Consider the following 56029-nt stretch of genomic DNA (forward strand, 5'->3'; position numbering starts at 1 on the left):
TCGTCTGTGTAGCGACGACGGGTAATGCGTTGCATGGGAACCTCCAGGGTGCGATCAAAGTATCGCTTCCTGGCCTCCGCTCTGGCGGGGCAGGTTCACAGCCACCGGGAGCCAAGCCCACGTTGATGCGGTTGTAGTAATAAGCCCCAGGTACGGGATGCTTGAACTCCGGTTTGTTTGGCCCCTGCGTCAGCATCATTTTGCGCACCGAGTCGGGGATAACCACGATGGCTTGGTAGGTCTGTGGCTCCACCAGCGACTGCCAGCGCACATAGATTTGCGCAGGGAGCGCCGCACCGAGGACGTCGAACCCGGGTCCACGTCCTGAGCTGGATGCCCAGCCTGCCGGGCTGGTGTCACTATTATTCTGTAGAGAGCCTACTCCAAGGCCATGGAAGTGCTTTCCTGCTACATCCACGACTTGGGCATCCTCCACCCACACGTACATGTGAGCTATTGAGCTGAAACTGAGGTGCCATGCTCGATACGGCAAATGGGTTTCGCTGGCGCAGGCGGTCAATGCCAACATCAACCCGAACAGCCAGAGCAGGCTTTGTTTCATGCATTGTCCTCGTTGGATAGCACGACGCGCTTGCCGTCTGCCGTTGGGCGGTTGATGTAGAGCATGCCGTTCGAGATGTGCCAGTCGTCCGAGTGATGCAGGTAGCGCTGCCGCAGCAACTGCTCCTCATCGGGGCTAAGGTAGAACGACCCGCCGCCCTGTACATAGGACAGCGTGCGGGCAAGCACCGTCCAGAGTTCGTCAGGCAGGTGCATGCTGGGCATATCGTCGGGCGACTGAGCCCAAGGGATGCCCGCCCGCATCGCCAACGTGTACATGGCCCGTAACGGAACCCCCGCATAGGCGTTGGACAGGGTGCGCCGCATCTCCACGGTGGCGGCCACGGTCCGGGTCGGCATGCCGCCCCACAGGGAAGTGCGGTAGGCGTCCGGCGTGGTGGCGACGGACCAGGCGTGCACGCGCAGGGCGGCGGCATTGGCCGGGTCTTGCGCCTGCAACCGGGCGAGCTGCTTCTGCGCTTCACGGTAGGGTCGGGTGGTTTCCAGCGGACCGGTGCCCGTGTCCTGCCCGAGGATCGGACGGATCAGCCACACCACTTCCTCGGCGCCGTCGAGGTAGCCGCCGCCGATGTCGGAATGCGCGCCAGGCAACGGCAGGTCATGGTACGGCGGCGCCGCCGAGGTCAACGGGAAGTTGACGCGGCACTCGTCGCGGGCGGTGAGGTGCACCACGCCGCGCGTCGCGCAGCCTTCGGGCAGGCACAGGTAGAAGCCGTTCGCCGCGTTGCTCGCCACGGAGGTATCGGGCAAGGCGCCCAGATGCGACACGGTGTCGAACAGGCCCACGAAGCCGGCGCGCAGGTCGGTTTTCCACGCGAAGCCCGGCTTGAGCTTGAGATTGGCGCCGGGGATAACATCGCCCAGCGGGCCCAGGCCGCGCTGGTTCACCTCATGCAGGAAGTGCCGCGCCTCGGCCGCGCCACGCGAGAAGCCGAAGATGTCCAGCTCGATGGCTTGGGCGTAGGCGTGAGAGTGATCGTCCGTGAACTGCTGCAAAGCACCCTGCAAGGCGACATAGAACGCATCCTGCACCCGCTGCACCATGCCGCTGTCGCCGCTGCCCGTGGCCAAGGCGACGCTGTTGTCGCCTTGGCCACTGGTGGTGCCGTCGCCTTGGATGTAGAGCCTAAGGAAGTAGTCGCCCCCATGCTCGGCCTGGTCGCCTTGGGTGCTGTCCGGGAGAGAGGCCGGTGTCGGCGGCGTGGCGGCCGCGCTGGCGGAGGCCGGATCAAGCGCGGCGGGCGCCGGGCTGGGCACGGGCGCGAAGGTCACCGGCGCCGAGGGATGCACGACATGCGAGAGGGGCGTGCTGGAAATGGCCGTGCAGCCGCAGGCCAGCTTGTGGCCTTCATGCACGATGCCCCGGCCCATGACGCGCTTGTGAGGGTCGCCTTCCACGAAGGAAAAGGTGCCGCCATGCTTTTGACAGGTCGCTTTGTCGCCCACCACGGCGCCGGCTTTTCCCTCGACCATGTAGAAGCCGTCGTACTGGCACGAGATGACGGTGCCGCCACCCGTGGTCTTGTCACCCAGCCGGATCGCGCCGCTCATTGGTCGTCCCTGTCGCTGAAGCCTTGCGGGTCGAGCACCATCACGCCGACACGGCCGTCGTTGCATTCGATGGCCACGAGCCGGTATTGCCTCGTGTCCACGATGAACTCGCCTTCGCGCCCGGTCAGGCTGCCCGCGCAGGCCAGCGACTTGTCGCACCACTTCATGGCTTCGCCGCAGCCGGTGATGAGGGTGGTATCGCCGTACTCTGGGTGGTGCACCGTGTCGCCCACGGTGGCGAGCGGCACGCCATCGATCACGATCTCGCTGGTGGCAGTGGCGATGACACCGCCGAGGTTGGTGCGGGCGCCGAGGGCGGCGAGGGGGACGATGCGAACAGGGAAGGTGGGGCGTCGTGGCCCGTGAGTGCCGTCCATTGTGACCTCCTTGGTCGATTGGCTTGGGCATCCTACAACTAACACTCGGCATGGAAACAGACCGGCCCGACAGCACGGTGGCTGCGGTGTTTTCGTGTTGGCAAGACCCACCGCGCCCAGGTCGGGGGTTCAGGCTGGCGCCGGTGTCCAGCAGGCCTGGTTTTTGGTGTCCATCGGGTTGGCGTTTAGCAATAGCGGCGCTCAATCCAGATCCAGCGCCATGTACAGCGTGCCCGGCAGCGGGTTGTCGTAGTACGGCGGCACCTCGCGGAAACCCAGCTCCGCGTACAGCCGCCGTGCGGCATGCATGCTGGCCAGCGTGTCCAGCACCACGCGCGCATGGCCGGCCTCGCGGGCGCGGGCGAGGATCGCCTCCGCCAGCCGGCGTCCCAGTGCCTGCCCGCGCGCGGCGGGGCGCAGGTACAGGCGTTTCATCTCGGCCGTGCCCGGCCACGCGGTGGGTCGCAGCGCCACACAGCCCAACACCGTGCCCGCGGCGTCGCGGGCGAGCAGGATGTCGCCCGGCGGCGGCGCGTACTTGCCGGGCAGCTGCGCCAGCTCCGCCGCGAAGCCCTGGAAGGAAAGATCGATGCCGAGGCTGTCCGCGTATTCCGCGAACAGACCGCGCACCACCTCGCCGTCCGCGGGGAAGCGGGCCGGCGCGATGCTGATGTCCGATGCTCCCGACATGCCTGCTCGCCTCCGTCAGCCGGTTTCGCACCAGTCTGCCGGAGGCGATCCCTGCGCGCTTGGATGATCCTGACCTCGCCGCACGCCCGTCCCGGGCTATTTCACCAGGATCTCGTCCGCGAACAGCCAGGTGTTGGCGGCGCCGTCGGGGAAGCCGGCCGGCACGGTGGCGTAGCGGCTTGCGGTGACGCGGACGTAGCGCGCGCTCAACGGCCTGGTCGCCTTGTACGCCAGGTGGTATCCCGTCGGCTGCGGATTCATCAGGTTGGCCTGCGGCTGCTCGGTCTGCAGCGTGGTCCAGTGCTGGCCGTCGCCCGAGACCTGGAAGCTCACCGTCCGTGGCGGCAGGATGCGCGAGCCGGTGTCCTGCAGGAAATCGACGGCAATCGAATGGATAGCCGTGGCTTTCTGCAGGTCAATGCGAGCGTCGATGTCGTGGTCGTTCCAGCCGGTCCACTGCCCGTCGCGGAAATCGCCGCTGCCCAGCACGCCGTCGGTCAGCGCGCCGGCGGGGGCGTACCTCTGCGAAGGCGGCTGGGCCAGGCTGAGCGGCTTGCCGGTGGCGAGGTTGTCCACCAGGGTGAAGTTCACCGGGTTATCGTAGCGCAGCCCCTTGCGGAACGGCACTACCTTCAGCGTGCCGGCGTGGTGCACCGCCACGCTGTCGGTGAACGATGGCGAGCCGGCGGTGGGCGTGCTGCCGTCGACGGTATAGCGGTTCACCAGGTCGTCGAAGCCGCGCTGCGCATGCAACTGCCAGCCGCCACCGTCTGCCGTGTCGATCGCGTACTTCACCACCGCACGATCCGCCGGGCCGTAGGCCACGTGCCAGGCATCCAGCCGCGGGTACTGCGCCTGCAGGCGCTGCTGGAAATCTGCCCAGTCGGCGTCGGTGTGCGCGTCGCCGCGCCACAGGTTCTCGGCGAAGGCCAACACGCGCGGGTACAGCCTGGACTCGGCGTTGTACGGGTTCGCGCGCTCGCTCCACAACGGCGCCTCGGCGCCCAGCAGCTGCGCACGGTGCGCCACGAACACCGCGGCGTCCGCCTTCGCGTCGCCCGGCTGGCTGTCGTTGGCGATGTCGGTGCGAAACACGTCCTGCACCGTCAGCGAATCCAGCGCGCGGTCGATGTAGAACGGCCCGGCAACCACCACGCGGTTGCCGTTGGCCAGCGCCTTGGCCTGCTCGTCCGCGCCGCGCCAGGCCTCGATCACGGCATGCGTGTCGGCACCGCCCTCGAGGATCTCGTCCCAGCCGACCAGGGTCTTGCCCTTGCCCTCGAGGTACGTCTGGATGCGCTTGATGAAGTAACTCTGCAGGCCGTCTTCATCCTTCAGCCCCAGCTGGTGCATCAGCGCCTGGCAGGAGGCGCAATCGTGCCAGGCGACCTTGGGCGTCTCGTCGCCGCCGATGTGCACGTACGGCGACGGGAACAGCGGCAGCACCTCGTCCAGCACGTTCTCGAGGAAGGTGAAGGTGGCCGGCTTGCCCACGCAGTCGATGTCGCTGAACACGCCCCAGGTGGTCGCCACCGGCACGGGCTTGCCGCTGCAGGAAAGCTCCGGGTAGGCCGCGATCGCCGCCACGCTGTGCCCCGGCATCTCGATCTCGGGGATCACCGTGATGTTGCGCTTGCGCGCGTAGTCCACCACCTCGCGGATCTGCGCCTGGGTGTAGTAGCCGCCGTAGCGCGTGCCGTCCGCCTCGGTGCGCCATGCGCCGATGCTGGTGAGCTTCGGGTAGCGCCTGATCTGGATGCGCCAGCCCTGGTCGTCGGTGAGGTGCCAGTGGAAGGTGTTGATCTTGTAGTAGCTGAGCAGGTCGAGCTGCTTCTCGACGAAGCTCACCGGATAGAAATGCCGGCTGACGTCCAGCATCACGCCGCGCCAGGCATAGGCCGGCGCGTCCTCGATGCGCACGGCGGGAATCTCCACTTGCGCCGATCTCTCCACCGGCAGCAGCTGGCGCAGGGTCTGCACGCCCCAGAACAGGCCGCGGTCGGACGGCGCCGCGATCAGCACCCGCGCGGGCGCGACGTCGAGCCGGTAGGCCTCGTCGCCGCCGGCGATGGAGGGATCGATGCGCAGCACGATGCGCGCCTTGCCTCCGCGGGCCGGAGGCAGCGCGATGCCGGTCTGCGCACGGACCGCGTCGCGGAGGAAGCGGGCGATCTCCTGCGCGCGCGCGTCGCCCGGTGCAGCGACGGCGTCGCGGGATTCGAGCACGAAATGGCCCGTGCCGACGACGAGGTGCCGCGGTTGCGGCACCAGTGCGAGCTGCGCGCCGGCCGCGCATGCGCCGCTGGCCAGCCCCAGGCCAAGCAGCAGGACGATGAATCGCGTCGACATGGTGGTTCCTTCATCTGCGGAAAAACGGCCCCGGCCGAAGCCGGGGCCGGTCGAACCCGAAAGGGATCAGTCGAACGTGTAGTCCAGCGTGAGGAACATCTCGCGGCCGTTGTACTCGCTGGCGCTCTGCCCTGTCGTGACGAACTCGAAGCCGCCGGCGTAATAGGGGATCGCAGCCACCTTGTCGAAGATGTTGGACACGGTGTAGGTCACCTTGATCTTCGGGGTGATCCGCCAGCCAACCGAGCCGTTCCAGACGATCCACACCGGGACGTGGCCCTTGTAGACCGTGCAATCGGCGTCGCCCAGGTTCGGGAAGGTGCCGTTGGCCAGCACCTCGCAGCCGCCGTAGCCCGGCGCGCGCAGGGTACCGACGCGCTCGCCGGAGACCGACACGTTCCAGTCGCCCTTGGTCCAGTCACCGATCCACGTGACCTTGCTCGCCACGCGCTGGTAGCGCGTGTTGACCAGCGGGTCGCTGGCCACGGTGCGGTTCTTGTAGGAAAGGTTGTCGGTGTAGATGACGTTGGCGCGGAAGTCGCCGTGGTCCTCGGTATGCAGCTTGTAGTCCAGCGTGGCGTCCACGCCGCTCACGTACGTCGAGGCGACGTTGATCGGGCCGGAGTGCACCGAGACGATGTTGCCCGCCGCATTGCGCTGGACCATCCCCTCCACCATCTTGCAGTACTCCGAACCCTGCGGGTAGCGGGTGTACGGCGCCAGCCCGGTCGAGCCGACCGGTTCCACACCGGTGAGGCAGCCGGCCTCGTCCTGCAGGATGGTGCCCTGGTCGAGGTATTCGATGGTGTTGTCCACGCCCATGTGCCAGTAGTCGGCCGACACCGACAGGCCCTGCACGCCCGGGACCTGCCACACGAAGCCGTAGGTCCAGGAGTGGCCGGTCTGCGGCAGCAGCAGGCGGCTGCCGTCGGTGTACTGGGTGTAGTACTGCGACTGCGGGCGCTGGATGTTGCCGTTGCACCACGTGTTGTTGGTATCGCCACCCTTGATGGCGTTGATGCAGCTCAGGTAGTCCTCGTAGATGCCCACCGGGATGGTGGAACCGGTCTGGTAGATCGCCTGCATGTCAGGCGCCTTGAAGTTGGTGCCGTAGCTGCCGCGCAGCAGCAGGCCGTCGTACGGACGCCATTCGATGCCGGTGCCCCAGGTGCGCGCGATGTCGGCGCTGCTGGCGTCGCGGTACTTGTCCAGGCGGCCGGAGAGGGTCCAGGTCAGCGATGCCAGCACCGGCACGCGGAATTCGGTGCCCAGCGAGAAGCGCTGCCGGTTGCCGCCGCCGGTGTTGTTCGCATAGAACGGGTTCACGAACGTCGACGGGTCGTTGCCGCGCGGATCGGGCGAGAGCAGGAAGCCGTTGTGCGCCGCTTCCAACACCGCCGCCCACCCCACCGACTGGCCGTCGGCCCAGGGGATGGTGAACAGGTCGCCGTTGATGTTGAACTGCGCCTGGTCCAGCCACGACGAGGCGGTGTTCTCACCGTTGACGGCGAACTGGCTGTACTGCTGCGGCGTGAAGGGATTCCACCACTGCGACCAGTTCATGGCATAGACGGGAAGGGTCGCCGACCCGCCGTTGTTGATGGCGCTGTAGCCCGAGACCGTGGTGGTACCCAGCTGCGGCCCGAGGAAGAAATTGTTCACGGCCGCCTGGTTGAAGGCCGTGTAGTCCTCGCGCACGATGTACTTCTGGGTGCTAAGGTTGAGGTCCCAGTTGAAGTTGCCGTCGAACAGGGTGCCGCGCAGGCCGGCCTGGATGTTCCAGTTCTGCTCGCGGTCGTGGGTGTTGCCCGAGGTGCCCATTTCCCGCGCGGTGAACTGGCGGATGGCCTGGCTGATGACCTTGCCCGTGGTCTGGTCGTAGAACGCGCCCGTGCCGGTGCCCCACAGCTGGGTGTTGGAAATGCCCACCGTGTCGTACAGCGCCGCCGAGCCGTAGAGCTGCAGGCCGTTGCTGAAGTCGTACTCGCCGCCCAGGTAGCCGTTGTTGCTGCGGCTGCCCGGCGTCAGCACCCAGTTCTGGAACAGGGCGGGCTGCGAGCAGTAGTAGCCGTTGCTGGTCACGCCGGTGATCTGGGTGCCGTTGGTGGTGACGGTATGCGACTGGCTCAGCTGGGAATTGGTGAACTTCGAGCAGGTGCCCGCCGGCGGCGTGAGGTAGTGGCCGTTGCCGTCCCTCGCGGAGAGCGCGGTGGCACCGGCCGCGTCGTACTGGTAGCCGAACATGCGGGCGGCAGGCCCCCAGGAACCGTAGCCCGCGGAGGACACCGAGTCCTGGTACGGCCGGTCCATGCCCCACAGCGCCGTGCGGTTGGACTTCTCCACGTTGTAGAGGATGTGCCAGTTGTCGCCGGACTTGCCGCCGAAGAAGTTGACGTCGCCGTACCGGCGCGCGCCGCGGGTGGCGCCGCCGCCGGTGACCTGCAACTGGTCGCCCTGGTAGTTCTTCTTCAGGATCACGTTGACCACGCCCGCCACCGCGTCCGAACCGTAGATCGACGAGGCGCCGGAAGCCAGGATCTCGACGCGATCGATCATGCCGGTGGGCAGGTTGTTGTAGTTCTGGAAGTTGCTCTGCGAGTTCATCGGCTGCGGGTAGTCCACCACGCGATGGCCGTCGATCATCAGCAGGCTGAAGCCGGGCCCCAGGTTGCGCAGGTTCACCGAGCGCGCGTTGACCGAGGTGGAACCCCAGCTGGCCGGGTCCTGCGTCTGGCCCATCTGCGGCAGCGAATCGAGGAATTCCCACAGCGTGGTGAAGCCCTGCTGCTTAATCTGCGCGCCGGTGATGGTGACCACGGGGGCCGCTCCCTCCACCTCCACGCGGGGGATCATCGAACCGGTGACGGTGATCCCCTTCAGCTTGACTGCCTTGTCCTTGTCGGCCCCGTTCGACTTCGGGCCCGACGACGCCTGCTGCGCGGGCGCCTGATCGCCGCCGGACGGCGCCGACTGCGCGAAGGCCTGAGGACCGGACAACGCCAGCGCCAGGGCGCTGGCCAACACACTGCGACGAAAATGGATGTTGCTCATGACTTTGCTCTCCCCGTTGAACCCGATTATGTGATGTGAGGCCCCGGGCCCCTTCCCCGGTACCGATAGGCGCTTGCCCAACCTTCCACTCCACCTGCCAGCAGGCCTCGTCCGAAGGCCCTTACCACCCTTTGCACGGCTCCAGATCCCGCACACCTCCACCACGCACCGGCAGCCGCCCTCCGAGGCCCACGGCCGGCGCTACCCCCGCGACGCATGCCTGGCCTCGGGCAGCTCGCTCCACACCGCCGGGTCCTCGGCCCCCAGCACCCAGGAACAGAAGCCCTGCAGGCCGTCCTGCTTCACCACTTCGTAGCGGTCGCGGAAGGAATGCGCGTCGGGCATGAACACCCATTCGCGCATCTGGTCGCGGTAGAAGTAGAACCAGGACTCGTGCTCGCGCGGATCCCACTGCACCGTGGCGCCGTACTGCCGTGCCAGCGCCACCGAATCGCCGGCGTCGATGTAGTCCGCGGCGATGTTCGACGATTCCCTGCCGTCCACGTGTACCGGGTTCCCGGCGTACCAGTGGTAGCCATAGAGAGGGATGCCCAGCGAGAGCTTCGACCTGGGCACCACCTGCAGCGCATGGCGCAGCTGCCGCATCGTCCACGGCATGCCGGCCACCGGGCCGGGCGTGGTCCAGCGCGTATGCTGGTCGTAGGTCATCAGGCAGACCAGGTCCAGCACCTGCGCCAGCGCCTCGAGATCGTAGGCGCCGCGCCAGTATTCCCATATCCACTTGCTGAAGGCGCCGCCGCCGGGATATCCGGGCGCGTTCGGCACCACCGCCATCGACAGCCGCAGGCCCTGCCGGTGCAGCGCGGCGGCGGCCTCGCGCACCAGCGCGGTCAGCGCGTCGCGGTCGGTCCAGGCGATGTTCTCGAAATCGAACTGGAACCCGGCGAACCCGTAAAGCCCCGCCTGCCGGACCAGCGAGGCGATCATCGCCTGCCTGCCCTTCGCGTTGCCCAGCAGCCGGTGGAACGCCGCGCGGTCGCCGCCCGCCGAGACGATCGGCATCAGCGTCACCCCGTGCGCACGGGCGACCTCCAGCACGTAGGGATTGGGCTGCCCGGAAACCAGGCCATCGGCATCCACGTCGTACCAGGTCGGCACCAGCACGTCGACCTTGTCCGCGTGCGCGGCGAAGTCGCCGATCGATTTCTGCGTGCCCGTCATGTAGAACAGCGCGCTCGGCGCGTGCGCGTGCAGGCCCGGCGACAGCGCCAGGCACAGCAGCCACGGCCAGAAGCGCTTCACGGCGCCGCCCCGGCCGCATCGGCCAGCACGATCCGGTAGGCATAGGCGTGCACGCCCTCCGGCCGCGCCGGCAGGTCCAGCTGCAGGCCGTCGGGCCGCTGGCGGAAGGCCACCGGCTGGCCGGTCGCCAGCAGCGTCACCGACTTCACCTTCGTCGCCGGGCCAATCGAATGGATCAGCGCCCGCCCGTCCCGTGGCCAGCCCAGCTCGATCGCGTACAACTTTCCACCCCTGGTGGTGAAGCGGAAATCCTCCGCCGTGTAAGGCTTGGTCTTGGTGTCCTGCATGGTGCCCGCGACCACCTGCGTGGGGCCCTCGCCGAAGCGCGTCCACGGCCGCGTGCCGTAGATCGCCTCGCCGTTGGCCTTCAGCCAGCTGCCGACCGCGAGCAGGATGCCGCGCGCCTGCGGCGGGATGGTGCCGTCGGCCTTCGGCCCGACGTTGAGCAGCAGGTCGCCGTTCTTGCTCACCACGTCGGCGAGCAGGCCCACGATCTCGTCCGGCGTCTTGTAGGTGTCGCCCTCGGCGTAGCCCCACGAATCGGGGCTGACCGAGGTCTCGGTCTGCCAGGGCTCGGCGCGGATGTCCGCCGCCTGGCCGCGCTCGATGTTCATGGTGCCGGTGCCGGGGCGCATGTCGTCGAGCTTGTAGTCGAGCACCACGCCCTGACCGCGCGCCGCGGCCTGGTTGTAGAAGAACGCGGCGAACTCGGCCAGCGCGCCGCGGAAGCGCGGCTGGCCCACCCACCAGTCGAAATACATCAGGTCCGGGTGGTAGTCGTCCACGATCTCCGAGGACCGCGCCAGCCAGTCGTCGAGGTAGGCGTCGGAGACGAAGGTCCAGTCCACCTCCCGCCCGTCCTCGCCCCGGGCCGACAGCAGCGGATGCGCGGGACCGTACAGCGCGGCATAGCGCGGGTCGTTGACGTCGGAGTCGAAAGTGCGGCCGTACTCGAAGAACCAGTCGTGCTCGGCGCGGTGCGAGGACAGCCCCAGCTTCATGCCCTGCGCCCGGACCGCCCTGGCCAGCTCGCCGATCACGTCGCGGTGCGGCCCCATCTTCACCGCCGTCCAGTCCGACAGCTTCGAGTCGTACATGGCGAAGCCGTCATGGTGCTCGGCCACCGGCACCACGAAACGCGCGCCGGCCTCGCGGAACAGCCGGGCCCAGGCCTGCGGGTCGAAATGCCCGGCCTTGAAGCGCGGGATCAGATCCTTGTAGCCGACCTTCGGCATCGGCCCGTAGGTGGCTACCTGGTGCCGGTAGTAGTCGGCGTACTGGCCGCTGCGCTCGTACATGTGGCGCGGGTACCACTCGCCCTTGTAGGCCGCCACCGAGTACACGCCCCAGTGGATGAAGATGCCGAACTTGGCGTCGCGGTACCACTCGGGCGCGCGATAGGCCGTCAGGCTCTGCCAGTCCGGCACCATGGGGCCCTGCCAGGCCAGCTTGCGGGTCTGCCCGAGGATCGCGCGGCGCGCGGCGTCGTAGGGACGGTTGGCGGCCACCCATTGCCGCTCGATCGTCGCCGCGTCGGGCGGCGGCGCGCCGGGCGGCGCATCCGCGGCGACCGCCGCGCCGGCCAGGAAGGCGAACGCCATCGCCATGCCCGCCCGCATGCCGCTGGCCATCGCTTTCCCGCCTGTGCGCGCCGTGCTCATCGCCACCGTTCCCCGTTCGTCATCGTGAAACCCTCCCGTGTGCCCGCTTCAAGCCAGGCGGACGGGTGGTGCAGACCCATGGCGTTCCATCATCCAGCTCGCGGCGCCGATCACCCCGAGCATCCCGTGGTCCACCACGTGCACCGGCACCGTCTGCAGGAAAGGACGCATGACGCCCTTGTCCAGAAAACGGTCGACGAAAGCGCTGTCCCGCATGAACCCGATCATCCGCGACAGGAAGCCGCCGGCCAGGTAGACGCCGCCGCTCGCGCCGTACAGCATCGCCAGGTCGCCGGCGAAGGAACCGAGCCAGCCGCAGAACAGCCGCAACGCCTCGGTCGCCACCCCGTCCTCGCCGGCGCAGGCCGCCGCGGTCACCGCCGCGGGCTCGTCGAACACGGGAGGTTGCCGCTCGAGGCTGCACAGCGCGCGGTACAGGCGCAGAAGGCCGGGGCCGGACAGGACCCGTTCGCAGGGCACATGCGTATCGGGAACCGCCAGCTCGCACAGCACCTGCTGCTCGCGTCCGGCGCGGGCCGCCAGTTGGACATGCCCCGCCTCGGTCGCCAGCACGCGCGGCGACGGGCCGGGCAGGCGCACGGCGACCCCGAGCCCGGTACCCGGCCCGACGATCACGACGGGGCCGGCGGAAATGCCATCCGCGTGCTGCGGCACGTGCAGCGGCATCGAGCCGTCCCCGCCGATATGGGCGGTGGCATGCGCCAGCGCCTCGAAATCATTCAGCACGCAGACTTCGTCGAGCGCCAGCCCCTGCTCGAGGACCGACGGCACGATGGGCCACGCCAGGTTGCTGTTGACCACGCGACCATCGTGCAGGAACCCCGCGCACGCGAGCGCAAGGCCGTGCGGCCGTATCGCGAACTGCTCGCAGAAGGCGCGCACGATGGCATCCAGGCCCGCGTGGTCGGCGCAGCGGTAGACCCGGCTCGCCAGCACGCTCGGTTCGCTCCGCCCCGCGAAACCGATCAGGCCGAGGCGCGCGTGCGTGCCGCCGACGTCGGCGGCGAGGAAAGCCTGCTGCCCCCCGGCGAAGGCGCCTCCGGCCCGCGTACCCTCCGCGCCGGGTGCGTTTCGCGCCATCGTGGGCACCGGGTCGCCGGCGCTCATGCCACGCCTCGTCCCGCACGCCGGACCGGCGCACGTGCCATGTCGCTACCTGGGCGAATCGGGTTCCGCATGTTCCCTCCCGGTGATCACGACAGCCGTCGGGCTTCCCCCTGCCCGGCGAGGCGCCGCTATTCACATGCAAACTTATAGTTCATATTTGTTTCAATCGTGACAAGTTGCAGTGCAACATGCAAGGCGATTGCCGTGCTGCGCCCGCTCGAGATCACTTGTAAATTTACTTTTCATATGTGCACACTACCCAGGCCACCGGCCGCGCGCGCGGCAGCGGCACGATGACGGGGTACGGACATGGCGCAGGCGGACATCCGCGACGATCGCAGCAAGCCCGGCGCATGGCGGCGGAACGCCCGGATGCCCCGCCTGCCCCGGCTTTCCTTCGGCGGCGCACCCATCGGCAACCTCTACGCCAGCGTGGCCGAGCAGGACGCGCTCGACGCCGTGGAGTGCGCCTGGCGGCAAGGCATCCGGCATTTCGACACGGCGCCCTACTACGGCTATGGCCTCGGCGAATCGCGGCTCGGCCAGGCGCTCGCGGCCTGGCCGCGCGACAGCTACACGCTGTCCAGCAAGGTCGGCCGGCGGGTCCTCGACGCCGACCGGCCGCGGACGCGCGATGACGGCTTCGCCGTGGAAGGGCGCCAGGCCGTCTTCGACTACAGCCGCGACGGCATCCTGCGCTCGGTCGAGGCCAGCCTGCAGCGCCTGCGCACCGACCACATCGACATCCTGCTGCTGCACGACATCGGCGCGCTGACCCACGGCGAGCGCCATGCCGCCGTGCTGCGGCAGGCGCTGGACGAGTCGCTGCCGACCCTGGCCGAGCTGCGCGACCAGGGCGTCTGCCGCGCGATCGGCCTCGGCGTCAACGAAGAAGCGGTATGCCTCGAAGTGATGCCGGCCTTCGAGCTCGACACGATCATGCTGGCGGGTCGCTACACCCTGTTCGAGCAGCACGACAGCGTCCGCGTGATGGCGCTGGCCATCCGGCGGAACGTCGCCGTGATGGTGGCCGGCCCGTACAACTCCGGCCTGCTCGGCGCGCCCGGCACGCCCGGGCACACCTACAACTACGCCCCCGCCGGCGCCACCGTCCGGGCGCGGGCGCAGCGCTTCTACGACATCTGCGCACGGCACGGCGTCGAGGTCGGCGCCGCCGCGCTGCAGTTTCCGCTGGCCCACCCCGCCGTCGCCACCGTGGTCTGCGGCCTGCGCTCGCCGGCCGAGGTGGACAGCGCTGTGCAGCGCGTGGGCGCGCCGATCCCGGCGGCGCTGTGGCGGCAACTGCGCGAGGACGGCCTGCTCGACGCCGGCGCGGCCGCGCCATGAGCCTGGTCGACGCCCATCAGCACTGCTGGCGCGTCGCGCGCGGCGACTACGGCTGGCTCCGGCATGCCCCTGCCGCCCTGCGCCGCGATTTCCTGCCGGTCGACCTGCGGTCGCAGCGCATCGCCGCCGGCGTCCAGGACAGCATCCTGGTGCAGGCCGCCCCCACCGAGGCGGAAACGCGCTTCCTGTTCGAACTGGCCCGCGCGGACGGCAACGTCGCCGGCGTGGTCGGCTGGGTCGATTTCGAGGCGCCCGACGTGCGTGCGCGCATCCGCGCGCTGGTACGCGACGGCGGCGGCCTCCTGCTCGGCCTGCGCCCGATGGCGCAGGACATCCCCGACCCCGGCTGGCTGGCTCGGCCCGCGCTGGATGCGGCCTTCGACTGCCTGCAGGAATGCGACCTGGCCTTCGATGCGCTGGTCCGCCCGCCGCACATGCCCGCCCTGCACCAGCGGCTGGCGCGCGAAACGCACCTGCGCGCCGTGCTCGACCACGCCGGCAAGCCCGACATCGCGCACGGATCGTTCGATGCGTGGGCGGCGCACATCGAGCGGCTCGCCAAGCTGCCGAACCTCCATTGCAAGTTTTCCGGCCTGCTCACCCAGCTGGCGCCCGGCATGCCCGAAAGCGCCATCGACCGCTACGCGGAGCACCTGTTCGCCTGCTTCGGCCCGGCCCGGCTGATCTGGGGCAGCGACTGGCCGGTGCTGACCACGCACGGCGACTTCGCCCACTGGCTCGCGCTGGCGCGCGGGCTCGTGCGGCGGTTCGCGCCGGACGCCGCGCCGCAGGTCTTCGGCCACAACGCCCGGGCCTTCTACCGATGGCCCGACATTCCCCGCCCCAGCCCCGAAGGAGCCAGCGCATGAACCGCGTCCACGCCCTGCACCACGCCGGAAGTCCGTCCCCATGAGCGCCCGGCTGGCAGGCAAGCATGCCCTGGTCACCGCGGCCGGCGCCGGCATCGGCCGGGCCACCGCCATCGCCTTCGCACGGGAAGGCGCGCGCGTGCTGGCCACCGACATCGATGCGCAGGCGCTGTCCGCCCTGGCGGCGGAGCATTCCACGATCGGGACGCAGGTGCTCGACGTCACCCGCGCCGACGACATCCGCCAGCTGGTCGCCCGCCACGAGGCCTTCGACGTGCTGTTCAACTGCGCCGGCTACGTGCATGCGGGCACCATCCTGAATACCGACGAGGACAGCTGGCGCCGCTCGTTCAGCATCAACGTGGACAGCATGTTCCGGCTGTGCCGCGCGGTGCTGCCGGCGATGCTGGAACGCGGCCGCGGCAGCATCGTCAACATGGCCTCGGTGGCGTCCAGCATCAAGGGCGTGCCCAACCGCTTCGCCTACGGCACCACCAAGGCCGCGGTGATCGGCCTCACCCGTTCGATCGCCGCGGACTACGTCGCGCGCGGCGTGCGCTGCAACGCGATCTGTCCCGGCACGGTGAAGACGCCGTCGCTGGGCGAGCGCGTGCGCGCGCTGGGCGGCGACGAGCAGGCGGTGTGGAAGAGCTTCACCGACCGCCAGCCGATGGGCCGCCTCGGCACGCCGGAGGAGATCGCCGCGCTCGCGCTGTATCTCGCCTCCGACGAATCCTCCTTCACCACCGGCACCGTCCACGTCGTGGACGGCGGCTGGTCCAACTGAGCACGGGATACCTTCATGAAGCTCGTCCGTTACGGCGCCCTCGGCCATGAGCGCCCCGGCCTGATCGACGCGCAAGGCAGGCTGCGCGACCTCTCCGCCCACGTCAGCGACATCGACGCCGGCGCGCTCGTGCATGTCGGCCGCGCGCGGCTCGCCGCCATCGACCCGGCCACGCTGCCGGAAGTGACCGGCGCGCCACGCTATGGCGCGCCGGTGGCGCACGTGGGCAAGATGATCTGCGTGGGCCTGAACTACACCGACCACGCCGCCGAGACCGGCGCGGAGCCGCCCACGCAGCCCATCCTGTTCATGAAGGCCACCAGCACCATCATGGGCGCGAACGACGACGTGGTCATCCCGAAGGGCTCGGTCAAGACCGACTGGGAAGTGGAGCTGGGCGTGGTGATCGGCGACACCGCACGCCACGTGCGCGTCGAGGACGCGCTGGCCCACGTCGCCGGCTACCTGGTGGTGAACGACCTGTCCGAGCGCGCCTTCCAGCTGGAACACGGCGGCCAGTGGGTGAAGGGCAAGAGCTGCGACACCTTCGGCCCGATCGGCCCGTGGCTGCTTACCGCCGACGAGGTGGCCGACCCGCAGGACCTCGCGCTGTGGCTGGAGGTCAATGGCCACCGCTACCAGGACGGCAACACGCGCAACATGATCTTCGGCGTGGCCGAGCTGGTGAGCTACGTCAGCCGCTACATGACCCTGCAGCCGGGCGACATCATCAGCACCGGCACGCCGGCGGGCGTGGGCCTGGGCCAGAAGCCGCCGCGGTACCTGCGCCCCGGCGACGTGATGGAGCTGGGCATAGCCGGCCTGGGCCGGCAGCGCCAGCGCACCGTCGCCTACGACGACACGGTGCCGGCATGAACCTCGCGGCCTCCGCTCCCGACGTCCGCGCCGCGCGCATCGTGGCGCTGGACACGCTCGACGTGCGCTTTCCCACCTCGCGGGAACTGGACGGCTCGGACGCGATGAATCCCGACCCGGACTACTCGGCCGCCTGCGCCACGCTGCGTACCGACCATCCCGGCGTGGCGGGCCATGGCTTCGTGTTCACCATCGGCCGTGGCAACGACGTGCAGAAGGCGGCGCTGGACGCGCTGGCCGGGCACGTCGAAGGCCTCTCCGTCGACGCCATCGTCAACGACCTCGGCGGCTTCGCAAAGCGCCTCACCGGCGACTCGCAATTGCGCTGGCTCGGCCCGGAGAAGGGCGTGATGCACATGGCGATCGGCGCGGTGATCAACGCCGCCTGGGACCTCGCCGCGCGCCTTGCCGGCAAGCCACTGTGGCGCTACATCGCCGAGCTGCCGCCGGAGGACATCGTCGCCGCCGTCGACTTCCGCTACTTGAGCGACGCGCTGACGCCCGACGAGGCGCTGGCGATCCTGCGCGCGGCGGTGCCGCACCGGCAGCAACGCATCGAGCAGTTGCTGGCCGAAGGCTATCCCGCCTACACCACCTCGCCGGGCTGGCTGGGCTACGGCGATGAGAAGATGCAGCGGCTGGCCCGCGAGGCGGTCGCCGCCGGCTTCCGCACGATCAAGCTCAAGGTGGGCCTGAATGCGGCGGACGACGTGCGCCGCTGCCGCCTCGCGCGCGCAACGGTCGGCCCGGACATCGCCATCGCCATCGACGCCAACCAGCGCTGGGACGTGCCCGACGCCATCGCCTGGCTCAAGCAACTCATCGCCTTCGACATCGCCTGGATCGAGGAGCCGACCAGCCCCGACGACATCCTCGGCCACGCGGCGATCCGCCGCGCGGCTGCGCCGATGCCGGTGTCCACCGGCGAGCACACCCACAACCGGGTGGTGTTCAAGCAGCTGTTCCAGGCCGGCGCGGTGGACCTGGTGCAGATCGACGCCGCGCGCGTGGGCGGCGTCAACGAGAACCTCGCCATCCTGCTGATGGCCGCCAAGCACGGCGTGCGCGTGTTCCCGCACGCCGGCGGCGTGGGCCTGTGCGAGCTGGTGCAGCACCTGGCGATGGCCGACTTCGTGGCGATCACCGGCAAGAAGGAAGACCGCGCCATCGAGTTCGTCGATCACCTGCACGAGCACTTCGTCGACCCCGTGGTGATACGCGGGGGCCGCTACATCGCCCCGCTGGCGCCGGGCTTCTCCGCGGAGATGAAGGAAACCTCGCTGCGCGACTACGCCTTCCCGCACGGTGCGGCATGGCGATCCTGAACACTGGAGGAAAGCGATGAACATGCCGGGCCGCCTCGTGAAGTCCGCCCTTGCCTGCACGCTCGCCGCGGCAGGCGCCATGGCGCACGCCGCAACGCCGACGCACGCCGGCGCGCATCCGGTCGCGGCGATCCAGGACACCGAAACCACGGCGCAGCGCGACGCCCGCATGGCCTGGTGGCGCGCGGCGCGCTACGGCATGTTCATCCACTGGGGCGTGTACTCGGTACCGGCGGGCGTGTGGCACGGCAAGCCGGTCGACGGCGCGGGCGAATGGATCATGCACGACGCGCGCATACCGGTGGCCGAGTACAAGCAGTTGCCTGCGAAATTCGACCCGACGCGGTTCGACGCCCACGCCTGGGTGTCGCTGGCCAAGGCCGCGGGCATGAAATACATCGTGATCACCGCCAAGCACCACGACGGCTTCGCGATGTTCGACTCGAAGGCGAACGCGTTCAACATCGTCGCCGCCACGCCGTTCAAGCGCGACCCGCTGCATGCCCTGGCCGACGAGGCGAAGCGGCAGGGCATCCAGTTCGGCGTCTACTACTCGCAGGACCAGGACTGGACCGCACCGGGCGGCGCCGCCATCGGCGGCCACTGGGACAAGGCGCAGGACGGCGACTTCGCCACTTACCTGCACACCAAGGCGATCCCGCAGATCAGGGAACTGCTGGCGAAGTACCACCCCGCGGTGCTGTGGTTCGACACGCCCACCCGCGAGATGACCCCGCAGCTCGCCTCGGAAATCGTGAAGCTGCTCGACCGGTATCCGCAACTGATCTGGAACAACCGGCTCGGCGGCGGCTACCCGGGCGACACCGAGACACCCGAGCAGCACATCCCGCCGCAGGGCTTTCCCGGCAAGGACTGGGAAACCTGCATGACGATCAACGACACCTGGGGCTACAAGTCGGGCGACACCGATTTCAAGTCCACCACCGTGCTGCTGCACAACCTGGTCGACATCGCCAGCAAAGGCGGCAACTACCTGCTCAACGTGGGGCCCGACGCCCACGGCGTGATCCCGGCGCCCGAGGCCGGGCGCCTGCGCGCCATCGGCCAGTGGCTGAAGGTCAACGGCGAATCGATCTACGGCACCCACCCCTCGCCGTTCGCCGATCCGCACGGCAGCTACTCCGCCACGCAGAAGGACTCCCACGGCAAGCCCGTCTGGGTGCCCACCTGGGATTGGCGTGCCACGCAACGGCCCGGCAAGGTTTACATCCACCTGCTCGAATGGCCCGGCACCTCGTTCCACCTCGCCGACGCGGACATCCACGCCACCGGCGCCTACCTGCTGGCCGACCCGAAGCACACCCCACTCAAATTCACCCAGCACGGCACCCAGCTCGACGTGCAGCTGCCGGCCAAGCCGCTCGACCCGATCGACACCGTGCTGGTCGTCACGACCAGACGCTGAGAACGCCGCCATGGCCGCTCCCGTCACCTGCGTCGCCGACCTGCGCGAGCTCGCCCGCCGCCGCGTGCCGCGCGCGTTCTTCGAATACGCCGACCGCGGCTCCTACGACGAGACCACCCTGCACGCGAACCGCGCCGCGCTGCAGCGGATGCGCCTGCGCCAGCGGGTGATGATCGACGTCGACCGGCGCTCGCTGGCCACCGACATCCTCGGCCAGCCGGCGTCGATGCCGCTGGCGATCGCGCCCACCGGCCTGACCGGCCTGCAGCGCGGCGGTGGCGAGATCCTCGGCGCGCGGGCCGCGGCGAGAGCGGGCATCCCGTTCTGCCTAAGCACCATGTCGATCTGCTCGATCGAGCAGGTGCACGCGGCGGTGCCCGCGCCGTTCTGGTTCCAGGTCTACGTGATGCGCGACCGCGGCTTCGCGCGCGAGTTGATCGTGCGGGCGCGCGAAGCGCAATGTTCGGCGCTGATGCTCACCGCCGATCTCACCGTGCAGGGCCAGCGCCACCGCGAGATCAAGAACGGCCTGTCGGTGCCGCCGCGGATCACCCTGCGCAATCTGCTGGACATGGCCAGCAAGCCGCGCTGGGCGTGGAGCATGCTGCGCGCGCCCAGCCGCTCGTTCGGCAACCTGCAGGGCCGCATCCGGGATACCGACAGCCTCACCACGCTGGCGCAGTGGATCGCCAGCCAGTTCGATCCCACCCTGAACTGGAAGGATCTCGAGTGGGTCCGGGGGCTGTGGCCCGGCAAGCTGATCATCAAGGGCATCCTCGACGCGCGCGACGCGCGCATCGCCGCGGAACACGGCGTGGACGCCATCGTGGTCTCCAACCACGGCGGCCGCCAGCTCGACGGCGCGCCGGCGAGCATCGAGGCCCTGCCCGCCATCGTGCAGGCGGTGGGCGACCGCACCGAGGTGCTGTTCGACGGCGGCATCCAGGGCGGCCAGGACCTGCTCAAGGCGCTCGCCTGCGGCACGCGCGCCGGGCTGATCGGCAAGGCCTTCCTCTACGGCCTCGGCGCGCTGGGCGAGGCCGGCGTGACGCAGGCGATCGAGCTGATCCGCAAGGAGCTCGGCGTGAGCATGGCGCTGACCGGGCAGACCGATGCCCGCGCGATCTCCCGCGACGTGATCTGGCGCGCCGGCGAAGCCTGACGCCCCGCCAGGGAAAGTCGCTAGCGGCGCTCCCCGCGCTCCGCCGCGTCGCAGGCGGCCCATGCCTCCACGAGCGAGAAGATCCCGCGCATCGGCACCCATTTCTCGCCGGGCCGTGCCCAGGGCAGCCGCTGCTGGTAGCGGTCCATCAGCCGCTCCCACGCCTGCACCCGCGGGTCGGCCGCATCCGCGGCCTGCTTGCCCGCGGCGTCGTAGCCGTCGGGCACCTGCACCACCATCACCAGCCGGTTGCCGGTACGGAAGATCTCCATGTCCTCGATGCCGGCCGCGCGGATCGACGCGACGATCTCCGGCCAGACCACGCCGGGCCGGTGCCAGTTCTCGTACTCGGCAATGGCCGCCGCGTCGTCGCGCAGGTCCAGGGCGTAGCAGAGACGCGGCATCAGGCGCCCGCCCCGCCCGTGCGCGGCAGGCGCCGCCACGCGAACCACGCCACCACGGCGAAGCCCAGCGCCGGCACCCCCAGCGCGCGCGCGATACCGGCATGGTCGGATACCGCGCCCATCGCCGCCGTCAGCACCGCGCCGCCGATGATGGTCATCACCAGCAGGGCCGAACCGAGCTTGCGCTCGTCGTCGTCCATGCCTTCCACGCCCAGCGCGAAGATCGTCGGGTACATCACCGACATGAAGAAGCTGCAGGCCACCAGCGCACAGGCGCCGCCCATGCCCGGGTGCAGCAGCGCGAACAGGCTGAGCGCGACGTTGATCGCGGCGAAGGCCAGCAGCAGCCGTACCGGCGCCAGGTATTTCATCAGCGCCGCGCCCACGAAGCGGCCGGCCATGAAGCACACCAGCGCGGCAAGGATGAAGTTCGCCGCCGCGTGCGCCGAGGTGCCGGGCATCGTCGCCTGCACGTAGCGGATGGTGTAGCTCCACACGCCGACCTGCGCGCCCACGTAGAAGAACTGCGCCGCCATCGCGCCGGTGAAGCCGCGATCGCGCAGCAACCGCGTCAGCACGCCGTCGCGCCCGGCGGCATGGGCCGCAGGTGCATGCGACGCGGTCACCGCGGGGAAACGGGCCAGCAGCACCAGCACGGCCCAGGCCAGCACGACCAGGCCGATGCAGAGATAAGGCAGCTGCACCGCACGCGTCGCGTCCGCGTAGTACGCGGCGCGGCCGGCGGCGCTCATCGCGGCCAGTTGCGCCGGGGTATGCTCCATGTCCGCGAGGATGAAACGCTGGCCGACCAGCACGCCGGCGATGGAGCCCAGCGGATTGAACGCCTGCGCGAAGTTGAGCCGGCGCGCCGCGCCTCCGGGCGGCCCCAGCACGGTCATCAGCGGATTGGCCGAGGTCTCCAGGAAAGCCAGGCCGGTGGCGATCACGAACAGCGCGAACAGGAACACGCCATAGGTGCGCAGTTCCGCCGCCGGCCAGAACAGCAGCGCGCCCGCGCCGTACAGCGCCAGGCCCAGCACCACCGCCTGCTTGTAGCCGAAGCGGCGCATGAACATCGCCGCGGGCATCGCCACCAGGAAGTAGCCGAGATAGAACGCGCTCTGCACCAGGCCGGCCTGGAAGTCGTCCAGCACGAAGGCCTTCTTGAACTGCGCGATCAGCACGTCGTTGAGGTTGTTGGCGCCGCCCCACAGGAAGAACAGCCCGACGATCAGCGCCAGCGGCAGCCAGGCGCGGCGCCCGGCCGGCACGGTCGCCGCCGCCGGCGCGGAAGATTCCGTCGTCGCGTAATCCACCCATCCTCTCCCGTGGGGCGCACCTGCCCCGGCAGTGATTGCGAAAGCGCCACGCCGACCTGGCCATGTCATGCAAATATGAATATATAGTTCACCCATAACACAAGATGCGCCGCAACATCCTCCCGCCTCCGCGCGGGCGCATGGCGGCGACACGCGACATGCGGCAAGCTTGTCGCCGGCCCGGACGACGAATGCCTCATGCCGAAAACCACGCCCAAATACCGCGCGCCCGCACTCGACAAGGGGCTGGACATCCTCGAACTGCTCGCGCTCGCGCGTGTGCCGATGAGCATCGCCGAGATCTCCGAGGGCGTCGGCCGCTCGCGCGGCGAGATCTTCCGCATGCTGCAGGTGCTCGAGGAACGCGACTACATCGCGCGCGACGAAGGCGGCACCGGCTACTCGATCACGGCGCGGCTGTTCCGGCTGGGCATGGAACAGCCGCCGCTGAAAAGCGCCGTCGAGGCGGCGCTGCCGGTCATGCACCGGCTCGCCGACGCCACCGGCCAGGCCTGCCACCTGGTGATGCCCTCGCGCGAACAGATCGTGGTGGTCGCCCGCGTGGACCCGCCGGGTGAAATCGCCCTGGTGGTGCGCGTCGGCCATCGCCGCCCGATGTCCCGGTCCACCTCGGGCCACGTGCTGCTGGCCTTCCAGGACGAACAGATCCGCGAGCGCTGGCTGGACGCGATCGCCGAAAGCGAACCCGACCTCGACCGCAGAAAGCTGGCCCGGCTGCTGGCGCAGGTCCGCTCGCGCCACTACGCCAGCGCGCCCAGCCACGTCGTGGACGGCGTCACCGACCTGTCCGCGCCCGTGCTGCTGCACGGCCACGCCGTGTGCGCGCTCACCATTCCGTTCATCGAACAGCGCACCGCCAGGAAAACCATGGGCGATACTGTGGCCGAACTCCGCCGTGCCACCGCGGAAATTTCCGATATGCTGCAATTCGGCACGGCCGCGACCCACCCCGACTGAACTGCGAGGTTCCCCCGTGCGCCAAACCACGCTGACCGCCCTAGTCCTGGCCTGCTGCACGACCGCGTCCGCCGCTGCGGCGACGACGGCGACAGGCTCCCGGATCACCCTCTATCGCAGCGACAGCGCCTCGCTGTACGCCAGCAGCGGCAACGGCGGCGACGACGACGGCTATGCCGTGATCCGCGAGCAGCGCACGCTGGCGCTGCAGGCCGGCACCCACGACGTGGTGCTGGGCAACCTGCCCGACCACGTCGACGCCGAGGCGCTGGCGCTGGGCTTTCCCGGCGGCGAGGCGAAGGTGCTGTCGCAGCAGCTGCGGCTGGCGCAGGGCACGGACGCGGCGCTGACCGGGCTGGTCGGCCAGGACGTCACCGTGCTCGGCGGCAACGGCGAGACGCTGGCCCAGGGCACCCTGCTGCGCGCCGGCGACGGCCTGCTGGTGCGCGGCACGCTGGGCAACACGCTGATCCGCCAGTACGCGGCGGTGCGCGCCGGCGCCGACTTCCCCACCGGCTCCAGCCTCGACCTGCGCGTGGACGCCGCGCATGCGGGCAACGCCCGCGCCGTGCTCAGCTATCCCACCTCCGGCCTCGGCTGGCGCGCCGCCTACGTGGCCACGCTGCAGCCGGGCGCGGCCTGCCGCATGCGCTTCGAGTCGCGCGCCAGCATCGCCAACCGCAGCGGCCGCGACTGGCGTGATGTCAACCTCACCCTGGTCGCCGGCGAACCGCGCTTCGCCAAGGCCTCGGCGCCGCGGCCGATGATGATGGCCAAGGCGGCCTACGCCGCCGCGCCCGCCATGCCCGAACAGGCGCAGCTCGCCGACTACCGCAGCTACGCCCTGCCCGGCGCGGTGGACCTGCCCGACGGCAGCGTGAGCCAGGTGCCGCTGTACGCCGACCGCACGCTGGACTGCGAACGCACCGCGCTGTACGAGAACGGCGGCACCTGGACGCCGCCGCAGCCGATGCTGGGCCGCGACTTCAATACCGGCGGCGGCGACAGCATCGTCGACACGCTGAAACTGAAGGCCTTCGACAGCCTGCCCGCCGGCTATCTGCGCGTGCTCGCGGCCGACCGCAACGGCGTGCCGCAGTTCATCGGCGAAGGCCGCATCGACGACACGCCCAGGGGCGGCGACGCCGCGATCACCCTGGGCACCGCGTTCGACCTGCGCGCGCGGCGCGAGCGCACCGCCTTCCACGTGGACAAGGCCGGGCGCACGCTGGACGAGGCGTTCCGCATCACCCTGAGCAACGCCGGCGACAGCCCGCGCGTCGTCACCGTGCGCGAGCATCCCAGCCGCTGGCGCGAGTGGACGCTCGCCTCGTCCAGCCAGAAGCCCGACAAGCAGACCACCGACACGCTGGAATTCCGCGTAAACGTGCCGGCCAACGGCAAGGCCGTGCTCGACTATGCCGTGCGCTACCACTGGAGCGCCGACCAGCAGCCGCAGGGCTGACCGGGAACCGCCATGCTCGACATCCTCCGACACGGCGACGTCGCCGAAATCCGCCTGGCGCGACCGCCGGTCAACGCGCTCGACCTCGAGCTGTTGCGCATGCTGCGCGGCGGCCTCGACGACGTGGTGCGTGGCGGTGCGCGCGGCATCGTGCTGTCCGGCGCGCCCGGCATGTTCTCCGCCGGCGTGGACGTACCGGCATTGCTCAAGCAAGACCGCGCCGGCGTGCGCGCGTTCTGGCGCGCGTTCTTCGACATGGGCTGCGCGCTGGCCCGTGCGCCGGTGCCGGTGGTGGCCGCGATCACCGGTCACAGCCCCGCCGGCGGCGCGGTGCTGTCGCTGTTCTGCGACTATCGCGTGATGGCCGAGGGCCCCTACAGGATCGGCCTCAACGAAGTGCAGGTCGGGCTGGTCGTGCCCGACTGCATCCAGTTCGCGCTGCGTCGCGTGGTGGGCGCCCGGCGCGCCGAACGCCTGCTGGTGGCCGGCGCGATGGTCGACGCGGCCGAGGCGCTGGCCTGCGGCTTCGTCGACGAAACCACCGGCGTCGACCAGGTGGTGACGCGCGCCCGCGTCTGGCTGGACGAACTGCTCGCCCGCCCGGCCCACGCCATGCTGGCTACCCGCCGCATCGCCCGCGCCGACCTGGCCGAGGCGTGGGCCGACGTGGACGCGTTGCCGATCGACGACTTCATCGAAGGCTTCTACCACCCGCAGACGCAGGCCACGCTGCAGGCGCTGGTGGCGCGGCTGGGCAAGAAGGATTGATACGGGACTATGACCGGTGCTGATCGCCTGCCACGACCCCGCTCGTCATTCCGGCGCAGGCCGGAGGCGCTTTATCAACAGACGAAGGTCTGGTCATCCAGTCGCGGTACGGCCTGGATAAACGTGATCGTCGCTGGATTCCGGCCTGCGCCGGAATGACGGGCCGGATGGCGCGCATCATCCGATGACGCGTCCCCTTCCGGCAGGCCTCGCGCAGACACGCACGGACCTGGACGCCTTCACCATGGAGGCGGCGCGCGTCAGCGCGTGCGCGGCAGGCGCAACGTGACGTTGCCGTCCGTGCCGCGCGCGAAGACCACGCCCGCGTCGGTCACAAGCTGCACCACCACCGGCCGTGCGGCCGCCGGCCAATGCCCCTCGCGGCCGGCGATGCCCACCTTCACCGTGTCGCCCTGCCGCTCGGCGCGGTAGGTGGTGAGGCGGTATTCGCCGCGGCGATAGCCGTAACCGTCGCCCGCGTCTTCGTACAGCCGGCCTTGCGCACGACCATGTGCGTCCAGGCTCACCAGCAGGGTCAGCGGCTGGAACGAATCCTCGTTGCTGTCCTGCACGATCCGGCCCAACGGCACGACCGCGCCGCCGCGCACTTTCAAAGTCGCCTGCAATGGATCCGAGCGGTCGCCGTCGACCAGCGACACCGTGCGCCAGATGCCCTGCGGCAGGGCGGGCTGCTTCGCGAAGGCCGGCACCACCAGCAGGTCGCCGCCAAGCAGGAAGGCCTGCTGCTCCGTACGCAGGCGCGGGTCGCGCGGATCGGCGAAGAACACCGGCCGCATCACCGGCAGGCCATCCAGCGAGCTTTCGCGGAACAGCGTGTAGAGGTAGGGCAGCAACCGGTAGCGGCGCTCGATGGCGATGCGCGCGGTCTTTTCCACCGCCGGACCGAACGCCCACGGCTCCTTCTGCTGCGGCGCCTTGATGGTGTGCCCGCGCGAGAACGGATAGAACGCGCCCACCGCGATCCAGTTCGCCCACAGCTCGGGCGTGGCCGTGCCGCTGAAGCCACCGATGTCCGGCCCGCTGAACGGCTGGCCGGACAGGCCGAGGTTGATCGACATCGGGATCGACAGCCTGAGGTCGTCCCAGGTCGAGGCGTTGTCGCCGGTCCAGGTCGCCGCGTAGCGCTGGCCGCCCAGGAAGTTGGAGCGCGTCAGCACGAACGGCCGCTTGTCCGGGTTCGCCGCCTGGATGCCCTCGCGCGTGGCGCGCACCATCAGCATGCCGTACACGTCGTGGTATTCCAGGTGCGGCCCCGGCGCCAGTTCGCCGCCGCCGCGGTGGCGGTTGTCGTCGGGCATGGTCTGGCCTTCGACGTTGAACACCGAGGGCTCGTTCATGTCGTTCCACACGCCGTCCGCGCCCTGCGCCATGAAGTCCTTGTACAGGCCCGACCACCACCGCCGCGTCTGCGGCCGGGTGAAATCGGGGAAGACCACCGCGCCCGGCCATACCGTGCCGTGGTAGTCGCGGCCCTGCGCATCCTTCACCCATACGTCCTGCGCGGTGCCGCTGTCGTACACCGTGTAGCCGGGGTCGACCTTCACGCCCGGATCGATCATCCACACGCTGTGGAAGCCGCGCGCGTGCAGTTCGCGGTTGAGCCACTGCGGGTCGGGGAAGGTCTTCGGGTCGAAGGTGAATACCCGGAAGCCGTCCATGTAGTCGATGTCCATCCAGATCACGTCGGCCGGGATGTGCCGCCTGCGGAATTCGTCGGCGATCTGCAGCACGCGCGTGTCGGGCGTGTACGACCAGCGCGACTGCTGGTAGCCCAGCGCCCAGCGCGGCGGCAGCGGCATCGTGCCGGTGAGCGCCGCCAGCCCTTCCAGCACGGCCTGCGGCGAGGCGCGGTCGATCACGATCACCGGCATCGCAGGACCATCGGACTCGAACACGATGTCGCGGCCGGTGGCCAGCGTGGCGCGCCAGGCGGAATCGAACAGCACGCCGAACGCGCTGCCGTCCGGCCGCACGCCCAGCACCCACGGGTGCGACTGGTAGAGCCGCTTGCCACCGTCCCTCGCGTACTCGAAGTTGTCGGTGTTCCACAGCGTGATGCTTTCGCCGTTGCGGCGCAGCGGCCCGGTGACCTCGCCGGTGCCGTACAGGTCGGCGCCCTGCGGCACCGGCACGGTGACGCGGGTCTTGCCGTCGTGGCGGTCGTAGCGCGGGCGGATCGCCCAGCCGGCAGGCAAGGCGCCCTCGGCCCGCGGCGTGCGCAACAGGGCCAGCGAGCGGGGATACATCGTCATGCCCGGCGGCAGGAAGGCGGCGATGCCATCGCCGATCCGCTCGGCCGTGATGCGTGCCGCCAGCGCCCCGGGCGCGGCGGCGGGAACGGGCGCCGCGCCGGCCGGCGCGGCGCCGGCGAACAGGCCCAGGACGAACGCGGTCTTCGGCAGCAGTCTCGGCATGCGGTGCCTCTCGATGGCCGGGGGACGCCGGCCAGCTTATCGGAAGACGCCGCCGGCGACGCCGCGTGCCGGTGCGCTAGGCGTCGCCGGTGGCCACCGGCCGCGCGGGGTCGCTGACCCAGCCGCTCCACGACGGCGCGTACAGGCGCGAGCCGGCCAGCCCCGCGTGTTCCATCGCCAGCAGGTTGTGGCAGGCGGTGACGCCGGACCCGCAGGAGTGCACCACCTGCGACGGCGCGCGGTCGCCGAGCACGGCGAGGAATTCACGCTTCAGCTCGTCGGCGGGCTTGAAGCGGCCGTCGGCGGCGAGGTTGTCGGCGAAGGGCCGGTTGCGCGCGCCGGGGACGTGGCCACCCACGCGGTCCAGCGGCTCGGTGTCGCCACGGTAGCGCGGCGCGGCGCGCGCATCGAGCAGCAGTTGGTCGGGACGGTGGGTCACCGCGGCGTGGTCCAGCACCACCTGCGCCGGGTCGAAGCGGATCGTCGCCTGGGTCGGCGTGCGCGCGGGCACCGCCGTCTCCGCCGGCAGCCCGGCGGCCTGCCACGCCGCGTAGCCGCCGTCGAGCACGGCCACGGCGCGTTCGCCGGCCAGCCGCAGCAGCCACCACAATCGCGCCGCCGCCAGCGCGCCGCTGCCGGCGTCGTAGGCCACCACCTGCAGTCCCGGGCGCCAGCCCCAGCGGCCCAGCACGGCGGCGAACGCCGGCTCCGAGGGCAGCGGGTGGCGGCCCAGCCCCTCGGACTGGCGCGACAGGTCGGACAGGTCGCGATCGAGGCTGGCGAACACCGCGCCCGGGACGTGGCCGGCGCGGTAGTCGCGCTCGCCCCTGCCGGAGTCGGCGGTGTCGTAGCGGCAATCGACGACCAGCACGTCCTGCGGTGGCAGCGCCGCGAGTTCGGCGGCGGAAATCAGCGTGGTCTTCATGCGCGTCCCATCCTCGTGAGCAGGTTCAGCAGTATGGCCGCGGTGGCGCCCCAGATGCGATGGCCGCCGTGGACGAACTCCACCATCTCGCGGCGGTGCCCGCGGTATTCCATGGTGTAGCGGCGCAGGTTGGCCGGGTCGAGGAAGAAGGCCAGCGGCACCTCGAACACCTCGGCCACCTCGTCGGGCGCCGGGCGCAGCAGCGCGTCGGCAGCCACCTTCGCCACCACCGGCGTGATGCAGAAGCCGCTGATCGTCTCGAAGCAGTCGAGGTAGCCCAGCGGCGCGGCCAGCGCGCGGTCCAGGCCGATCTCCTCCTCGCTCTCGCGCAGCGCGGTGGCCAGCGCGTCGCGGTCGACGGCGTCGCGGCGACCGCCGGGAAAGGCCACCTGGCCCGCGTGCGAGGTGAGATGGCTGGTGCGTACGGTGAGGATCAGCCGCGGCTGTACGCCCTGGCGCAGGCCCAGCAACACGGCGGCCTGGCGCAGCGGCGCGTCGCCCAGCAGCTCGGCCATCTGCGCGTGGTTCCAGCCCGGCGGCGCGGGCGGCGCGGACAGCGGCCGCAGGGCCCGTTGCAGTTCGTCGATCATGCCGGGTGCCGCGCCGGCAGGACGGTGTCCATCCAGTACCGGCGCTCGGCGTCGCTCATCGTGCGCCAGCGCGCGATTTCATCGCCGGTGCGGCGGCAGCCCAGGCAATAGCCGCGCGCATCCAGCCGGCAGATGCCGATGCAGGGCGTAAGCGCGGGGGAAGGTGCGGCAGGGACGTTCGACATGCCCCGCCATGCTACCACCGCGGCGTCAGTGGCCGTCCTGGTCGGCCTTGATGCCGAGCAGCTCGATCTCGAACACCAGCGCCTCGTTCGGGCCGATGCGCGGCAGCGCGCCGTGCTCGCCGTAGGCCAGCTGCGGCGGGATCACCACCTTCCAGCGGTCGCCCACGTGCATGCGCGGGATCACGTCCTGCCAGCCGGGAATCACCTTGTCCACCTCGAAGCTCACCGGCTGGCCGCGCGCCCAGGTGCTGTCGAACTCGGTGCCGTCGGTGAGCATGCCGCGGTAGTTCACCGTGACCGTGCTGGTGACGGTGGGGCTGGCGGTGCCGCTGCCCTTCCGGATCACCGCATACTGGATGCCCGAGGGCAGCTGCACCACGCCCGGCTGCCGGGCGTTCTTCGCCATGTAGTCCTGGCTCTTGCGCAGGTTCAGCGCGGCGAGGTGCCGGTATTCGGCCAGCGCGTGCTGGTGCATCTCGTGGTCGAGCTCGCGCAGCTGCAGGTGCATGTCCTGCATCGGCACGGCCGGCGGGTGCTTGGCGTAAGCGTCGCGCATGGCCTGCTGCAGCGTGGCCATGTCCACCGCCGGCTGGCCGTCGGCGAACTGGCTGCCGAGCTGGTAGCCGATCGCGTAGGAAAGCTTGTGCGTGTCCAGCTTCACCGACTGTGTGCCGGGCTTCGTCAGGCGCTGCTGCGCCGTCGCCGCCGCCGCGACGCAGAGCAAGCCCAGGGCCAGCCAACGCAGTCGTGTCATTCCCTTACTCCGTTCCACACGGCGCGACATCGTAGCGCGTTCGCAGCCGCATGCAGCAATGCCCGGCCGATCCGGCGCACGGAACTGAGAAAACCCGCGGCTGCAAAGGTTCCCGCTGCTACCATGCCGGCTTTGCCCGCCGGAGCCCTCCCCATGGCCTATCGCAACCTCGAGATCGCCAACCGCGGCGCGGTGCGCACCATCACGGTGAACCGCCCCGACAAGCTCAACGCGCTGAACCGCGACACGCTCAACGAGCTGACCATCGCCTTCGCCCAGGCCGCGCAGGACGACGCCGTGCGCGTGGTGGTGCTGGCCGGCGCGGGCGAGAAGGCCTTCGTGGCCGGCGCCGACATCGCCGAGATGAACGGCTACACGCCAGTGCAGGCGCAGGGCTTCTCGCGCGCCGGCCAGCGCCTGATGACCGCCATCGAGCGGCTGGGCAAGCCGGTGCTCGCGCGCATCCAGGGCTTCGCACTGGGCGGCGGCATGGAGCTGGCGATGGCCTGCCACCTGCGCGTGGCCAGCGAGAAGGCGAAGTTCGGCCAGCCGGAGATCAACCTCGGCCTGATCCCCGGCTTCGGCGGCACCCAGCGCCTGCTGCGCCTGGCCGGCCGCAGCGCCGCGCTGGAGCTGTGCCTCACCGGCGCGCCGATCGGCGCGCAGCGCGCCTACGAACTGGGCATCGTCAACCGCGTGGTGGCGCCGGAAGCGCTGGACGAGGCGGTGGCCGCGCTGGCCGACCAGCTCGCCGCCGCCGCGCCGCTGGCCGCCGCGGGCATCCTCGATGCGGTGCTGCAAGGCGGCGAGGCTTCGCTGGACCAAGGGCTGGAGTTCGAGACCCAGGGCTTCGCGCTGATGTTCTCCACCGGGGACATGCGCGAAGGCACCAGCGCGTTCCTGGAAAAGCGCAAGGCGGTGTTCAAGGGGAGCTGAAAATCCCGGCCACCCGTTCCCCTCCGCGCACCAACGCCGTCATTCCGGCGCAGGCCGGAATCCAGTTGAAACCAGCCGTGCGAAGCACATGAAAACCAACTCTATAATCGCGTGCTTCGCACGAGTACTTCACTGGGTTCCGGCCTGCGCCGGAATGACGGCGTCGCACGGACAGCCTCGCAGTGGCGACCTCGCGACCGCAGCATCGCGAGGTCGTGAACCCTTCAGTGCTGCCCGCCGCGGTACTTCTTCTCGCCCGCGGTGACCGCCAGGTCCAGCCGGTTCTCCGGCGGCGCCAGCGGGCAGGTGGCGAACGGCGTGAAGGCGCATGGCGGGTTGTAGGCCTTGTTGAAGTCGAGGACGACACGCCCCGGCTTGTCCACGCCGCCGGCCGGCAGCGCGGCGTAGAGGAAGCGCGCGGCGCCGTAGGTTTCCTTGCCCGAGGTGCGGTCGGCCAGCACGAAGAACAGCTCGCCGCCCGGCTCTTCCTGGTACGGCAGCAGCTCGAACACGTGGCCGTCCCGCCGGAACACCGCCTTGCCGGGCACCTTCACCGTGTCGATGGTGCCGATCACCGAGCCCATCTGCAGGTCCTGCGGCGGGTCGAACGGCACCCAGTCGGCCTCGACGCGCCAGGACGGGTCGATCGGGAAATAGTCGATGCCTGCGAAATCGCGGCGAGCCTCGGCATCGGCATCCTTCACGCGCAACGCCTTGCGGCCGTCGCGCTCGATCACGTAGAAGTTCGCATGGCCGAAGCGCACCGTGGTAGGCGCGGCGCCGTCCTGCACGTGCATGTCGTCGACCAGCACGGCCGCGTCGACCGGCTTGCCGTCCACGCTGGCGCCGCTGCCCTTCGCCAGCGCGATGCTCGTCGCGCCGTTCGCCGCCAGCGTCACCGTGCCCAGGTGCGCGGGACCGGCCTTCAGCACGATGTCGTTGTCGGCCGCGCTGCCGACACGGTTGGCACCCTCGTGCAACCACTCCAGACCGATCAGGCTGAGCCAGCCGTCCGGCGCGGTGAGCCGCGCCACGCGGGCGGCGCGCCACTGCTCGATCTCGTGGACATAGGGCGACGGGGTTTCGGCAGCGGACACGATGGCGACTCCGGAGATCAGGGCAAGGACAAAGGCGGCGACTCGCGACATGGGGACGATCCGCGACAATGGAAGTCCGAGTATGGACGTCCAAACGCGCAACGGGCAAGCCGGCTTCACTCCCTCCCCTGCTTGCAGGGGAGGGTTGGACCCCCTCCCGACCTCCCCCTGCAAGCAGGGGGAGGAGCACATCAACCCTACCGGCCGCGCATGAACAACCTATCCAGCTCGCCCAGGCTGAGTTGCGTCCAGGTGGGTCGCCCGTGGTTGCACTGGCCGGAGCGCTCGGTGGCTTCCATCTCGCGCAGCAGCGCGTTCATCTCCGGAACGGTCAGGCGCCGGCCGGCGCGCACTGAGCCGTGGCAGGCCATGGTCGAGAGCAGCTCGTTCTCCAGTTCCTGCAGGCGGCGCGAGCTGCCGTGCTGGGCCAGTTCCGCCAGCACGTCGCGGGTGAGCTGGCCGACGTCGGCGCCTTCCAGCAGCGCCGGGATGCGCCGCACCACCACGCCGGACGGTCCGCTGCGCGACAGCTCCAGGCCCCAGTCGGCCAGCGCCTCGGCGTGCTCCTCGGCGGCGGCGGCCTCCTTCGCGCTGACGGCCAGGCTCAGTGGCACCAGCAGCAGCTGCGAGCGCAGGTTGCTGCAGGCGCGGCCGGCCTTGAGCTTCTCGTAGGTGATGCGCTCGTGCGCGGCGTGCATGTCCACCAGCACCAGGCCCTGCGCATTCTCGGCCAGGATGTAGATGCTCTTGAGCTGGGCGATGGCGAAGCCGAGCGGCGGCGCCTCGCCCTCCCCGGCGGCCGGCATCGGCGCCGTCGCGGCGGCCGCATGCGCCGGCTCGCCCAGCAGGGCGGCGTAGTCCGCCAGCGGTTCGTCGCGCACGCCCAGCGCGAGGCGGTTCTGTTCGGCGCGCACGGGCCACGCGGTCGCACGGGCCACGGCGGGCAGGCCGGGGGCGATGGCGTGCGCGGCGCCCCCGCCGGCGGTACTCATGTGCAGGCGACCGTCGTCGGCCTGCGCGTGCGACTCCACCTGCCCCGCGCGGGTCTGCGCCAGCGCCTCGTGCAAGGTGCGGAACAGGAAGTCGTGCACCAGCCGCTGCTCGCGGAAACGCACCTCGTGCTTGGCCGGGTGCACGTTCACGTCCACCCCGGCCGGGTCGAGCTCCAGGTACAGCACGAAGGCCGGATGGCGGCCGTGGAACAGCACGTCGGCGTAGGCCTGGCGCACCGCGTGCGCTACCACGCGGTCGCGCACCAGGCGGCCGTTGACGTAGAAATACTGCTGGTCGGCCTGGCTGCGCGAGGCGGTGGGCAGGCCGACCCAGCCGGACAGGTGCATGCCCGCCGCAGCGTGGTCCACGCGCAGGCTCTGCGCGGGGAAGTCCTCGCCCAGCACCTCGGCCACGCGTCGCAACTGCGCCTGCTCGTCGCGCGCGGCCTTCCAGATGCGCACCGGCTTGCCGTTGTGGCTGAGCCGGAACTCCACGCCGCCGCGCGCCAGCGCCAGCGACTTAAGCAGGTCGTCGATGTGGGCGAACTCGGTGCGCTCGGCGCGCATGAACTTCTTGCGCGCGGGCACGTTGTAGAACAGGTCGCGCACTTCCACGCTGGTGCCCGGCGGATGCTGCGCGGGACGCGCCGCCTGCAGCCGGCCGCCGTCCACCTCGATGCGGAACGCGGTCTCGGCCTCGCGCTGGCGCGAGGTGAGCGCGAAGCGCGCCACCGAGGACACCGAGGCCAGCGCCTCGCCGCGGAAGCCCATGCTGGCCACGTGTTCGAGATCGTCGAAGCTGCCGATCTTGCTGGTCGCGTGCGAGGCCACCGCCAGCGGCAGCTCGTCGGGCGCGATGCCGCCGCCGTCATCGCGCACCCGGATCAGCCGCGCGCCGCCCTGCTCGATGTCGACCTCGATGCGCGCGGCGCCGGCGTCGAGGCTGTTCTCGACCAGTTCCTTGACCACGGACGAGGGGCGCTCGATCACCTCGCCGGCGGCGATCTGGTTGACGAGGTCGGGGGTCAGCGGACGGATGGGCATCGCCCAAGCTTAGCGATCGCCCCGGGGCGACGAAAGCCGGAACGTGCGATCAGCCGGCGGGAATCATCAGCACCATGCCGGCGCGCACGCTGTTGCTGCTGATGCCGTTGGCGCTCTTGAGCGAGCCGATGCTGACGCCGTACTGGCGCGCGATGCTGCCGAGGCTTTCGCCGCGCGCCACGCGATGCATGTCGCGCACGTTCGCGTCGGCCTTGCCCGCACCGGACGGCCGGTCCGCAGGCTCCGCCGAGGCCAACTGCACGCCCGCGCGCCGCGCGGCCTGCGCCGCGAACCAGGTGCCCGGCGGCGGCGTGGCCTCGAAATAGTCCTTGATGCCGCCCATCACCGCATCGGCCAGCGCCTTCTGGTGGCGCGGGTCGCGCAGCTTGCGCTCCTCGACCGGATTGCTGATGAAGGCGGTCTCGACCAGGATCGACGGCACATCGGGCGAGCGCAGCACCACGAAGTTGGCGTTCTCGATGTGGTCGCGATGGGTGGGGCCGAGCTGGGCCAGCGCCTTCAACACGTTGTTGGCGACCACCGAGCTGGACTGAACCGCCCAGCCCTGCTGCATGTCCAGCAGCACCGAGGCGAGGCTGTCGTCCTCGGAAGCCAGCGAAACGCCGCCGATCAGGTCGGAGCTGTTCTCGCGGTCGGCCAGCAACTGCGCCGCGACCGAGCTCTTGCCGCGCGAGGACAGCACCCACACCGACGAACCGCGCGCATCGCCGCTGCTGTAGGAGTCGGCATGGATGGACACGAACAGGTCGGCCTTGTCGGCGCGCGCGATCTCGTAGCGGCGCTTCAGCGGGATGAAGTAGTCCCCGTCGCGGGTCAGCACGGCCTTCATGCCGGGCTGCCGGTTGATCGCCGCGGCGAGGTCGCGCGCCACCGCCAGCGTCACGTTCTTCTCCAGCGTGCCGTCCGGGCCGTGCGCGCCGGGGTCCTTGCCGCCGTGGCCGGCGTCGACCGCCACCACCACCTTGCGCTCGCCGCCGAGCAGTGCGGCCACCTGGCGCGAATCGAGATGCTTGAAGTCGACGATGCGGTGCTGGTCCTTCGCCGGCAGCACCGCAGGCGCCGCATCGGCCCTGGCCGGCGCATTCTTGGCCGGGGCAGCCTGGGCGACCGTCGCCGGGGACTGGACACTGCCCGGATACAGGTCCAGCACCAGCCGGTAGGCGGCCTTGCCGGACGGGCCCAGGGTGAAGTCGCGCGGACTGCTGCCGGGCGCCATGCTGGCGGTGAACCGCAGCGTGTCGCCCTGGCGGGCGTCGGTCAGGCCCTTGAGGCGGCCCTGCGCGGCCGGTGCGTCGAAGCCGGCCGCCAGGCTGCTGGCCGGCAGCTCGATCACCACCTGGTCGCCCTGCCGGCTGAGCCTGTAGCGCACCGGTGCGGACAGGTCGAACACCACGCGGGTGTAGTCCGGTCCGGCCCAGACGCGGGCGTCCTGCACCTGGGCGGCGCGCGCGCCGCACGGCAACGCCGCCGCCGTCGCGGCAGCGGCCATCCACAGCAGGCGCGTCAGGGTTCCGTTCATGGAGCCGCATTGAAGCGCAGCCGATGCCGCTTTGCAAGGGTTTTTCCCTTGAATATCCATGACCTGCATGGCATTCGTCAGATCATCTCAAGGTTTTGCCCGTATCCCGGGGCAACGAACCCCATGCCATGCACCCAGGCGTGGCGGAAATTCCCGAAGGAAAACGAAGACTTGCGATTGAGGCCCTAGCCCAGGCGTGCCAGCACCGCCCGGCCGCGGGCGCTGAGCGGACGCAGCGCAGCGCGGCGTCCGGTGCCGGCATGGGCCAGCGCGATCTCGAGGTCCGGCGCCGGCAGAGCACCACGGCCGCGTTCGGGCCACTCGACCAGCACCAGCGCGGCCGGATCGGCCAGCGCGTCCAGGCCCAGCCATTCGAGCTCGCCCGGATCGGCGATGCGATACAGGTCCAGGTGCCAGGCCGGGCGCCCCTGCGCCTGGTAGCCCTCGACCAGGCTGTAGGTCGGGCTCTTGATGCGCTCGCCCACGCCCAGGGCGCCCAGCAGGGCGCGGGCGAAGCTGGTCTTGCCGGCACCGAGGTCGCCGTGCAGGTAGACCACCAGGCCATCGTGCCGCAGGGCCCGGGCGAACCGCCGACCCAGCGCAAGGGTGGCGGCCTCGTCGGCCAGTTCGCGGCGAAGTTCGCCGGGAGCGTGTTCGTGTGCGTTCATGCGTCCGTTTCCAGCCCGTTGCCCAGCGTCCGCAGCGGTCCCAGCAAGTCGCCCGCCAGCAGGCCGCGTTCGCCCTGCCGCGCGGCCAGGTCGCCGGCACGCGCATGCAGGCCCACGCCGAGGCAGGCGGCATCCCAGGCATCGCAGCCCTGCGCCAGCAGCGCGGCGACGACGCCGGTGAGCAGGTCGCCCATGCCGCCGCTGGCCATGCCCGGATTGCCCCAGGGGCACACGGCCACGCGGCCGGCCGGGTCGGCGACCAGGCTGCCCGCGCCCTTCAGCACCGCCACCGCGCCATAGCGTTCGGCCAGTGCGCGCACGGCGGCATAGCGGTCGGCTTCCACCTGTGCCACGTCCTGGTGCAGCAGCCGCGCCGCCTCGCCGGGATGCGGCGTCAGCACCGCCGGTTGCGCCAGACGGCGCGGCTCGCGCGCCAGCAGGTTCAGCCCGTCGGCGTCCAGCACCAGCGGCAGTCCCGCGTCCAGCGCGGTGAGCCACAGCGCATGGCCCCAGGCGTGCTGGCCCAGTCCGGGGCCGAGCGCCAGCACGCTGGCGCGCTCCAGCAGGGCCTGTAGCGCCTGTGGCCCGTCCACCGCATGGGCCATCAGCTCGGGGCGGGCGGCATTGAGCGCGAGCAGGTGCTCGGCGCGGGTCGCCACGCTGACCAGCCCCGCGCCGGCGCGCAGCGCGGCCTCGCCGCACAGGCGGATCGCCCCGGCCGTGCCGTGGTCGCCGCCGATCGCCAGCACGTGGCCGTTGGCGCCTTTGTGCGCGGCGCGGGCGCGCGGCGGCAGGTGGTCCGGCTGCAGCAGCTGCGCGTCGGGCGCGATGTCCTGCCACAGCGTGTCGGGGAGGCCCAGCATGTCCAGCTCCAGCCGCCCGGTATGGTCGGCGGCCTGGCCGGTGCACAGGCCGCGCTTGGCGGCGATGAAGCTCACCGTCGCCTCGGCCCGGATTGCGACGCCCGGGCAGCGCCCGGTATCGGCATCCAGCCCGGAAGGCACGTCCAGCGCGAGCACCGGGCACGCATCGGCGTTGATGCGCTCGATCAGCGCGGCCGCGACGGCCTCCGGCGCGCGGCGCAGGCCGGTGCCGTAAAGAGCGTCCACGTGGACGTCGACGCGGGGCAGCCCGCCTTCGCCGGCCCAGCGATGCACCGCGCCGCCCGTGGATTCCCACGCCCGCCGCGCCTCGGCCGCGTCGCCGCGGGCGGCGTCGGCCAGCGCCAGCACCTCGACCTGCAGACCGGCCTCGCGCGCCAGCGTGGCGAGCAGGAACCCGTCGCCGCCGTTGTTGCCCGGCCCGCAATGCACCGCGATGCGATGCGCCTGCGGCCAGTGCCGGCGCAGGCTGGAAAGCCCGGCCCAGGCCGCGCGCCGCATCAACTCGACGCCGGGCACGCCCAGCTCGTCGATCGCGCGCCGATCCAGCGCACGCACCTGTTCCACGGTGTAGAGGTCGCGGCTGTGGACGGGGCTGGGCATGCGCGGATTATAGGCCTGCCGCGGCGCCCGCCTCGCGACGTCTCCTACAATGGCCGCATGTCCGCCGCCTCCGCCATCGACTACGCCGCCCTCGCCCGCGACATCAAACGCTGGGCGGGCGAGCTGGGCTTTGCCGGGGCCGGCATCAGCGGCATCGGGCTGGAGCCCGACGAGGCATACCTGCAACGCTGGCTCGACGACGGCCTGCACGGCGAGATGGACTACATGGCTCGCCACGGCACGAAGCGCAGCCGCCCGGCCGAGCTGGAGCCGGGCACGCGGCGGGTGATTTCGGTGCGCATGGATTACGTACCGCCCGGCACGCGCAACGCGTGGGACGTGCTGGGCGACGGCGAGGCCGGCTACGTGTCGCGCTACGCGCTGGGCCGCGACTACCACAAGCTGATGCGCAACCGCCTGCAGAAGCTGGCCGAGCGCATCCGCGACGCGGCGGGCGAGTTCGGCCACCGCGCCTACGTCGATTCCGCGCCGGTGCTGGAAAAGGCGCTCGCGCGCAACGCGGGGCTGGGCTGGATCGGCAAGCACACCGTGCTGATCAACCGCCACGCCGGCTCGTACTTCTTCCTCGGCGAGCTGTACACCGACCTGCCGCTGCCGGTGGACGAACCGGCCAGCGCGCACTGCGGCAGCTGCCGCCGCTGCATCGACGTCTGCCCCACGCAGGCGATCCTGGCGCCGTACCGGCTGGACGCGCGGCGCTGCATCTCCTACCTCACCATCGAGCTGCGCGGTTCGATCCCCGAGGCACTGCGCGCGCCGATGGGCAACCGCATCTTCGGCTGCGATGACTGCCAGCTGGTCTGTCCGTGGAACAAGTTCGCCCAGCAGGCCGCCGAACCCGACTTCGCGCCGCGGCACCGCCTGGACGGCGCCAGGCTGGTGGAGCTGTTCGCATGGGACGAAGACGAATTCCTCAGGCGCACCGAAGGCATGGCGATCCGCCGCACCGGCCACGAAGGCTGGCTGCGCAACATCGCGGTGGCACTGGGCAACGCACCATGGTCGCCGGCCGTGGTCGCGGCGCTGAACGCGCGCGCCGGCCATCCCTCGGCCGTCGTGCGCGAGCACGTGGCCTGGGCGCTGGCGCAACAGGCGGGGAAGGCGCCCTGAGCGACGGCCTCAGGCCGCCGCCATCTGCTTCGGGATCGAACGGTTGGTGTGGCTGATGCGGTTGCCCGGGCCGGCCGCGACGTACACGCAGGTGGGCTGGAACTGTTCCAGCTCGGCCTCGTTCAACTGCGCGAAGGCGGCGATGATGATCAGGTCGCCCTTCTGCACGCTGCGCGCGGCGCTGCCGTTCACCGAGATGATGCCCGAGCCTTCCTCGGCGCGCAGCGCGTAGGTGACGAAGCGGTTGCCGTTGTCGATGTCCCAGGCGTGGATCTGCTCGTACTCGCGGATGCCGGCGGCGTCCAGCAGGTTGCCGTCGATCGCGATCGAGCCTTCGTAGTGCAGCTCGGCGTGGGTCACCGTGGCGCGGTGGATCTTCGCCTTGAGCATGTTCAGTTGCATGACTTCAGTCCAGCAGGAACGGCCTGCGCAGCCTCGCATTATCGAACCGGCGACGTTGCGCCGCAACATCGCCATCTTCGCCCGACAGATGGGGCCGGTTCAATCGAAGGGCAAGTTGTCGATCAGGCGCGTGGCGCCGAGGCGGGCGGCGACCAGCGCCACCAGGCCCTCGCGCTCGCCGTCGGCGGGCTCGGACAGGTCCTCCGCGCGGCGGATGACCACGTAGTCGGGCACGAAGCCCGCACGCTCCAGCTTCGAGTGCGCCGCTTCCTCGACGATGCGCCGCGCATGTCCCTTGCCGACCAGTTCGCGCATCTGCACCAGGGTGGCGTGAATCTGCGGCGCCAGCGCCCGCTCCGCCGCCGACAGGTACTGGTTGCGCGAGCTGAGCGCCAGCCCGTCGTCGGCGCGCTGGGTGGGCGCGGCCAACACCTTCACCGGCAGCGACAGGTCGCGCACCATGCGCTCGATCACCTTGAGCTGCTGGTAATCCTTCTGCCCGAACACGGCGAGGTCCGGCTGCACCAGGTTGAACAGCTTGCACACCACGGTGGCCACGCCGTCGAAATGACCGGGCCGGTGCGCGCCTTCCAGCGTGTCGGTGACCTGCGGCACGTGGATGCTCACGCCGTGCGCGGCGCCGAACGGGTACATCGTCGCCACCTCGGGCGCGAACAACAAGTCGCAACCGTGCTCGGCAAGACCGGCCTGGTCCTGCGCCAGCGTGCGCGGGTAGCGCTCGAAGTCCTCGTTGGGGCCGAACTGGGTGGGGTTGACGAACACGCTGGCCACCACGCGATCGGCGCGCGCCCGCGCCAGCTTGATCAGCGAGTGGTGCCCGGCATGGAGGTTGCCCATGGTCGGCACCAGGCCCACCGTCTGCCCTTGCGCGCGCCAGCCGCGGACCGCGGCGCGCAGGGCGGGGACGTCTTGTACCGTTTGCATGGATGAACCTGCCTGGGGTCAGTTGAAGCAGTGCTCAGGCGCCGGAAAGGCGCCGCTGCGCACGTCGGCCACGTAGGCCTCGATCGCCGCCGCCACGGAACCGCGGCCGGCGAGGAAATCCTTGCTGAACTTGGGCCGCTTGCCGCGGGTGATGCCGAGCATGTCCTGGATCACCAGCACCTGGCCGTCGCAGTGCGGGCCGGCGCCGATGCCGATCACCGGGATCCCCGCCGCCTTCGTCACCCGCTCGCCTAGCGCCGTCGGCACGCCTTCCAGCACCAGCAGGTCGGCGCCGGCGGCCTGCACCGCCAGCGCCTCGGCCAGCACGCGCTCGGCCGCTTCCTGCTCGCGCCCCTGGATGCGGAAGCCGCCGAACTTGTGCACCGACTGCGGGGTGAGGCCCAGGTGCGCGCAGACCGGGATCGCGCGCGCCGTCAAGGCCGCGATGGCGTCGAGCACGTGCGGCGCGCCGCCCTCGATCTTCACCATCGCCGCGCCGGCCTCGCCCACCAGCCGCGCGCCGGCTTCCAGCGCGTGCGGCACGTCGCGGTCGGCCATGAACGGCAGGTCGGCGACCAGCAGCGTGGCCTCCAGTCCGCGTGACACCATCGTGGTGTGGTAGACCATCTGGTCGAGCGTCACCGGCAGCGTGCTGCCGTGGCCCTGCATCACCATGCCCAGCGAGTCGCCGACCAGGGCCACGTCCACGCCGGCGCGCTCCAGCTGCCAGGCGAAGCTGGCGTCGTAGGCGGTCAGCACGGCGATGCGCCGGCCCTCGGCTTTCATCGCATGCAGCCCGGGCACGGTGACCGGCTTGCGCGCGGGGGTATCGGCGTTGTGCACGTACACGGCGTGCTCCTGGGTCGTCAGCGGGGGGATGGTCGATTATCCGGCGCGGGGCCGCGGAGGCTCAAGGCAGCGCTTCGCACCCTGACGCATCCACGCGTGCCAGCAGCGCGTCCACGCGCCCCATGCCGGGCAGCTCCAGAGCCGGTGCGATGTCGTTCAGCGGCAGCAGCACGAAGGCGCGCTCGGCGATGCGCGGGTGCGGCAGGACCAGGCGCTCGTCGCGCAGGACCACGCCGTCCATGTGCAGCAGGTCCAGGTCCAGCGTGCGCGGGCCGTTGCGTTCGGCGCGCACGCGGCCGGCGTCGCGCTCGATCGCCAGCAGCGCGTCGAGCAGCGCATGCGGCGGCAGCGACGTGTCCAGCGCCATCGCCGCGTTCACGAACGGCGGCTGTTCCAGCACGCCCCACGGCGGCGTCAGGTACAGCCGCGAGCGCGCCAGTTCGCGGGTGCCGGGCAAAGCGGCCAGCGCATCCATCGCCGCCGGCACGCGGCGCCGCGGATCGCCCAGGTTGCCGCCCAGTGCGACGTAGGCCGTCGTCACGTCGTTCCCGGCTTGCCGGATGGACGGCGCCGGCGGCGACGCTTGCGCGCCGCCGGCGCGGCGGGTTCGGCCGTGCCGCCGCTGTGGTTGGGCAGCGCGGCCGCCAGCGTCTCGTGCGGCAGTTGCTGTGCGTGCGCCCACCACTGGCCCAGTTCGCGGACCGCCGGCGACTCGTGCGCGCGCAGCAGCAGGAAGTCGAACGCGGCGCGGAAGCGCGGGTGCGTCAGCAGGCGGAACACCTTCTTGCGCTGGATCTGCTCGAAGCGCGGCTGCAGCGACCAGATCTCCTCCATGGTGAAGGTGAACCGGCGCGGGATCGCCACCCGCTGGCACTGCTCGCCCACCACGCGCAGCGCGGCGCGCGCCCAGGCCTCGTTGTTGTCCATGCCCTGTTCCATCCAGGCATAGGCCAGGTCGCGCACCTCGCCCCACAGCAGCACCGCGAACAGGAACGCCGGCGTCACCGACTTGCCCTCGGCCACGCGCTCGTCGGTGTTGGCCAGGCCCTGCTCGACCAGCGCGCGCAGCGCCTCGTCGCCGCGTTCCAGCGCGCGCGCGGTGGCGGGGAACATGAACTTCAGCAGGCCGCACTGCTCGAGCATGCGGAAGCTCTGGAGCCCGTAGCCGGCCAGGAACATCTTCAGCGACTCGTCGAACAGCCGCGCCGGCGCGGCCTCGGCCAGCAGCACGCCGAGCTCGGCGAACGGCGCCGACGCCGCATCGTCGATGCGGAAGCCGAGCTTGGCCGCCAGCCGCACCGCGCGCAGCATGCGCACCGGGTCCTCGCGGTAGCGCGTGGCCGGGTCGCCGATCAGGCGCAGCACGCGGTCTTCCAGGTCCTGCATACCGCCGACGTAGTCGCGCACGGAGAAGTCGCTGATGTCGTAGTACATCGCATTGACGCGGAAGTCGCGGCGCAGCGCGTCCTCCTCGATGCTGCCCCATACGTTGTCGCGCACGATGCGGCCGTCGACGATGTGGCGCTCGCCCTCCGCGCCCTCCTCCTCGCCGGTGCCGCGGAAGGTGGCGACCTCGATGATCTCCGGGCCGAACACCACGTGCGCGAGGCGGAAGCGGCGGCCGATCAGGCGGCAGTTGCGGAACAGCTTCTTCACCTCGTCCGGCGTGGCGTTGGTGGCCACGTCGAAATCCTTCGGCTTGCCGCCCAGCAGCAGGTCGCGCACCGCGCCGCCGACCAGGAACGCGTCGTAGCCGGACTCGTTGAGCCGGTACAGCACGCGCAGCGCGGCCTTGCTGATGTTCTTGCGGGAAATGATGTGCTGCTCGCGCGGGATGATGCGCAGCGCGGGCGCGACGTCGGTCCTTGCCTTGGAGTTCAAGCGGTCAGAATCCTTGCGGGCGATCTGCCCGGTTCTTGTTGCAGGCGGTGGCAACGGCCGCGGCGCCGTGCAACGGCGCGCGGCACGCGGCGACGATGCGCACGCGCGCAATGTCGCACGGGGGCATTGCCGGGCGAAACAATTCGGCTATACTACCGCGCCTCGCGGCAAGACGCTCCCATCGTCTAGTGGCCCAGGACACCGCCCTCTCAAGGCGGGAACACGAGTTCGAACCTCGTTGGGAGCGCCATTTATTCTGTGCGATCATCCATGGTCGCCGTTGTCTGGAAGGGTCCCGGTACCTGCAATTCCTGACCGTCGGCCAGGCCAGAAGCGGCCATCCATGGCCGCACTCTTCACGAGAGCGCTGGCTTCGCTTCGCTCCAGAGCCGAACCGCCATGACCTTCGTCGTCACCGACAACTGCATCAAGTGCAAGTACACGGACTGCGTCGAGGTCTGCCCGGTCGACGCCTTCCACGAAGGCCCCGACTTCCTCACCATCGATCCGGACGAGTGCATCGACTGCACCCTGTGCGAGCCGGAGTGCCCGGCCAACGCCATCTACCCCGAGGACGACGTGCCCGCCGGGCAGGAAGGCTTCGTGGCGTTGAACGCCGAGCTGGCGAAGGCCTGGCCGGTGATCACCGAGCGCAAGGACGCCCCGGCCGACGCGAAGGAATGGGACGGCAAGCCGAACAAGCTGGGCCTGCTCGAGCGCTGAAACACCTGACTCCCGCAGCACCGCATCGACGCCACCCGCCGGGTGGCGTTTTCGCATCCGCAACGGGAACGGCGGACACATCGAACGGAATCGCGCGCCGGAATGGCACTGGCAAGAAAACGCACGGAAGCGACATGCGCCCGGCGCGACACTTCCCGGCTCCGGACGCGAAAACGCCGCCCACAGGCGGCGTTTTCATGCCCGCGGGCGAACGGCCTACTTGCCGCCGAGGCGCGAGCGCAGCGCGTCGACCACCTTGGCCACGGCCGCGGCATTGCCCTGCGCACGGACCTGGCTGGCGCCCTCGCCGCTGGCGTCCACGCTGACCTGGACCTGGTGTGGAGCGGCGCCGGGCGCGGCACCGTCCTTGTCGCCGCGGTGGAACATGCGGCTGAAGAAGCCCCGCTTCTGGGCGGCGTCCGCGGAGGCGACCACTTCCAGCGCGTAGGTGTGCGCGGTGTCGTCGTGCGCGACCACCTTGCCGATGTCGCCGGCTTCCAGCGCCTGGCCCACGCGGGCGTAGGTGTCGGCCACGCCCGCGGACAGCACGAAACCGTCGGCGATCACGCCGCCGCCCACGCCCGTGCTGGCGGTGGCGCCGTTCGCGGTGGGCTGGTTCGCGCCCGGGGGCGGGATCACCAGCGCCTCGCTGGCCGAGGGCGTGTCCAGGCCCGGCGGGATTTCCAGCGGCGACTCCTGCTTGGCGGTTTCCCACGCCTTGGTCGAGCGGAACATGCCGCAGCCGGACAGCAGCAGGCCGGCGAGCGCCAGGGCAGGCAGGGCAACGGCGAGCGAGGTTTTCTTCATGGAGTCGTATTCCGTAAGGATAAGTCGGGCGGCCGCGTCAGGCGGCGTCCGCCAAGGATGCCAGAGTCGCCAGTTCCGTGCGCAGGCGGGCCCGCGCGGGGCCTTCTTCCAGTTCCACCAGCGGCAGGCGCGGCGCGGCCGATCCCAGTCCAAGCTCCGGCAGGCCCGCCTTCACCGCGATCGGGTTCGGCGCGCATTCCAGCGCCTCCAGCAACGGCGCCAGGGCCGCCCGGCAACGGGCCGTCCCCGCATGGTCGCCGCCGGTAGCCGCGTCGCACAGCGCGCGGAACGCCTTCGGCACCAGGTTGGCCACCACCGAGATGGTACCGGCCGCGCCGGCCAGCATCGCCTCGCCGGCCGTGGCGTCGTCGCCGGACAGATAGACGAAATCCGGGCCCGCAAGTTCCGCGATGGCGCGGATGCGCTCGCCGTCGCCGCGCGCCTCCTTGATGCCCACGATGGCCGGATGGATGCGCAGCTTCGCCACCGTGTCCGGCAGCAGGTCGCAAGCGGTGCGCGACGGCACGTTGTAGAGCAGCACCGGCAGGCCGCCGTGCTCGGCCACCTCCATGAAGTGCCGACGCATGCCTTCCTGGGTAGGACGCACGTAGAACGGCGCCACCACCAGGGCGGCGTTGGCGCCCAGTTCGCGGGCGCGGCGGGTAAGCGCCACCGTCTTGGCGGTGCCGGCCTCGCCGGTGCCGGCGACCACCGGCACGCGGCCGGCCACGCGCTCCACCGCGAAAGCCAGCAGGCGCTCGTACTCGTCGTGCTCCAGCATGTGCGCCTCGCCGGTGGAGCCGGCCACCACCAGCGCCTGGGTGCCGCCAGCGAGCTGGTGGTCGAGCAGCCGTCCGAACGCCGCCAGGTCGAGCGATCCGTCGGCCGCGAACGGGGTGGCCAGCGCGCAGATGCTGCCGTGCATGTTCATTGCGTTTTCCGCATGAAAACAGGCTTCACATGTTACTTGCGGGCCCGCCGAACGGACAAGTAAGCTCGGTATCGCCGCCCATCGCCCGCACGCCGTGCGGGACCTGCAACAGGCCACGCCCTTGAACCGCTCTTCCAACCGCGCCGGCAACGACCACCAGTTGCTGATCCAGACCCTTACCCCCTCCGCACGCGCACCGCTGATCGCGCTGTCGCGGAAGATCACCGACGCCGGGTGCAACCTCGCCGACGCACGCGTATCGACCATCGGCGACGACGTCTCGCTGATGCTGCTGGCCACCGGCGCCTGGGACGCGGTGGCCAAGCTGGAGACGGCGCTGGCCAAGCTCGGCCGCGACGACGATCTGCACCTGGTGCACTACCGCACCGAGCCGCGCCAGCCCAGCGGCCAGTTGCTGCCGTACCTGGTGGAAGTGGTGTCGGCCGACCGCCCGGGCATCCTGGCGAAGATCGTGGAGTTCTTCAGCCGCCTGGAGATCAGCGTGGAGCAGCTGGGCGCGATGCGCTACCACGCCATGCAGACGGGCACCGCGATGTTCCAGGCGCAGTTCACCGTGGGCATTCCCGCCGAACTGCATATCGCCGCCGTGCGCGACGACTTCCTGGAGTTCTGCGACGGGCTGAACCTGGACGCGATCATGGACCCGGTGAAATTCTAGGATGCTCCTGCTCGACAGGCCTGGCAAGGCTGTCGCCTGTCACGTTCATCGCGCTAGTCTCTGCCCCGCACACAGGCGAAACCCCGCCGGGTTTCCGGAGAGACCATGCCAGACATCGGAAAGAAAGTTCCCGCCCTCAGTGGCGCCACCGGCGACGGCGGCACGCTGAAGCTCGCCGACCTCAAGGGCCAATGGGTGGTGCTGTACTTCTACCCGAAGGATTCCACCCCGGGCTGCACCAACGAGGCGAAGGATTTCCGCGATCTCTACCCCGCCTTCCGCAAGCGCCACGCCGAGGTCGTCGGCGTCTCGCGCGACTCGGCGAAGTCCCACGCCAACTTCGCCGCCAAGCAGGAACTTCCGTTCCCGCTGGTGTCCGATGCGGACGAGGCCTGGTGCAAGGCCTTCGACGTGATCCACGAGAAGGTGCTCTACGGCAAGCGCCACATGGGCGTGGTGCGCAGCACCTTCCTGATCGATCCAGACGGCAGGCTCGCCGCCGAATGGCGCGGCGTGAAGGTGCCTGGCCACGCCCAGGCCGTGCTCGACGCCATTCCCGCCCGGTGACCCGTCCTTCCGCCGCTTTCTCCGCCGTGGCATCCCGCATGCCGCGCCCCCCTTCCCACACCTCACGCGAGGCCGCTTCCGCATGACCGAAGGCAAGCGCATCTACGCCCTGGACACCAACGTGCTGCTGCACGACCCCACCTCGCTGTTCCGCTTCGAGGAACACGACGTGTTCATCCCGATGACCGTGCTGGAGGAGCTGGACGAGAAGAAGAAGGGCGGCTCGGAAGTCTCGCGCAACGGACGCCAGGTCAGCCGCTTCCTCAACGAGCTGATCGAGCGCGGCAACGGCCACGGCATCAGCAACGGGCTGGACCTGTCCAACCCGCAGGGGGTGAACCTCAAGCGCGGCGCGGCGGTGGGCAAGCTGTACTTCCAGCAGCGCGCCAGCAACGGCCACGGCAAGGCCGACAACCAGATCCTGTCCGCGGTGATCGAACTGCGCGACCAGAACCCCGACCGCTCGGTGGTGCTGGTCACCAAGGACATCAACCTGCGCATCAAGGCAAAGATCTACGGCATCCATGCCGAGGACTACGAGAACGACCGCGCGCTGGACGACTTCGCCCTGCTCTACACCGGCTCGGCCGAATTGCCCGAGGACTTCTGGGATCGCCACCCCGAGGTGGAATCCTGGAACGAGCACGGCCGCACCTACTACAAGCTCGAGCGCCGCGAGGACGAGGACTGGCATCCCAACCAGTGCCTCTACCTGCCGGGCGAAAACAGCGTGGAGCTGCGCGTGCTGCACGCGGGCGACGAACCGCAGGCCACCCTCGTGCTGCTGGACGACCACAGCCACGCCAACCACAGCGTGTGGGGCATCGCCGCGCGCAACCGCGAGCAGAACTTCGCGCTCAACGTGCTGATGGACCCGGACGTGGACTTCGTCACCCTGCTCGGCACCGCCGGCACCGGCAAGACCCTGCTGGCGCTGGCCGCCGGCCTGGCCCAGGTGATGGACCAGCAGCGTTACCGCGAGATCATCATGACCCGCGCCACGGTCTCGGTCGGCGAGGACATCGGCTTCCTGCCCGGCACCGAGGAAGAGAAGATGACGCCGTGGATGGGCGCGCTCACCGACAACCTCGAGGTGCTCGCCAATCCCGAGGAAGGCGGCAGCTGGGGCCGCCAGGCGACGAACGACCTGCTCGCCTCGCGCATCAAGATCCGTTCGCTCAACTTCATGCGCGGGCGCACCTTCCTGTCGCGCTACCTGATCATCGACGAGGCGCAGAACCTCACGCCCAAGCAGATGAAGACCCTGATCACCCGCGCCGGCCCGGGCACCAAGATCGTCTGCCTGGGCAACGTGGAGCAGATCGACACGCCCTACCTCACCGAGACCACCTCCGGCCTCACCTATGCGGTGGACCGCTTCAAGCAGTGGGAACATTCGGCACACATCACGCTGCGCCGGGGCGAGCGTTCGCGGCTGGCGGATTTCGCGTCGGAGGCGTTGTAGCCATTTTCGTCATGCCGGCGCAGGCCGGCGTCCAGTGGAGACCGCGCCATGGATCGGCGACAACCTTGCGTCTACATGCTTGCCAGCAAGCACAATGGCACGCTCTATATCGGCGTGACCAGCGACCTGGTCAAGCGCATCTGGCAGCACCGCAACGAGGTCACCCAGGGCTTCACTTCGCGCTACCGCGTCCATGAGCTGGTCTGGTATGAACTGCATGAAACGATGGAGTCGGCCATTCTGCGCGAGAAGCGGCTCAAGGAATGGAAGCGGGTATGGAAACTGCGACTGATCGAAGGCGAGAACCCCGAATGGCGCGACCTTTACCCGGCGCTGCTGTGGCTGGATTCCGGCCTGCGCCGGAATGACGGACATGAGGTTCGCCGTCATCGGGCACCGTTCTTGATCGTCATTCCGGCGCAGGCCGGAGGCGCTTTTCAACAGCCGAAGGGCTGGTCATCCAGCAACCGCCACGCACGAAGCCACGACCAACCTCGACCGCTCAAATGCAAACGCCCCACGCCGCGCCCCCCATCGCCCTCACCATCGCCGGCTCCGACTCCGGCGGCGGCGCCGGCATCCAGGCCGACCTCAAGACTTTCCATGCGCTCGGCGTGCACGGCCTGTCCGCCATCGCCGCGATCACCTCGCAGAACACCCGCGGCGTGACCGCCGTGCACGCGGTGCCGCTGGCGCACGTGCGCAGCCAGATCGCCGCGGTGTTCGACGATTTCCCCGTCGGCGCGGTGAAGACCGGCATGCTGGGCGGCGCCGCCGCGGTGCGGCTGGTGGCGCGCGAGATGCGCCGCCGCCGGCCGGCCTGGCTGGTGGTCGATCCCGTGATGATCGCCACCAGCGGCGCGCGCCTGTTGGCCGCTGATGCCGTGGCGGCGCTGGCGAAGGAGCTGATTCCACTGGCCGACGTGCTCACACCCAACCTGCCGGAAGCGGAAGCCTTGCTCGGCTGCGTACTGAAGACGCCGCGAGATTTCGACGACGCCGGCGAGGCGCTGCTGGCGCTGGGCGCGCGCGCCGTGCTGCTCAAGGGCGGACACGCCCGCGGCCGCGTGGTGGTGGACCGCTGGTACGACGCGCGCGGGCGGCTGGACATCCATCATCCGCGCCTGTCGTGCGAAGGCCATGGCACCGGTTGCACCCTGGCCTCCGCTATCGCGGCGGAACTGGCGAAGGGGCGCGCCCCGCGCACCGCCGCGCGTCGCGCCGCCGCGTACGTACATCGCGCGTTGGCCCGTGGCTACCGGCCGGGCGGCGGCGAGGCCTGCGTGCTTCGGCATTGACGCCGGCACCCGGCGTCCGCCGCGTCGTCGCCCCCCGCTTGACTTGGGGCGGGGCGGCCACATACTCCGTAGCTGCCTTCCGGCAGTTTCCCGGGCCGCCCGCCGATGGATTTCCTCAGTCCCCGCTTCATCGTCCTCTACGTGCTGCTGGCCTTCGCGCTGTGCGTGCTGCTGGTGCACCTGCGCGGGCGGGCGCGGCTGCGCTTCGACCGCCAGCTGGTGGACCACTCGGCCATCTTCGCGCCCTACAACCTGTTGATGTACGCGTTCTCGGCGGTGCCGGCGCGGCCGATCCTGGACCGCCGCGGCTTCCCCCAGCTCGACCTGCTGCAGGCCAACTGGCGGACCATCCGCGACGAGGCGCTGTCGCTGTTCGACGAGGGCCACATCCGCGCGGCGCAGAACGGCAACGACGCCAGCTTCAACAGCTTCTTCAAGCAGGGCTGGAAGCGCTTCTACCTGAAGTGGTACGGCGAACCGCTGGCCTCGGCCGAGGCGCTGTGCCCGCAGACCGTGGCGCTGCTGAAGTCCATCCCCAGCATCAAGGCGGCGATGTTCGCCACGCTGGCGCCGCAATCGAAGCTCAACCCGCACCGCGACCCGTTCGCCGGCTCGCTGCGCTACCACCTGGGCCTGATCACGCCCAACTCGCGCGACTGCCGCATCTTCGTCGACGGCGAGGAGCACGCCTGGGGCGACGGCAAGGACGTGGTGTTCGACGAGACCTACGTGCACTGGGTGGAGAACACGACCGACCAGACCCGGGTGATCCTGTTCGCCGACGTGGAACGCCCACTGCGCACGCGCTGGATGAGCGCGATCAACCACCGCGTGGGGGCGTTCATGGGCAAGATCACCGCGTCGCCCAACACCGAGTCGCCGGAGGAGAAGACCGGCTTCGTCAACCGCATGTTCGCGCTCAACCAGCGCGGCCGCGAGCGCAACCGCGCCTTCAAGAAGAAGTACCCGAAGCTGTTCCGCGCCCTCAAGTACCTCGGCATGCTGGTGCTGCTCTGGCTGGTCTTCCTGGCACCCTGGCCGTTCTTCCGCTGAGGCTGTAACGCCCGGGCATCCTGGCGCGTCCTACAGGCAACTCCCGCAGGAAGCCGCACCATGGACCCGCAAACCGCCCTGTTCCAGCAACACCGGCCGCGCCTGTTCGGGCTGGCCTACCGCATGCTCGGCACGCCGGCCGACGCCGAGGACGTGCTGCACGACGCCTGGCTGCGCTGGCACGCGCAGGACACCGCCGCACTGGACGACCCCGAGGCCTGGCTGGTCACCGTGACCACCCGCCTGGCGCTGGACCGCCTGCGCCGCGCCAAGGTCGAGCGCGAGCACTACCCCGGCCCCTGGCTGCCCGAGCCGCTGGTGGACGACACCGCACCGGCCGGGGATGCGGGCAGCGACACGCCCGAGGCGATGCTGGAGCGCGACCAGACCCTTACGCTGTCCTTCCTCACCCTGCTCGAGCGGCTGGGCCCGGACGAGCGCGCTGCCTTCCTGCTCAACGAGGTGTTCGACTACAGCCACGCCGAGGCGGCGGCCATCCTCGGCATCGCCGAGAACGCCTGCCGCCAGCGCGTGCACCGCGCCCGGGCACGGCTGCGCGAGGACCGCCCGCGCTTCAGCGTCGACGCGCGCGCCCAGCAGCGCCTGCTGCAGCGCTTCGTGGCGGCCATGGAACGGCCCACGCTGGAGTCGCTGCAGGCGCTGTTCGCCGAGGACGCCATCCACATCAGCGACGGCGGCGGCGTGGTCGCCGCCACCCTGCATCCGCTGCACGGCGCCGAGCGGCTGGCGCGGCTGTACCTGCAGATCGCCCACAACACCCGCCTGCAGCCATTGCGCTACGGCCTGCTCATGCTCAACGGCGCGCCGACCCTGCTGGCCTGGTCCGGCAACACGCTGACCACCGCGATCTGGGTCGAAGGCGACGGCGAGCGCATCACCGCCATCCACGCGCTGCGCCACCCGGGCAAGCTGGCGAAGCTGGCGGCGACGGTAACGAATCCGGAAGCCGGCGCGTCCTTGCATTGAACGGCCCGTTCCGGCCGCCATCCGCCCACACTCAGGAGTTCCCCATGACCCGCATTTCCATCCAGCGCCACTACGCCACCATGCAGCCACTGATCAAGCTCGGCGAGGAAATCCGCGCGCGCGGCCACCTGGACGCCAAGCTGGTCGAACTGGTGCTGATGCGCTGCTCGCAGATCAACGGCTGCGCGTTCTGCCTCGACATGCACAGCAAGGACGCCCGCGCCGCCGGCGAGACCGAACAGCGCCTGTACCTGCTGCCGGCCTGGCGCGAGACCAAGCTGTACAGCGAGGCCGAACAGGCCGCGCTGGCCTTCGCGGAGGAACTCACCGAGCTGCCTTCGCACGAGTCGGTGTCCGACGCGCTCTACGAGCGGCTGCACCAGCACTTCGACGACGCCGCGGTGATCGACCTGATCCTGCTGGTCGGCCTGATCAACACCTGGAACCGCCTCAATATCGCCGTGCGCACGGAAGGCGGCCACTACAAGCCCGCCGCGCACTGAGAGCCTGAGAGCCGCTCAGTCGTGGACGGACGTCCACTCCCTGGCTCTTCCTTGGCCTGCGCGCAAACAGCTCCCGGCGCGGGGCGCCTGGAGATCGTGAACAGGCTCTGAGGAACCGGGCGTACCCGCCCGGGTACGCCCCACCCGGCCGGACCGGGATCCGGCAGGCATCGGGAAGGTCCGAAACCGCCGGATCGCACCTCACGGGGCGCGCCGGACCGTCCGGTCCGGCCGCCCCGGACGCGGCCGGACGCGCGCCGCCGCATGCTGACTGCTCCTTCCGACGACCGGGGACCGTCCCATGCACGAACGACCCGCCAGGCTCCTGCGCGGCCTGGCCATCCTGGCCTTCGCCGCGCTCGCCTTCGCCGCGGTGACCCTGCGGCTGATCCTGGGCACCGGCATCCCGCTGCAGCTGCCACCCCTGCCCGTCTACATCTTCGCCACCTGGGCGTGCTGGCCGCTCAACCTGGCCGCGTGCGAACTGCTGCCGCGCCGGCCCGCCATCCGACCACCCACCCTCGCCGCGACACCGCATATTCGGAACATGGGGAGAACATCGTGATCACACGCATCCTGAAAATCGTCCTTGGCCTGCTGCTGGCCGTCGTGCTCGCGGGCGCGGTCTGGCTGGGCACCGCGGGCCGGCCCCTGCTGCGCATCGCCACCGGTTCGGTCAGCCGCGGCCTGTGCGTCGCGGCCTTCGTCAGCCATGTCGATCCCGGCCGCGTGTTCCGCGAGCAGCACGCGCCGCAAATGCGCAGCATCGCCTGGGCGGTTCGCTGGCGCGTCGACAAGGCCCGGCAGGAGGCCAGCGCCAGCGTGCTGGGCGCCTTCGAGGCACGCGCCGTGTTTCGTCCCGGGCTGGGCTGCCTGCTGCTGCATGGCGACGGCCCGGTGCCCGAAGCCGCCGGCTTCGCCCCCGCGCCCATCGCCAGTCCGTTTCCCGACCGTGTGGTCGCATCGGACGACCCGGCCATCCGCGCCGCGCTCGGGCGTGCCTTCGCCGAGCCCGACCCGGCGCACCCGCGCAACACCAAGGCCGTGGTGGTGCTGCACGACGGCCGGCTGATCGCTGAGCGCTACGCGCCGGGCTATGGTCCGGACACGCCGATCTGGGCGCATTCGGTGACCAAGTCGCTGATCAACGCGCTGGTCGGCATCCTGGTGCGCGAGGGCAGGCTGCGGCTGGACCAGCCCGCGCCGATCGCCGCGTGGCAGTCGCCGGACGACCCGCACCGCGCCGTCACCATCGACCAGTTGCTGCGCATGGACAGCGGCCTGCCGTTCGACGAGACCGACGGCGTGCCGAATCCGATGACGCGCATGATCTTCCTGCAACGCGACATGGCCGGCTATGCGGCGAGGATGCCGCTGGCGCACGCACCCGGAACCGCCTGGGCCTACGGCAACCTGGACTATATGCTGCTCGGCCGCATCGTCGCCGACGCCGCCGGCGGCAGCGCCGTGGCCGCCGAGCGCTTCGCGCGCCGCGAGTTGTTCGCGCCGCTGGGCATGGCGCACACGCTGATCCAGGCCGACGCCACCGGCACCCTGAACGGTGCGGGCGGCAGCTACGGCACGGCGCGCGACTTCGCGCGCTTCGGCCAGCTCTACCTCGACGACGGCGTGGTCGACGGCCAGCGCATCCTGCCCGCGGGCTGGGTGGCCTACAGCCATTCGCAGACGCTGGACACGGGCTACGGCGCGGGCTTCTGGCTGAACATCAAGGACGACACCCGGGTGCCGGTGTGGAACGCCCCCTGGGGCATGCCGCAGCTGCCGAAGGACATGTACTACGCGCGCGGCGCGTTCGGGCAGTATGTGGTGATCGTGCCGTCGGAAAAGCTCGTGGTGGTGCGCATGGGCATCTCGCTGGACTACGGCGACCACACCGGCGACCTGGTGGCGGCGATCATCCGGGCCCTGCACGCCCGGCCGGCGCCGTGAGCGCCTGCGCCTTGCGGTAGGCGCTGGGCGTATCGCCGATCTGGCGCTTGAAGGCGGCGTTGAAGGTGGACTTGGAGGTGAAGCCGCAGGCGTAGGCGATGTCGAGGATGCTGCGCGCGTCGCCGGCATCGGCCAGGCAGGCGCGCGCCGCCTCCACGCGCAGGCGGTTGACGTAGTCCCAGAACGTGCCGCCGAAGCGGCGGTTGATCACCGCCGACACGAGGTACTCGGGGTAGCCGCTGCGCTTGGCCACCTGGCCGATGGTCAGCGCCGGTTCCAGGAACAGCGGGGCGGCGCCGTCCATCAGCGCCGCCACGCGCGCCTGCACCGCGTCGAAGCGGGCGTCGTCCGGCCCGGCGGCGGCGACGGACACCTCATCGCCGTCGCCCGCCGGGGCGGCGGCGACCTCGGGTTCGACCGCCACCGGCGACTGGTTCAGGCTGAACCAGCCCATCACGAAGATCCAGCCCGCGATGGCGCCGAACAGCAGGCCGTAGTTGAGGATCGGCAGGTACACCAGGGCCTGCACGATGGCGATGCACCAGATCACCACCTGGCAGGCGGCCATCGTATCGATCCAGCGCAGCGAGAGGCGGTCGGCGTCGGAGCGCCGCTCGCGCAGGCGCCGGCGATAGCGGTGCACCTGGACCAGCGCGGCCGCCACGTAGGACAGACTGTAGACGAACAGCGCGATGTCGAACCAGCGGCCGATCGCCCGCTCGCCCGCGATCCAGTGCGCCGACATCGCCTGCAGCCGCGCCGGGCTCGCCAGCAGCACGTGCCCGGTGGCCAGCAGCATCGCCGCGAACCCGAGCAGGTGCCGCACGTCGCGCCAGCGGAAGCCCCGCCCCCGGGTCAGCGCCCGCACGTAGAGGAAGAACAGGCTGCCGTAGAGGAACGGGAACAGCGCCACGAAGCGGTAGGCGCGGAACCACTCCGGCGCCAGCGTGTGCCAGTAGGCCGCCTTCACCGCCAGGTCGACGCCAGCCAGTGCCACCCACACGGCCAGCAACCGGTTCGCCTCGCGGTTGGCAGGTCGGCGCCACAGCGCCAGCGCGAGCAGCGCGGCTTGCACGGCGGCGGCGATGTAGACATAGACCCAGAACGCGATGTTCATCGGATGGTCGGGCGGCAGGCTCGGAACGCCCATGCTAGCAACCACCGGCGTGCGCTCCAAAAACGGCAAGGCCGCGGGCGATGCCGCGGCCTTGCGTGGTCGTGCCGCGAACGGTCAGGCCGCGACGCGCTTCGCGATGGCCGCGCCGAAGCTCTCGGTGCTGCCCTTGCCGCCCAGGTCCGGCGTCACGCTGTCGCGGTCGTTCGCCATGGTGTCGCGGATCGCGGCGCGCAGCTTGTCGCCCTTGGCCACCATACCCAGGTGGTCGAGCATGTCGGCCGCCGCCAGCAGCAGCGCGCAGGGGTTGGCGATGCCCTTGCCGGCGATGTCCGGCGCCGAGCCGTGCACGGCCTCGAAGATCGCCGCGTGCTCGCCGATGTTGTCGCCCGGCGCCAGGCCCAGGCCGCCGACCAGGCCGGCGCACAGGTCGGACAGGATGTCGCCGAACAGGTTGGTGGTGACGATCACGTCGAACTGCTCGGGCTTCATCACCAGCTGCATGCAGGTGTTGTCCACGATCATCTCGTTGAACTCGATCTGCGGGTATTCCCTGGCGATCTCGCGCGCCACGTTGAGGAACAGGCCCGAGGCGGTCTTGATGATGTTCGCCTTGTGCACCGCGGTGACCTTCCTGCGGCCCTTCTTCACCGCCAGCTCGAAGGCGTAGCGCACGATGCGGCTGGCGCCCTTGCGGGTGTTGCGCACCAGCGAGG

At 70.4% G+C, this 56029-nt stretch carries 50 protein-coding genes, 1 tRNA gene and 2 pseudogenes (1 of these 53 cut by a window edge); 24 read left to right on the forward strand and 29 right to left on the reverse strand.

The features are described 5' to 3' along the window. The 9 genes from QMK61_RS14695 to QMK61_RS14735 all read right to left on the reverse strand — a co-directional run. Window positions 1-562, reverse strand: a 562-nt coding sequence (locus QMK61_RS14695) for a DUF2931 family protein (RefSeq protein ID WP_302072980.1), incomplete at its 3' end; no start/stop codon positions are given. Next, window positions 559-2133 carry a PAAR domain-containing protein gene (locus tag QMK61_RS14700; protein ID WP_302072981.1) on the reverse strand — a complete coding sequence of 525 codons (1575 nt, stop codon included), beginning with the start codon at window positions 2131-2133 and terminating at the stop codon, window positions 559-561. The genes QMK61_RS14695 and QMK61_RS14700, both read right to left, overlap by 4 nt. Continuing rightward, window positions 2130-2510 carry a PAAR domain-containing protein gene (locus QMK61_RS14705; protein WP_302072982.1) on the reverse strand — a complete coding sequence of 127 codons (381 nt, stop codon included), beginning with the start codon at window positions 2508-2510 and terminating at the stop codon, window positions 2130-2132. The genes QMK61_RS14700 and QMK61_RS14705 overlap by 4 nt, the downstream gene beginning before the upstream one ends. Window positions 2511-2711: 201 nt before the next feature. Continuing rightward, entirely contained in the window at window positions 2712-3200 is a 489-nt protein-coding gene (locus QMK61_RS14710; RefSeq protein ID WP_302072983.1) for a GNAT family N-acetyltransferase, read from the reverse strand. Window positions 3201-3296: 96 nt separating this feature from the next. Beyond that, a complete protein-coding gene (locus QMK61_RS14715; RefSeq protein ID WP_302072984.1) occupies window positions 3297-5549 on the reverse strand; it encodes a family 20 glycosylhydrolase in 2253 nt (750 codons plus the stop codon). A gap of 66 nt (window positions 5550-5615) precedes the next feature. After that, entirely contained in the window at window positions 5616-8600 is a 2985-nt protein-coding gene (locus QMK61_RS14720; protein WP_302072985.1) for a TonB-dependent receptor, read from the reverse strand. Window positions 8601-8801: 201 nt separating this feature from the next. Then, entirely contained in the window at window positions 8802-9863 is a 1062-nt protein-coding gene (locus QMK61_RS14725; protein WP_302072986.1) for a glycosyl hydrolase family 18 protein, read from the reverse strand. Beyond that, a complete protein-coding gene (locus tag QMK61_RS14730; RefSeq protein ID WP_302072987.1) occupies window positions 9860-11524 on the reverse strand; it encodes an alpha-L-fucosidase in 1665 nt (554 codons plus the stop codon). Before QMK61_RS14730 ends, QMK61_RS14725 begins: the two co-directional genes overlap by 4 nt. A gap of 48 nt (window positions 11525-11572) precedes the next feature. Continuing rightward, entirely contained in the window at window positions 11573-12652 is a 1080-nt protein-coding gene (locus tag QMK61_RS14735) for a glucokinase (RefSeq protein WP_302072988.1), read from the reverse strand. A gap of 372 nt (window positions 12653-13024) precedes the next feature. On the opposite strand from QMK61_RS14735, the gene QMK61_RS14740 reads away from it, so the two are divergent. From QMK61_RS14740 to QMK61_RS14770, 7 genes are read left to right on the forward strand one after another with little or no spacing between them, the layout of a single operon-like run. Continuing rightward, a complete protein-coding gene (locus QMK61_RS14740) occupies window positions 13025-13999 on the forward strand; it encodes an aldo/keto reductase (RefSeq protein ID WP_302072989.1) in 975 nt (324 codons plus the stop codon). Beyond that, window positions 13996-14868, forward strand: a complete 873-nt coding sequence (locus tag QMK61_RS14745; RefSeq protein ID WP_302072990.1) for an amidohydrolase family protein — start codon at window positions 13996-13998, stop codon at window positions 14866-14868. The genes QMK61_RS14740 and QMK61_RS14745 overlap by 4 nt, the downstream gene beginning before the upstream one ends. 40 nt (window positions 14869-14908) lie before the next feature. Continuing rightward, window positions 14909-15655 carry an SDR family oxidoreductase gene (locus QMK61_RS14750; protein ID WP_302072991.1) on the forward strand — a complete coding sequence of 249 codons (747 nt, stop codon included), beginning with the start codon at window positions 14909-14911 and terminating at the stop codon, window positions 15653-15655. Window positions 15656-15670: 15 nt separating this feature from the next. After that, window positions 15671-16531 (forward strand): fumarylacetoacetate hydrolase family protein, encoded by an 861-nt coding sequence (locus QMK61_RS14755; protein ID WP_302072992.1) that lies wholly within the window; start codon window positions 15671-15673, stop codon window positions 16529-16531. Next, entirely contained in the window at window positions 16528-17856 is a 1329-nt protein-coding gene (locus tag QMK61_RS14760) for an enolase C-terminal domain-like protein (protein ID WP_302072993.1), read from the forward strand. The genes QMK61_RS14755 and QMK61_RS14760 overlap by 4 nt, the downstream gene beginning before the upstream one ends. Window positions 17857-17878: 22 nt before the next feature. After that, window positions 17879-19282 carry an alpha-L-fucosidase gene (locus tag QMK61_RS14765; protein WP_302072994.1) on the forward strand — a complete coding sequence of 468 codons (1404 nt, stop codon included), beginning with the start codon at window positions 17879-17881 and terminating at the stop codon, window positions 19280-19282. Window positions 19283-19292: 10 nt separating this feature from the next. Next, window positions 19293-20444: an alpha-hydroxy acid oxidase gene (locus QMK61_RS14770; RefSeq protein WP_302072995.1), complete on the forward strand. Its 1152-nt coding sequence runs from the start codon at window positions 19293-19295 to the stop codon at window positions 20442-20444. Window positions 20445-20464: 20 nt separating this feature from the next. Here QMK61_RS14770 and QMK61_RS14775 read toward each other — a convergent pair whose 3' ends face one another. Further along, window positions 20465-20848, reverse strand: coding sequence for an L-rhamnose mutarotase (locus QMK61_RS14775; RefSeq protein ID WP_302072996.1), 384 nt, complete (start codon window positions 20846-20848; stop codon window positions 20465-20467). Further along, window positions 20848-22164, reverse strand: a complete 1317-nt coding sequence (gene fucP, locus QMK61_RS14780) for an L-fucose:H+ symporter permease (protein ID WP_302072997.1) — start codon at window positions 22162-22164, stop codon at window positions 20848-20850. The genes QMK61_RS14775 and fucP overlap by 1 nt, the downstream gene beginning before the upstream one ends. Before the next feature lie 201 nt (window positions 22165-22365). Here fucP and QMK61_RS14785 point away from each other — a divergent pair, with 201 nt between their 5' ends. The 3 genes from QMK61_RS14785 to QMK61_RS14795 are packed head-to-tail and all read left to right on the forward strand — an operon-like array spanning window position 22366 to window position 25378. Continuing rightward, window positions 22366-23145: an IclR family transcriptional regulator gene (locus QMK61_RS14785; protein ID WP_302072998.1), complete on the forward strand. Its 780-nt coding sequence runs from the start codon at window positions 22366-22368 to the stop codon at window positions 23143-23145. Between the two features lie 46 nt (window positions 23146-23191). After that, a complete protein-coding gene (locus QMK61_RS14790; RefSeq protein WP_302073036.1) occupies window positions 23192-24610 on the forward strand; it encodes a DUF4139 domain-containing protein in 1419 nt (472 codons plus the stop codon). A gap of 12 nt (window positions 24611-24622) precedes the next feature. Further along, window positions 24623-25378, forward strand: coding sequence for an enoyl-CoA hydratase/isomerase family protein (locus tag QMK61_RS14795; RefSeq protein ID WP_302072999.1), 756 nt, complete (start codon window positions 24623-24625; stop codon window positions 25376-25378). Between the two features lie 260 nt (window positions 25379-25638). Here QMK61_RS14795 and QMK61_RS14800 read toward each other — a convergent pair whose 3' ends face one another. From QMK61_RS14800 to QMK61_RS14815, 4 genes and pseudogenes are all read right to left on the reverse strand, one after another. Further along, complete coding sequence (locus tag QMK61_RS14800; protein ID WP_302073000.1) at window positions 25639-27813, reverse strand: TIM-barrel domain-containing protein; 2175 nt, start codon at window positions 27811-27813, stop codon at window positions 25639-25641. A 76-nt stretch (window positions 27814-27889) separates the two neighbouring features. Beyond that, window positions 27890-28738, reverse strand: coding sequence for a sulfurtransferase (locus QMK61_RS14805; protein ID WP_302073001.1), 849 nt, complete (start codon window positions 28736-28738; stop codon window positions 27890-27892). After that, window positions 28735-29513: pseudogene (locus tag QMK61_RS14810) on the reverse strand (DUF1289 domain-containing protein). Before QMK61_RS14810 ends, QMK61_RS14805 begins: the two are co-directional and overlap by 4 nt. Before the next feature lie 25 nt (window positions 29514-29538). Further along, the gene (locus QMK61_RS14815) at window positions 29539-30267 is read right to left on the reverse strand and encodes an FKBP-type peptidyl-prolyl cis-trans isomerase (RefSeq protein ID WP_302073002.1); all 729 of its coding nucleotides are present in this window, start codon (window positions 30265-30267) and stop codon (window positions 29539-29541) included. Window positions 30268-30420: 153 nt separating this feature from the next. Here QMK61_RS14815 and QMK61_RS14820 point away from each other — a divergent pair, with 153 nt between their 5' ends. Further along, window positions 30421-31203 carry an enoyl-CoA hydratase-related protein gene (locus QMK61_RS14820; RefSeq protein WP_302073003.1) on the forward strand — a complete coding sequence of 261 codons (783 nt, stop codon included), beginning with the start codon at window positions 30421-30423 and terminating at the stop codon, window positions 31201-31203. A 224-nt stretch (window positions 31204-31427) separates the two neighbouring features. Here QMK61_RS14820 and QMK61_RS14825 read toward each other — a convergent pair whose 3' ends face one another. The 5 genes from QMK61_RS14825 to QMK61_RS14845 all read right to left on the reverse strand — a co-directional run bounded on the left by QMK61_RS14825 (window position 31428) and on the right by QMK61_RS14845 (window position 38028). Further along, window positions 31428-32351 (reverse strand): DUF1684 domain-containing protein, encoded by a 924-nt coding sequence (locus tag QMK61_RS14825; protein ID WP_302073004.1) that lies wholly within the window; start codon window positions 32349-32351, stop codon window positions 31428-31430. Window positions 32352-32497: 146 nt separating this feature from the next. Then, window positions 32498-34336: a DNA mismatch repair endonuclease MutL gene (gene mutL / locus QMK61_RS14830; protein WP_302073005.1), complete on the reverse strand. Its 1839-nt coding sequence runs from the start codon at window positions 34334-34336 to the stop codon at window positions 32498-32500. Window positions 34337-34385: 49 nt separating this feature from the next. Next, complete coding sequence (locus QMK61_RS14835) at window positions 34386-35876, reverse strand: N-acetylmuramoyl-L-alanine amidase (RefSeq protein ID WP_302073006.1); 1491 nt, start codon at window positions 35874-35876, stop codon at window positions 34386-34388. A gap of 185 nt (window positions 35877-36061) precedes the next feature. Continuing rightward, on the reverse strand, window positions 36062-36544 hold the full coding sequence (tsaE, locus tag QMK61_RS14840; protein ID WP_302073007.1) for a tRNA (adenosine(37)-N6)-threonylcarbamoyltransferase complex ATPase subunit type 1 TsaE: 483 nt from the start codon (window positions 36542-36544) through the stop codon (window positions 36062-36064). Next, window positions 36541-38028, reverse strand: coding sequence for an NAD(P)H-hydrate dehydratase (locus QMK61_RS14845; RefSeq protein ID WP_302073008.1), 1488 nt, complete (start codon window positions 38026-38028; stop codon window positions 36541-36543). Before QMK61_RS14845 ends, tsaE begins: the two co-directional genes overlap by 4 nt. A gap of 57 nt (window positions 38029-38085) precedes the next feature. Here QMK61_RS14845 and queG point away from each other — a divergent pair, with 57 nt between their 5' ends. Beyond that, window positions 38086-39159, forward strand: coding sequence for a tRNA epoxyqueuosine(34) reductase QueG (queG, locus tag QMK61_RS14850; RefSeq protein ID WP_302073009.1), 1074 nt, complete (start codon window positions 38086-38088; stop codon window positions 39157-39159). Between the two features lie 9 nt (window positions 39160-39168). Here the strand turns inward: queG and panD are convergent, their stop codons facing one another. The 5 genes from panD to pcnB form a co-directional block, all read right to left on the reverse strand. Beyond that, on the reverse strand, window positions 39169-39561 hold the full coding sequence (gene panD, locus QMK61_RS14855; RefSeq protein ID WP_302073010.1) for an aspartate 1-decarboxylase: 393 nt from the start codon (window positions 39559-39561) through the stop codon (window positions 39169-39171). Between the two features lie 99 nt (window positions 39562-39660). Beyond that, window positions 39661-40506, reverse strand: a complete 846-nt coding sequence (gene panC, locus QMK61_RS14860) for a pantoate--beta-alanine ligase (protein ID WP_302073011.1) — start codon at window positions 40504-40506, stop codon at window positions 39661-39663. A gap of 18 nt (window positions 40507-40524) precedes the next feature. Then, window positions 40525-41355, reverse strand: a complete 831-nt coding sequence (gene panB / locus QMK61_RS14865; protein WP_302073012.1) for a 3-methyl-2-oxobutanoate hydroxymethyltransferase — start codon at window positions 41353-41355, stop codon at window positions 40525-40527. A gap of 61 nt (window positions 41356-41416) precedes the next feature. Next, window positions 41417-41896: a 2-amino-4-hydroxy-6-hydroxymethyldihydropteridine diphosphokinase gene (gene folK, locus QMK61_RS14870; RefSeq protein WP_302073013.1), complete on the reverse strand. Its 480-nt coding sequence runs from the start codon at window positions 41894-41896 to the stop codon at window positions 41417-41419. Continuing rightward, window positions 41893-43236 (reverse strand): polynucleotide adenylyltransferase PcnB, encoded by a 1344-nt coding sequence (pcnB, locus tag QMK61_RS14875; protein ID WP_302073014.1) that lies wholly within the window; start codon window positions 43234-43236, stop codon window positions 41893-41895. The genes folK and pcnB overlap by 4 nt, the downstream gene beginning before the upstream one ends. Window positions 43237-43410: 174 nt before the next feature. Between pcnB and QMK61_RS14880 the strand changes: the two genes are divergently transcribed. Together QMK61_RS14880 and fdxA are read left to right on the forward strand one after the other, a co-directional pair. After that, a tRNA-Glu gene (locus QMK61_RS14880) sits at window positions 43411-43486 on the forward strand. Window positions 43487-43635: 149 nt separating this feature from the next. Then, complete coding sequence (gene fdxA / locus QMK61_RS14885) at window positions 43636-43959, forward strand: ferredoxin FdxA (RefSeq protein ID WP_302073015.1); 324 nt, start codon at window positions 43636-43638, stop codon at window positions 43957-43959. A 216-nt stretch (window positions 43960-44175) separates the two neighbouring features. Here fdxA and QMK61_RS14890 read toward each other — a convergent pair whose 3' ends face one another. Together QMK61_RS14890 and dapA are read right to left on the reverse strand one after the other, a co-directional pair. Further along, window positions 44176-44766 carry a hypothetical protein gene (locus tag QMK61_RS14890; protein WP_302073016.1) on the reverse strand — a complete coding sequence of 197 codons (591 nt, stop codon included), beginning with the start codon at window positions 44764-44766 and terminating at the stop codon, window positions 44176-44178. A 37-nt stretch (window positions 44767-44803) separates the two neighbouring features. Further along, window positions 44804-45697: a 4-hydroxy-tetrahydrodipicolinate synthase gene (gene dapA / locus QMK61_RS14895; RefSeq protein ID WP_302073017.1), complete on the reverse strand. Its 894-nt coding sequence runs from the start codon at window positions 45695-45697 to the stop codon at window positions 44804-44806. Between the two features lie 121 nt (window positions 45698-45818). Between dapA and QMK61_RS14900 the strand changes: the two genes are divergently transcribed. The 10 genes and pseudogenes from QMK61_RS14900 (at window position 45819) to QMK61_RS14945 (ending at window position 54199) form a co-directional block, all read left to right on the forward strand. Next, a complete protein-coding gene (locus QMK61_RS14900) occupies window positions 45819-46376 on the forward strand; it encodes an ACT domain-containing protein (RefSeq protein ID WP_302073018.1) in 558 nt (185 codons plus the stop codon). A gap of 105 nt (window positions 46377-46481) precedes the next feature. Then, window positions 46482-46943 carry a peroxiredoxin gene (locus QMK61_RS14905; protein WP_302073019.1) on the forward strand — a complete coding sequence of 154 codons (462 nt, stop codon included), beginning with the start codon at window positions 46482-46484 and terminating at the stop codon, window positions 46941-46943. 82 nt (window positions 46944-47025) lie between these two features. Further along, on the forward strand, window positions 47026-48408 hold the full coding sequence (locus QMK61_RS14910) for a PhoH family protein (protein WP_302073020.1): 1383 nt from the start codon (window positions 47026-47028) through the stop codon (window positions 48406-48408). Window positions 48409-48456: 48 nt separating this feature from the next. Further along, window positions 48457-48747: pseudogene (locus QMK61_RS14915) on the forward strand (GIY-YIG nuclease family protein); the annotation flags it as partial. Window positions 48748-48914: 167 nt separating this feature from the next. Continuing rightward, entirely contained in the window at window positions 48915-49706 is a 792-nt protein-coding gene (gene thiD, locus QMK61_RS14920) for a bifunctional hydroxymethylpyrimidine kinase/phosphomethylpyrimidine kinase (RefSeq protein ID WP_302073021.1), read from the forward strand. 129 nt (window positions 49707-49835) lie between these two features. Next, on the forward strand, window positions 49836-50759 hold the full coding sequence (locus tag QMK61_RS14925; RefSeq protein ID WP_302073037.1) for an aspartyl/asparaginyl beta-hydroxylase domain-containing protein: 924 nt from the start codon (window positions 49836-49838) through the stop codon (window positions 50757-50759). Window positions 50760-50819: 60 nt separating this feature from the next. After that, window positions 50820-51746 (forward strand): RNA polymerase sigma factor SigJ, encoded by a 927-nt coding sequence (sigJ, locus tag QMK61_RS14930; RefSeq protein WP_302073022.1) that lies wholly within the window; start codon window positions 50820-50822, stop codon window positions 51744-51746. Between the two features lie 44 nt (window positions 51747-51790). Next, window positions 51791-52249 (forward strand): carboxymuconolactone decarboxylase family protein, encoded by a 459-nt coding sequence (locus QMK61_RS14935; RefSeq protein WP_302073023.1) that lies wholly within the window; start codon window positions 51791-51793, stop codon window positions 52247-52249. A gap of 301 nt (window positions 52250-52550) precedes the next feature. Further along, window positions 52551-52814, forward strand: a complete 264-nt coding sequence (locus QMK61_RS14940; RefSeq protein WP_302073024.1) for a hypothetical protein — start codon at window positions 52551-52553, stop codon at window positions 52812-52814. Then, entirely contained in the window at window positions 52811-54199 is a 1389-nt protein-coding gene (locus QMK61_RS14945) for a serine hydrolase (protein WP_302073025.1), read from the forward strand. The genes QMK61_RS14940 and QMK61_RS14945 overlap by 4 nt, the downstream gene beginning before the upstream one ends. Here the strand turns inward: QMK61_RS14945 and QMK61_RS14950 are convergent. Further along, a complete protein-coding gene (locus QMK61_RS14950; protein ID WP_302073026.1) occupies window positions 54165-55349 on the reverse strand; it encodes a helix-turn-helix transcriptional regulator in 1185 nt (394 codons plus the stop codon). The two genes, QMK61_RS14945 and QMK61_RS14950, sit on opposite strands and share 35 nt — an antisense overlap. Window positions 55350-55430: 81 nt before the next feature. Beyond that, a protein-coding gene (locus QMK61_RS14955) for an isocitrate dehydrogenase (protein ID WP_302073027.1) crosses the window boundary here: on the reverse strand, window positions 55431-56029 show its 3' portion. Its footprint extends 415 nt past the window's final position; the window shows 599 of its 1014 coding nt (coding positions 416-1014); its start codon lies beyond the right edge, outside the window — the gene reads right to left on this strand; the stop codon is at window positions 55431-55433.

The sequence above is a fragment of the Fulvimonas sp. R45 genome, from assembly GCF_030504985.1.
In the GTDB taxonomy this organism is placed as follows: Bacteria; Pseudomonadota; Gammaproteobacteria; order Xanthomonadales; family Rhodanobacteraceae; genus Rhodanobacter_A.

Coding starts and splice junctions, on each gene's coding strand:
- dapA (WP_302073017.1), bottom strand. CDS start 45,697: ATGAACATGCACGGCAGCATCTGCGCGCTGGCCACCCCGTTCGCGGCC.
- QMK61_RS14835 (WP_302073006.1), bottom strand. CDS start 35,876: ATGAACGGAACCCTGACGCGCCTGCTGTGGATGGCCGCTGCCGCGACG.
- panC (WP_302073011.1), bottom strand. CDS start 40,506: ATGCAAACGGTACAAGACGTCCCCGCCCTGCGCGCCGCGGTCCGCGGC.
- fdxA (WP_302073015.1), top strand. CDS start 43,636: ATGACCTTCGTCGTCACCGACAACTGCATCAAGTGCAAGTACACGGAC.
- QMK61_RS14735 (WP_302072988.1), bottom strand. CDS start 12,652: ATGAGCGCCGGCGACCCGGTGCCCACGATGGCGCGAAACGCACCCGGC.
- QMK61_RS14715 (WP_302072984.1), bottom strand. CDS start 5,549: ATGTCGACGCGATTCATCGTCCTGCTGCTTGGCCTGGGGCTGGCCAGC.
- QMK61_RS14700 (WP_302072981.1), bottom strand. CDS start 2,133: ATGAGCGGCGCGATCCGGCTGGGTGACAAGACCACGGGTGGCGGCACC.
- QMK61_RS14795 (WP_302072999.1), top strand. CDS start 24,623: ATGCTCGACATCCTCCGACACGGCGACGTCGCCGAAATCCGCCTGGCG.
- QMK61_RS14890 (WP_302073016.1), bottom strand. CDS start 44,766: ATGAAGAAAACCTCGCTCGCCGTTGCCCTGCCTGCCCTGGCGCTCGCC.
- QMK61_RS14800 (WP_302073000.1), bottom strand. CDS start 27,813: ATGCCGAGACTGCTGCCGAAGACCGCGTTCGTCCTGGGCCTGTTCGCC.
- QMK61_RS14745 (WP_302072990.1), top strand. CDS start 13,996: ATGAGCCTGGTCGACGCCCATCAGCACTGCTGGCGCGTCGCGCGCGGC.
- QMK61_RS14910 (WP_302073020.1), top strand. CDS start 47,026: ATGACCGAAGGCAAGCGCATCTACGCCCTGGACACCAACGTGCTGCTG.
- QMK61_RS14730 (WP_302072987.1), bottom strand. CDS start 11,524: ATGAGCACGGCGCGCACAGGCGGGAAAGCGATGGCCAGCGGCATGCGG.
- QMK61_RS14825 (WP_302073004.1), bottom strand. CDS start 32,351: ATGTCGCGAGTCGCCGCCTTTGTCCTTGCCCTGATCTCCGGAGTCGCC.
- QMK61_RS14775 (WP_302072996.1), bottom strand. CDS start 20,848: ATGCCGCGTCTCTGCTACGCCCTGGACCTGCGCGACGACGCGGCGGCC.
- queG (WP_302073009.1), top strand. CDS start 38,086: ATGTCCGCCGCCTCCGCCATCGACTACGCCGCCCTCGCCCGCGACATC.
- QMK61_RS14940 (WP_302073024.1), top strand. CDS start 52,551: ATGCACGAACGACCCGCCAGGCTCCTGCGCGGCCTGGCCATCCTGGCC.
- QMK61_RS14805 (WP_302073001.1), bottom strand. CDS start 28,738: ATGAAGACCACGCTGATTTCCGCCGCCGAACTCGCGGCGCTGCCACCG.
- panD (WP_302073010.1), bottom strand. CDS start 39,561: ATGCAACTGAACATGCTCAAGGCGAAGATCCACCGCGCCACGGTGACC.
- QMK61_RS14705 (WP_302072982.1), bottom strand. CDS start 2,510: ATGGACGGCACTCACGGGCCACGACGCCCCACCTTCCCTGTTCGCATC.
- QMK61_RS14755 (WP_302072992.1), top strand. CDS start 15,671: ATGAAGCTCGTCCGTTACGGCGCCCTCGGCCATGAGCGCCCCGGCCTG.
- QMK61_RS14710 (WP_302072983.1), bottom strand. CDS start 3,200: ATGTCGGGAGCATCGGACATCAGCATCGCGCCGGCCCGCTTCCCCGCG.
- QMK61_RS14845 (WP_302073008.1), bottom strand. CDS start 38,028: ATGCCCAGCCCCGTCCACAGCCGCGACCTCTACACCGTGGAACAGGTG.
- QMK61_RS14750 (WP_302072991.1), top strand. CDS start 14,909: ATGAGCGCCCGGCTGGCAGGCAAGCATGCCCTGGTCACCGCGGCCGGC.
- QMK61_RS14950 (WP_302073026.1), bottom strand. CDS start 55,349: ATGGGCGTTCCGAGCCTGCCGCCCGACCATCCGATGAACATCGCGTTC.
- QMK61_RS14815 (WP_302073002.1), bottom strand. CDS start 30,267: ATGACACGACTGCGTTGGCTGGCCCTGGGCTTGCTCTGCGTCGCGGCG.
- tsaE (WP_302073007.1), bottom strand. CDS start 36,544: ATGAACGCACACGAACACGCTCCCGGCGAACTTCGCCGCGAACTGGCC.
- QMK61_RS14935 (WP_302073023.1), top strand. CDS start 51,791: ATGACCCGCATTTCCATCCAGCGCCACTACGCCACCATGCAGCCACTG.
- QMK61_RS14740 (WP_302072989.1), top strand. CDS start 13,025: ATGCCCCGCCTGCCCCGGCTTTCCTTCGGCGGCGCACCCATCGGCAAC.
- QMK61_RS14785 (WP_302072998.1), top strand. CDS start 22,366: ATGCCGAAAACCACGCCCAAATACCGCGCGCCCGCACTCGACAAGGGG.
- mutL (WP_302073005.1), bottom strand. CDS start 34,336: ATGCCCATCCGTCCGCTGACCCCCGACCTCGTCAACCAGATCGCCGCC.
- sigJ (WP_302073022.1), top strand. CDS start 50,820: ATGGACCCGCAAACCGCCCTGTTCCAGCAACACCGGCCGCGCCTGTTC.
- QMK61_RS14770 (WP_302072995.1), top strand. CDS start 19,293: ATGGCCGCTCCCGTCACCTGCGTCGCCGACCTGCGCGAGCTCGCCCGC.
- QMK61_RS14765 (WP_302072994.1), top strand. CDS start 17,879: ATGCCGGGCCGCCTCGTGAAGTCCGCCCTTGCCTGCACGCTCGCCGCG.
- QMK61_RS14820 (WP_302073003.1), top strand. CDS start 30,421: ATGGCCTATCGCAACCTCGAGATCGCCAACCGCGGCGCGGTGCGCACC.
- QMK61_RS14720 (WP_302072985.1), bottom strand. CDS start 8,600: ATGAGCAACATCCATTTTCGTCGCAGTGTGTTGGCCAGCGCCCTGGCG.
- thiD (WP_302073021.1), top strand. CDS start 48,915: ATGCAAACGCCCCACGCCGCGCCCCCCATCGCCCTCACCATCGCCGGC.
- QMK61_RS14905 (WP_302073019.1), top strand. CDS start 46,482: ATGCCAGACATCGGAAAGAAAGTTCCCGCCCTCAGTGGCGCCACCGGC.
- QMK61_RS14760 (WP_302072993.1), top strand. CDS start 16,528: ATGAACCTCGCGGCCTCCGCTCCCGACGTCCGCGCCGCGCGCATCGTG.